Source organism: Myxococcus sp. AS-1-15 (assembly GCF_020037055.1).
GTDB lineage: Bacteria > Myxococcota > Myxococcia > Myxococcales > Myxococcaceae > Myxococcus > Myxococcus fulvus.
This window is the reverse complement of sequence record NZ_JAIQDF010000023.1, coordinates 1-57671: the sequence shown is the minus strand read 5'-3', so window position 1 is coordinate 57671 and position 57671 is coordinate 1. Positions and strand designations below refer to the sequence as shown.

The following is a 57671-nucleotide window of genomic DNA, read 5'->3' as shown; positions in this document are numbered from 1 at the left end:
ACGTGGTGACGTTGGATTTGGAGATGCCGAAGCTGGGTGGCTACACGTTCCTGCGGCTGCTCATGCGCACGGCGCCCACGCCCGTCATCGTCATCTCCAGCTACGCGCACCGCTCGGACGTCTTCAAGGCGCTGGAGCTGGGCGCGTTCGACTTCATCGCCAAGCCCGCGCGCGGCACGCCCGAGGAGCTGGAGGGGCTGCGCGTGGAGCTGCTCGACAAGGTGCGCGCGGCCCTGCACGTGCGGCCGGGACAGCGCCACGTGTCGCCCGGCGCGCGGGCGCTGGCGGTGGCGGGCGAGCTGCCCCTGGTGGTGGCCATCGGCGCGTCCACGGGAGGCCCTCCCGCAGTGCAGCGCGTGCTGGAGGGCCTGGCCGCGGAGCCGACGCCGTGCGTGCTGGTGAGCCAGCACATGCCCGCGCAGTTCACCCGGGCCTTCGCGGACCGGCTGGACAGGATTGGCCCCTTCACCGTGACGGAGGCGAGCGAGGGGGACGTGGTGCAACCCGGACACGTGTACATCGCGCCCGGAGGCCGGCACCTGGTGGTGGTGGACCGGGGGACGCGTCTGGAGCTGCACACGCCCCCGCCGACGCCCGTGGACAAGTACGCGCCGAGCGTGGATCGGCTCTTCACCAGCGTGGCTCAGGTGCTGGGCCCGCGCGCGCTGGCGGTGGTGTTGACGGGCATGGGGGCGGACGGGGCGCTGGGCGCGCGCGAGGTGCAGCGCGCGGGGGGCGAGGTCTGGGCGGAGTCGGAGGAGACCGCGGTGGTGTACGGCATGCCGGGCGAGGCGGTGGCGGCTGGGGCGGTGAAGCGGGTGCTGCGACTGGGGGAAATCGGACCCGCGCTCGCCTCGCTGGCCCGTCGTCGACGGTGAGATGGCCGGGCGGGGCGACGGGGTCGGGTGTTAGTGTGCGCGGGCCATGACGCAGCAGATTCGAGCCCTCGTCGTCGACGACTCGCAGGCGATGCGACGCAGCATCATGTACGCGTTGCAGCGCATCAGCGGGATGGTCTGCACCGAGGCGCAGGACGGCGCCGAGGGGCTCAAGAAGCTGACCCAGGGCCGCTTCGACCTGGTGCTCACGGACATCAACATGCCGTTGATGGACGGGCTGAAGCTCATCCACCACATCCGTCAGGCCACGGACCATCGCGGCGTGCCCATCGTCGTCATCACGACGGAAGGCGCGGCGGCGGACCGGGAGCGGGCGCTGGCGCTGGGCGCCAGTGCGTACCTGGTGAAGCCCGTGCAGGCCAAGGTGGTGATGGACACCGTCAGGGACCTGCTGAAGCTGGCCTGAGGCGAGGGGCGTGCGAATGGACTTCGTCCTGCGGGTGGCGGGCCTGGAGAAGCGCTACGGCGCGGTGACGGCGGTGCAGGGCCTGCACTTCAACGTGGCGCCCGGCGAGGTGCTGGGCCTGGTGGGCCCCAACGGCGCGGGCAAGACGTCCACGCTGCGCTGCCTCGCCGGCATCCTCCCGCCCTCGGCGGGCAAGGTCATCGTGGCGGGGTATGATTTGGGCAAGGACGCGGTGGAGGCCAAGCGCGAGCTGGCCTTCCTGCCCGACGAGCCGCGCTTCTTCGACTACCTCACGGTGTGGGAGCACCTGAACTTCACGGCGCGGCTCTACGGCGTGGAGGACTGGGAGGCGCGGGGCCGCGCGCTCCTGGAGGAGATGGAGCTGACGGGCAAGGAGAAGGCGCTGCCCGGCGAGCTGTCGCGCGGCATGAAGCAGAAGCTGTCCATCGCCTGCGGCTTCCTGCACTCGCCCCGGCTCATCCTGCTCGACGAGCCGCTCACGGGCCTGGACCCCATCGGCATCCGGCGCATGAAGGACTCGCTGCGTCGGCGCGCGGAGGAGGGCTCGGCGCTGGTGTTGTCCTCGCACCTGTTGCCCCTGGTGGAGGAGCTGTGCCACCGGCTGCTGGTGATTGCAGGAGGGCGGGCCATGGCGCTTGGCAGCCTGGAGGAGATTCGCGCGCGGCTGAGTGGACCGGACGCGGGCAGCGCGTCGCTCGAGGACCTCTTCGTGCGTATCACCAGCGGCGCGGGCTCGGAGATGCCCAGGCCGTGAGCTTCCCGGGCGCGGTGCTCTTCCTCTGGCTTGCGTCCACGCGCAACCGCCTGCGGCTCCAGGTGCTGCGGCTGCGCAAGCCCCGCTACCTCGTGGGCGCGGCGGTGGGCCTGTTCTACATCTACTCGCTCTTCCTGCGCCGGCTGGACTTCACGGGACCGGTGGCCGCGGTGCCTCCGGGCGTGAGGCTGTTCGCGGAGCTGTCGCTGGTGGGCTCGGTGCTCGTCACGCTGTTCTCCGCGTGGGCGCTGGGGCCGGACCGGCCCTCGCTGACCTTCACGGAGACGGAGGTGGTGCAGCTGTTCCCCGCGCCCGTCACCCGGCGCTCGCTGTTGCACTACAAGCTCGCCCGAGGCGCGATGGGCGCGGCGGTGGGCGCGCTGTTCGCCACGCTGTTCGTCGGCCGGGTGGTGAGCCCCGAGCCCGCGCTCTTCTTCGCCGGGGCCTTCCTGTCGCTCGGCACGCTGTACCTGCACGGCATCGCGGCGTCCTTCATGCGCACGCGCTGGGCTGCGAGGGGACGGCGGGGGCAGGTGGAGCGCTGGGTGGGCGTGGGGCTGGTGCTCGCCGCGGTGGTGATGGGGGTGTTCTCCACGCTGGAGACGTACCCGTTCCCCAGGACGGTGGGGACGCCGGGGGCGCTGCGCCACTGGGTGGAGGCTGTGGTGGCCTCGCCGGGGCTGAGCGCGGTGCTGTGGCCCGGCCGGCTCCTGGTGGCGCCGTCGCTGGCGCGCGACACCTCGGCCTTCTGGAGCGCGCTGCCGCCCGTGGTGGTGCTGGCCGTGGCGCACTACGTCTGGGTGCGATTGGCGGAGGTGCCCTTCGAGGAGACGGCGGTGACGCAGGCCGAGGCGCGCGTGCGTGAGCAGTCCCAGCGCCTGTCCGGGACGCTCGTGCGCAAGGGCGGGCTGGGGGCTCGCAAGGCGCCCTTCCGGCTGTCGGCGCGGGGGCGTCCCGAGGTGGCGCTCATCTGGAAGAACCTCATCACCCGCAAGCGGATGGCGGGCGGGGTGTGGACGGTGATGGCGCCGCTGCTGCTCGCCGCCGTCATCGTGTCGGTGATGGGCGAGTCGAACGTGTTCACCGACACGCGCCGCGTGGTGGGGCCCATGGCCACGCTGCTGGCGGTGATGATGACGGTGGTGGGACCGAGCGCGTTCCGCATGGACCTGCGCATGGACCTGCCGAAGCTGGACCTCTTGCGCGCGCTGCCGCTCGCGGGCTGGCAGGTGGTGGGCGCGGAGCTGGCGGCGTCGGCGCTGGTGGTCAGCAGCCTGCAACTGGGGCTGCTCGCGGTGGGCCTCGTCTGTGGCCCGGGCGCCGAGGACGACTGGCTCATGACGTACTGGTGGCCCGGGGGACTGGCGCTGGCGGCGCTGTTGCCCTCGGTGGCGCTGGCGGGGCTGTTCGTCCAGAACGGGGCCGTGGTGTTGTTCCCCGCGTGGGTTCCGGCGGACCGGGTGGGCAGCGCGCGCGGCATCGAGGCCCTGGGCCAGCGCCTGCTGACGCTGGTGGGCTCGCTGGTGGTGTCCCTGCTGGGGCTGGTGCCCGCGGCGCTGGTGGGCTCGCTGGTGGCCTTCGTGGCCTGGAGCTCGCTGGACCTCTGGGCGCTGCCGCTGGCGGGACTGGCGGCGGCGGCCGTGCTGCTGACGGAGGTGGGGCTGGGCGTGCTCTGGCTGGGCCGCGCTTTCGAACACCTGGACGTCTCCGAGGACCGGCCGGAGTAGGCCCGAGCGTCGGCTCCTGGACTCGCGCCCGGAAAGAGGTGGCGGGCACCGGGCCCGGGCGCGCAGGAAGTCCGCGGACCGAACCGACGGGAGCGCGACATGAAGGTGGGATTCGTGGGACTGGGCAACATGGGTCTGCCCATGGCGAAGAGCCTGCTTGGCGCCGGGCATGCGCTGACGGTGTGGAACCGCTCACCGGCGCGAGGCGAGCCCCTGGTGAAGCAGGGCGCGCGCGCGGCGACGACTCCGGCGGACGCGGCCCGGGGCGCGGACGTGGTGTTCAGCATGCTCGCGGACGATGTGGCGGCGGAGGCCGTGTCCTTGGGAGCCCAGGGCATCGTCGAGGGGCTGGGCAAGGGCGCGGTGCACGTCTCCTCGAGCACCATCTCCGTGGCGCTCTCCCAGCGCCTGACGGACGCGCACGCCAGCGCGGGGCAGGGCTACGTGGCGGCGCCCGTGTTCGGCCGTCCCGAGGCCGCCGAGGCGAAGCAGCTGTGGGTGGTGGCCGCGGGCGCGCAGGTGGACGTGGAGCGCGTCAAGCCGCTGCTGGAGTCGCTGGGCCGGGGCCTCACGGTGCTGGGCGAGCACGCGTCCATGGCCAACGTGGTGAAGCTGTCGGGCAACTTCCTCATCGCGTCGATGCTGGAGGCGCTCGCGGAGGCGTTCGCCTTCACGCGCAAGTCCGGCGTCGAGCCCCGACAGTTCCTGGAGGTGTTCCAGTCCGTCTTCGCAAGCTCGCCCATCTTCGCCAACTACGCCCGCGCCATCGCGGAGGAGCGGTACTCGCCGGCGGGCTTCGCCCTGCGGCTGGGGCTCAAGGACGTGGGGCTGGTGCTGGAGGCGGCGCGCGCGGCGGAGGTGCCCATGCCGCTGGCCAGCCTCGTGAGGGACCAGTACCTGGGCGGCGTGGCCCAGGGACATGGAGACCTGGACTGGTCCGCGCTGGGAGCGCTCGTCGCGGAGCGCGCGGGGCTGGGCAGGCCTCCTCGCTGAAATGAAACGCCCCGGGCGAGCGACGATGCGCGCACCCGGGGCTGTGACGACGGGGGCTCCAGGCGTTGGCGCTGGAGCCCCGGAGGACGGCTACTGCCGTCCGTTGACCTCGGCGACGGGGATGGGGAAGAACGCGTGCGGCGGGACGTTGGGGTCCAGGTTGCGCGGCAGCTCGTCCAGCTTCCCGTAGCGGCGCATGTCGATCCACCGGTGGCCGCCCTCGAACATCAGCGAGTAGCGCTTCTGCTTGAGCAGCTCGTCCACGGCGTTCTCCGCGGTGATGTCCGTGCGCGCCGGCAGGCGGCCGGAGCGGGTGCGGATGTAGTTGAGGTCATCCGCGGCGGCGCCAATCTGGCCCATGCCGATGTTGGCCTCGGCGCGCAGGAGGATGAGCTCCTCGTTGCGGATGATGGGCACGGGCGCGTCCGCGGACGTGTACAGCGTGAAGCGCAGGTCCGTCGTCAGCTTGCCGTCCGCGGCGCTGACGGGGGCGTTGAGCTTGACCGTCTTGCGCGTCACGCGGTCATCCACCGGGCCACCCGCGCCCGCGGTCTCCGCGTCCGTCGCGATGGACGGGTGGGCGAAGACGGTGGTGGACAACAGGCCGTTGTCCGCGTCGCCGGAGGCCGCGCGGAAGACGTGGTAGACGCCGACGTTGAGCGAGGCGAGGGCCGCGGCCTTCGCGCCGTCATCGGCCGGGACGTTGGCGGTGATGAAGGACTGGCTCAGCGCCGTGAGCGCGTCCTCGTTGCGGCCCATGTACACGGCCACTCGCGCGCGGACGGCGCGGTTGAACGTGCGGAACGTCGCCGGCGTGTCGAAGCCGTTGAAGCCCGTGCTCAGCCGGAACGAGAAGCTGTCCCCGGCGTTGTCCAGGTGGCCCGCGGCCGTGTCGAGCAGCCCGGCGATGTGGGCGAACACCGCGTCCTTGCCCTCGATGGGGGCCAGGTCCGCGCCCAGCGGGCGGTCCACGTCGATGGGCGCGCCCTGGGTGTCACGCGTGTTGATGACCACCAGGAAGTCGAGCGCCTGCATCGTCTTCGCGAAGCCGCGCACGCCCTCCTTCTGCGCGTCCGACAGGCCCGCCACCTTCTCCAGCGCGGCCAGCAGGGTGTTGGCGTTGCGGATGTTGGCGTAGGGCGCCGTCCAGTAGTTGCCGCCGAAGGCCGCGGCGCCCGGGTCCATGACGGGGCCGAGCATCTCGTCGATGGCGCGCGGGTCCGCGGGGTCGAACACGTACGCCTCGCGGCCGATGACGCCCAGCTGAGCGACGTAGCCGTTCGGCGCCGACACGCCCGCGCGGTGGCCCAGCAGCAGGCCCGTGGACGCGCTGTTGACGCCGGAGACGGTGGGGTTGTCGCGGAAATCATCCAGGCTGGGGTTGTTGAGGTCGCCGATGTCCAGGCTGCCGCAGCCGCCCAGGCCCACCGCCGCGCACAACGCCAACAGGGTCTTCTTCGTCTGGTACATGTTCATGGCTTAGAACCCGACGTCGAGCGACGTCCAGAAGCTGCGGCTGGGAGGGAACGGGGCGACGTCGATGTTGCGCGCGATGGCCTGGTTGCCGAAGTTGCTCACCTCGGGGTCCAGACCCGAGTAGCCCGTGAACACCAGGAGGTTGCGGCCGCTGAGGCTCAGCCGCGCGTTCTGGAGCTTCGGGATGGCGGACACCCAGCTCTTGGGCAGGTTGTAGCTGAGCGTCACCTCGCGCAGCTTCAGGAACGTCGCGTCCTCGATGTAGATGGTCGCGTTGCCCCGGCGGTTCGCCACGCGCTCACGGCCCGCCGTCTCGAAGTCCGCGGAGGTGCCCGCGCTGTCATACAGGTAGCGCGTCAGGTTGATGATGTCGCTGCCCTGCTGCCAGTGCCACAGGAAGGACAGCGTCACGTCCGCGTAGCGCAGCGTGTTGGCGAAGCCCATGGTGAAGGTGGGCTCCGTGTCGCCAATCTTGCGGACGATGGGGTTGCCGTTCGCGTCGCGGCCCACGTTGCCGACGATCTGCGTGGCGGACGCGCCCTCCTCGATGAAGAACGCGCCCAGCGAGTTGCCGAAGCCGCCCGCCTGGAAGGGCGCCACCGGCAGGTTCGTCACCTTGCTGCGGTTGAGCGCGAAGGTCGCGGAGCTGGTCCACTCGAGCGGGCCGCTCAGCGGCGTCACCTGCACCATGGCCTCGATGCCGCGGTTGCGCAGCGAGCCGCCGTTGACGAACTGGGTGGTGAAGCCCGTGGAGGTGGGCAGCGCGCGGCGCAGCAGCATGTCGCTGATGCCACGCTGGTACACGGACAGCTCCAGCGTCAGGTCGCCGCCGAACAGCAGCGCGTCGACACCGGCCTCGATTTCACGCTGGCGCTCCGGACGGATGTTCGGGTCGCCCGCCACGCCCGTGCCGATGAGGCCCGGGGTTCCCTGCACGTTGTTCAGCGCGCTCATGCCGCTGAACTTCATGCCGTACTGGGGCAGGTTGCCCGTCTCGCCGTAGGCCGCGCGGACCTTCAGCTCGTTCATGAACGCCGGCAGCGTGGGGATGCGGTACGCGGCCGCCAGCTTGGGGAAGAAGAACAGCTTGTTGGGGTTGCCGTTGACGCTGGACTGCTCGCCACGCACGGCGCCCACCAGGGTCAGCCGCTCCTCGAGCAGGAGCACCTCCTCCTGCAGGTAGTAGCCGCGGTCCCTCACGTGGTTGGCGTCGTCGCGCACGCCAATCACGGTGCCGTTGTCCACGCCGGGCTGGCCGGCGTTGAGGTTCTCGCTGATGACGTAGGTGGAGTCGATGCGGCGCTCCTCGAGCTGCACACCGACGGACGTGGTGGCGCTGAGGAACTTGGAGGCCGGCTTGTAGCTGTGCACCAGGTTGAGGCCGCCGTTGAGGTTGCGCACCTGGCTGGTGCCGAACAGCGACGTGCCCGGGAAGGTGTCGTCCACCGGCTCGAAGTTGAGCTCGGGCGGGAACAGCAGCCGGTTCTCCTGCTGGAAGCGGTCCACGCCCGCGTTGGCCAGCACGCGCAGGTGGTGCTCGTCCGTCTTCATCAGGTGCACGGTGGCGTCACCGGACCCGATGAAGCGCCACACGTCCTCGTCGTTCTTCACCAGCGCGGCCGTCTGCAGCGGGTTGGCGCCGTTGCCGAGGAACGGGTTGGTGGGGTACACGCCGGCCGCGTCCGGGTCCATGTTCAGGAACTCGGGCACGTTGGGCAGCACCATGTAGTTGGTGATGGTCTGGTTGTCGTTGTTCGTCAGACCGCGCTGACCCAGCGTGTGGATGAGGTTGGTGGCGACGTTCACCTCCACCACCTCGCCGATCGTCTGACCCAGGTTGAGGCGGAACGACTCCTTCTCGTACCCGGTGTTCTTGATGATGCCCTCGTCGTTGCGGAGCATCGCGGACGCGAAGTAGCGCGTGTTGCCGCTGGCGCCGCTCACGCTGGCGAGCGTCTCCGTGGACAGGTCCCGCCGGCCGCTCAACTTGGCCTCGTGGTCATACCGGTTGCCGGTCCAGTAGTTGGCGGCCTCCGGACCGAAGGTCTCCACGGCCTCTTCCACCGTCTCGAAGCGGCGGGTGCCCAGCTTGTTGGCCAGCGTGTACATGCCCACGCGCTGGGTGAGCTCCACCTTGGGCTCGCCGGCGCGGCCGCGCTTGGTGTTGATGATGACGACGCCGTTGGCGGCCTTGGAGCCGTAGATGGCGGCGGCGGACGCGCCCTTGAGGACCTCGATGCTCTCGATGTCGTTGGGGTTGATGTCCGCGATGCGGTTGACCTGGTTGTCCTGGGTGGGGTTCGGGTTGGAGCCGCCCACCGAGTCGGTCACCACGTACACGCCCGAGGCGATGGCCACGTCGCTGACGAGCACGCCGTCGATGACGTAGAGGGGCGCGGTGGAGCCGTTGATGGTGGACACGCCGCGCAGGCGCATCTGGATGCCGCCGCCCGGGGCGCCGGAGTTCTGCTGGATGTTGGCGCCGGCGATCTTGCCCTGGAGGGCCTGGTCCACCGTCTGCGCGGGCGCGCGGTTCATCTCCTCCGCGCTGACGGAGGCCACGGAGTTGGCCAGGTGCTTGCGCGCCAGCTCGGAGGCGCGGCCCACGACGACCATCTCCTCGGAGAAGACGTTGTCGAGCGCCACGTTCACGTTGTCCTGCGTGGCGCCGACGCGCACCTCACGCTCGCCGTAGTCCTGGCTGGAGAACAGCAGCGTGGTGGCCCCCGGCGGGACGTTGGGCAGCGAGAACGTGCCGTCCAGCTCCGTCTCCACGCCCTGGGTGGTGCCCTTGATGATGACGCGCACCAGCGGCAGGCCCTCGTTCGTCAGCCGGTCCGCGACGCGTCCCTTCACCGTGCGGCCCAAGGAGGGCGCGGGCGCCGCGGCGGGCGGGGGGGAGGCTGGAGTGGTGGCGGCCGGAGCCTGAGCGGGTGCCGGGGTCGCCGGAGCCTGCGCCGCGGGAGCCTGCGGCTCGGGAGCCGGAGTGGTGGCCTCCTGCGCCATGGTTTCCAACGAGAAGAGTGCGATCACGCACCCCGGAATCAACGCTCTCTTAAGCGTCATTCGGATCTTTCCTCGCAACGGTGGGAACGGCCCCCCCTGCAGGTGCCGTGGGCGCGAATCGTCGGTGGGTGAACTGAACCAAGTCAATGGTAAGACTTGTTTTTCAAGAATGTTGGCCAAATCCATCCAAACGGAAATATTCCGATCTCGTATTGAGAGCTGAGTGACGCGAAGCGCGATGGACCGGCGCCACGAGGGACGCGGTGTCCCTACCCGAGGGGGGACGTCGTGGATCTCCGCAAGGTCGACGTGGTGGGGAGGGTGGAGGCGTCACCGCAGCAGCCCCCGCAGGGCGGCGCTGTAGCGGGCTGTGTTGGCGCGGTGCATCCGTGCCTGCGGCCGCCCGGTTCCATGCGCGCGGCGGGCACAGAACGGCCGGGCCGGGGGTTCTCTCGGGTCAGCCGGAGAAAGCGGGCTCCGTCGGCCAGGAGTGGCCGGCGAGATTGGTTGCCCCCAGGGCCGGCCCTCCCATAAGAGGCGCAGCGGATATGGCGATGAACGAGCGTTACGAGCCGCAGGCGATTGAAGGTAAGTGGCAGGCCCGTTGGGACGAGGCCGGCATCTTCCGGGCGGGCAAGCGTCCGGGCGCACCGAAGAAGTACGTGCTCGAGATGCTGCCGTACCCCAGTGGCAAGATGCACATGGGACACGTGCGCAACTACCTCATCGGGGATGTGTACGCGCGCTACTTCCTGATGCGCGGCTACGACGTGCTGCACCCCATGGGCTGGGACGCGTTCGGCCTGCCGGCGGAGAACGCGGCCATCAAGGACGGCGTGCACCCGGCCATCCGCACCCAGGAGAACATCGTCTCCTTCAAGGCGGAGATGAAGAGCCTGGGCTACAGCTACGACTGGTCCCGCGAGGTGAACACCAGCCAGCCGGAGTACTACCGCTGGAACCAGTGGTTCTTCATCAAGATGCTGGAGAAGGGGCTCGTCTATCGCCGCTTCAGCAAGGTGAACTGGTGTACCGGCTGCCACACAGTCATCGCCAACGAGCAGGTGAAGGACGGCGTGTGCGAGCGCTGCTCCTCGCCCGTGGTGGACCGCGAGATGCCCGAGTGGGCCTTCCGCATCACCGCCTTCTCCCAGGATTTGTTGGACGCGCTGGACACGCTCAAGGAGTGGCCGGACCGCATCACGTCCATGCAGCGCAACTGGATTGGGCGCTCGGATGGCGCGGAGGCGGACTTCCGCGTCCAGGGGCATGACGCCTCCATCCGCGTGTTCACCACGCGCGTGGACACCCTCTACGGCTGCACCTACGTGGTGCTGGCGCCGGACCACAAGCTGGTGGCCCAGGTGACGACGCCCGAGCGCCGCGCGGACGTGGACGCCTTCGTGAAGAAGATGGCGGCCCAGTCCAAGACGGAGCGCACGGGCGAGGACACGGAGAAGGAGGGCGTCTTCACGGGCGCCCACGCCCTCAACCCGTTCACCGGCCAGCCGGTGCCCGTGTGGATCGCCAACTTCGTGTTGAGCGACTACGGCACCGGCGCGGTGATGAGCGTGCCCGCGCACGACGAGCGCGACTTCGCCTTCGCGCGCAAGTACAGCCTGCCCGTGAAGGTCGTCATCCAGCCGGCCTCGGGCGACCCGCTGCCCGCGGGCGACGCGCTGGAGGCGGCGTACACCGAGTACGGCGTGCTGGTGGACTCCGGTGAGTACAGCGGGAAGACGTCCGAGGCGGCGCGTCAGGAGATGGCGCGCAAGCTGGAGTCGGAGGGCCGAGGCCGCGCGACGGTGACGTACCGCCAGAAGGACTGGGGCTTCAGCCGCCAGCGCTACTGGGGCACGCCCATCCCCATCGTCTACTGCGAGAAGTGCGACCCGCAGCGCCACGGCATCCCCGTGCCCGAGTCGCAGCTGCCCGTGAAGCTGCCCGAAATCGACGTGCAGGAGGTGCTCACCGGCAAGGGCGAGCCCCCGCTGGCCAAGGTCGCCTCGTGGGTGAACACCACGTGCCCCAGGTGCGGTGGCCCCGCGCGCCGGGAGGCGGAGACGATGGACACCTTCGTCGACTCCTGCTGGTACTTCGCGCGCTACCTGTCTCCGCACTACGACGCCGCGCCGTTCGACCCGAAGGAGGCCCAGCGCTTCCTGCCCGTGGACATCTACGTGGGCGGGCCCGAGCACGCGGTGATGCACCTGTTGTACTTCCGGTTCTGGACCCGGGTGATGAAGCTCTTGGGCTTGAGCCCGGTGGACGAGCCCGTCACGCGGCTGATCACCCAGGGCATCGTCAACGGTCCGGACAAGCGCAAGATGTCCAAGCGCTGGGGCAACGTCGTCGCGCCGGCCTCCATCATCGAGAAGTACGGCGCGGATACGGCGCGCGCGTACGTGGCGTTCGCCGGCCCGCCGGAGCGTGACTTCGACTGGTCCGACGCCCAGGTGGAGGGCGTGTTCCGCTTCCTGAAGCGCGTCTGGGTGCTGGCCTCCACGCACCAGGCCGCCGTGGCGGGCGCCACGCACGCGGGCCCCTTCGAGGGCAAGGCGCTGGAGATCCGCCGCGCGGCGCACAAGGGCCTGAAGCGGGTGGGGGAGGCCATCGAGCGGCTGTCCTTCAACACCGCCATCGCGGGCATCATGGAGTGCCTCAACGCGCTCTCCGACGCGGGCACGCCGGAGACGCCCGCGGAGAAGGCGGCCATGGCGGAGGCGGTGCGCCTGTTGTCGATGATGCTCACGCCCTTCGCGCCGCACATCGCGGATGAAATCGCGGAGGCCTACGGCAGCGCGCAGCTCACCGTCTCGCAGACGTGGCCCGAGTTCGACCCGGCCCTGGTGGTGGATGACGTCATCCCCTACGCGGTGCAGGTGAACGGCAAGCTGCGCGCGGAGATCCAGGTGCCCGCGGACGCGAGCGAGGCGGACGTGCGCGCGGCGGCGGAGGCGGACGAGCGGGTGAAGTCCGCCATCACCGGCAAGACGCTGCGCAAGTTCGTCTTCGTGCCCAAGCGGCTGGTGAACTTCGTCGTCGGCTGAGCGGGGAGTCGGGTGCCCACCGAGGTCCTCGTCATGTGCACCGCGTGCGGTCGGCCCCAGGCGGCCGGCGGCGCGCGGTGCATCGCGTGTGGCGCGCCCCTGCCGGACGCGCCGCTGCCGGCCCCACCGCCGGCGGACGTGCCGCCTCCCGCTCCTCCCGGGCCGTTCCTGACGGCGGACCTGGGGGGAGGCCGCCAGCTCGTCGGCGAGGCGGGGCGGCTCTCCTATCGCATGGCGGAGGGCGTCTCTCCCCGGGTGGTGGAGCTGGTCCACCTGCGCGCGCTGACGCTCGAGTCACGGCCCTTCCTGGAAGCGCTGATGCTCTGCGGCTTCGGTGCGCTGGGGGCCGTGACGTCGGTGCTGGTGCTCAAGGTCGTGGCCTTCGGATTGACGGCGCTGGGGGTGCTGCTGGCGGCCGTGTGCCGCGTGCACACGCTGGTGCTGGAGACGTCCACCGGCGGCACGACGCGCTGGTCCCTGGGGCTCGCGCGGCGGGGCTCGGAGCGGGACGCGCGGCTGCTCCAGGCCTGGCGCACGCTGGCGAGCGCGGTGAAGGCGCGGGGCGTGGTGGTGACGGACGCGGACGGGCGCCCGGTGGACGGGCCTCACGCTTGACGCAAGGGCCGGGGCGGGTAGGGTGCCGCCCATGTCGCTCCGCTCGAAGTCCGCCTCACGGCGTCTCCACGTGGCCGTGCTGCTGTCGGGCTTGGGGGTGGGCTCCCTGCTGCTGTCCGGGTGTGGCTACCGCTTCACGCCGCGCGGCGAGGGGCTGCCCGAGGGCGTGAAGTCCGTGTGCGCGCCCATCTTCACCAACGACACGCCGGAGCCCGCGCTGGAGACGCTCTTCACGCGCCACTTCCGCCAGGAGCTGACGCGCGTGGGGCGGCTGGGCAGCGGGGCGTCGTGCGACGCGAAGGTGGAGGGGGCGGTGCTGTCGCTGTGGAGCTCGCCCACCATCGTGGGCCGCTTCTTCCGCGTCGCCGCGACGGTGCGCCTGCGGCTGGTGCGGGAAGGACAGCCACCCCAGGAGACAGTCATCTCGGGGACCGAGGACTACCTGCCGGGGAGCGGAGACATCCTCGAGGCCGAGTCCAACCGTCAGGCGGCCCTGGACCGGTTGGCGCAGGTGCTCATGCGGGATGGGTTCGATCGGCTCGCCAGCACCTGGTGAGGAGGCGCGGAGCCTCCTCCCGGGGAGCCTGTTTCGAGGACTGGGCGGGGACCTGTCGAGAGGCCCCCGGGTGCATCAGGCCTGACGCGCGCTCTTGGCGGCGGCCTTGGCCAGGCGGGAGATGCGGCGCGAGGCGGTGCGCTTGTGGATGACGCCCTTCGTCGCGGCCTTGCTCAGCGCCTTGGAAGCCGCCTTGAGCGCGTCCGTCTTCTTGGCGCCGTCCTTGGAGCCGATGGCCTCCCGGGCGGACTTCACGGCGCTCTTCACGTCCGTGCGGACGGTGACGTTCCGGGCGCGGCGCTTCTGGGACTGACGGTAACGCTTCTCTGCGGACTTGGTGTTGGCCAAGAGAAATCTCCAGCGAAAGGCAGGCTAAAAAGAGGGGCCGTCCTTACTGCGACGCCTCGCAGGCGTCAAGACGGGCGTGTGCGTACGGACGGGTTTTCCGGGCTCCGGACGCGATCAGAAGGCTCTGGCGGGGGAATCACCCAGGCTGGGTAGTGTATTCCCACACCAGCCCGGCGGGGTCCCGGAAGGTCATCCGCCCGGCGCTCGCTTCGAGCACGGCGCCCGGGGAGGTCCGCTCCACCTGCCGGCGGATCAGCGCCACCGCGTGCTCGGACGGTGCCTCCAGGGTGAGGGTGGCCCCTGTCGCCGCCGTCTTCGCGCGCTGGAAGACCAGCCGGATGGATCCGCTCTCGTAGCGGGCCTCATCCGCCGGGGCAGGGGCCGGGATGATCCACCCGAGCAGGGCCGCCAGCGGCGTCCAGAAGGCGGCCTGGGCCTCCAGATCCACCACGCCCAGGCGCAGGGTGGACAGGGGCGCGCGGGGCAGGGTGGGGGGCGGGAGGGATTTCTCCTGGGACTTGGCCGCCTGCCAGTGGCGCTCCATGTGCTCCAGGGTGGCTCCGCCGAAGGGGACCCCCTCGGCCCGGAGTGCGGCCTCGATGTGCTGGAAGCGCCGGGTGAAGCGGAGGCTCGCCAGTCGCAGCGCGTCCTCGGCGGGGGTCTTCACGAAGCGCGCGAGGTTGGCCAGGGAGAAGAGGACGTCGCCCAGCTCATGCTCGATGGCGGCCCTGTCCCCGGAGGCGATGGCCTCGTCCAGCTCGACCAGCTCCTCGGCCAGCTTGCCTCGCACGCCGGCCAGGTCCGGCCAGTCGAAGCCGATGCGGCTGGCCTTCTCGGTGAGCCGCTCGGCGCGCAGCAGGGCGGGCGCGGCGGAGGGGACGCCGTCCAGGACGGAGCCCTCGCTGCCCGTCTTCTTCTTGCGCTCCTCGGCCTTGAGCTTCGCCCAGTTGGCCAGCACCTGCTCGGAGCCGTCCACGCGCTGCTCGCCGAAGACGTGGGGGTGGCGGCGGGTGAGCTTGTCGCTGATGGCCCGGCTGACGTCGGCCATGGTGAACTCACCCCGCTCGGCGGCGAGCTGGGCGTGGAAGACAATCTGGAAGAGCAGGTCTCCCAGCTCTTCACACAGCGGGTGCCAGGGGCCGCCCTCGGTGACGCGGTCCATCTCGTCCAGGACCTCGAAGGCCTCCTCGAGGAGGTAGGGCCGCAGCGTGCCCAGCGTCTGCTCCCTGTCCCAGGGACAGCCGTCCGGGGCCCGCAGCCGCCGCATGATGTCCACCAGACGTTCCAGCTCGGTCCCGGGGGTCCCCATGTCGTTCACGCCTCCCTCGCGCGGGCCGTCCCGCGACATGCCGACCCTGTAACACGTGGTCCTGGCCGGCCGTCCCGGAAAGCCGGTCCTGACCGGACAGGTGGCGTTGTCTTTCGTGGTTCGGCCCGGCTCGCCTATCATCCGAACCCTGGATGATCCGCTTCCTGCTTCCCTCCCTCCTCCTCTCGGGCCTGCTGCTCCTGTCCCCTGCGTCGGCCCTCGCGCAGCTCGAGGCGCCCACGCGCCTCCAGGAGGTGGATCCGGGCCCGCTCGAGCCCGACCTCCAGGATGAGTCCTACGACGCGGCCGGGCCCGAGGACGACACCCCCGTCGAGGAGGGTGAAACCGAAGTCGAGGACGAGCAGGATCCAGCCTCCCGGCGCACGGGACGGGGAGAGAAGGCCAGACCGCCTCCCGCGCGCGCCGCCACGCCCACCCCGCCCGTCGTCGAGCCCGCGCCGCCCCCCGTCATCGTGCCCCGCCCCGTGCTGAGCCCCATCCTGACGCCCCGGGTGTCGGACGAGGAGGTGCTCGCGGTGTGGGACCGCTGGCGGCAGGCGCGCTCGACGAACGACGTCGGCACGGCCGAGAAGGCGCAGCAGGAACTCCTGACGCTCAAGCAGGAGCTGCTCGCCGCGGACCTGGAGCCCATCAGCGTCGGCTTCCTCCGCGAGTCCGATGTCCGGCGTCGGGCCGGGGACATGGGCGGCGCGGTGCGGCTGGCCCGGCTCGCGGTGGAGCTGTCGCCCCGGCTCCCGCTGGCGCACTTCGAGCTCGCGGAGCTCTATGCCCAGGAGGACTTCACCGCCGTGGGCCGGGTGCTGGGCGAGCTTCGCGCCGCCTTCCTGTCCCTCGCGTTGGACCCCCGCTACCGGGGGCCGGCGCTGGCGGACCTGGGCTCGCTGTTGCTCCTGGCCTGGTCGGCCACGGCCGTGCTCTTCGTCGCGCTGCTGTTCCTCAGGCGCGTGCGCTACGCGCTGCACGACTTCCACCACCTGCTGCCGCGAGCCGTCGCGCGCTGGCAGTCGGCGCTGCTCGGGGTGCTGCTGCTCGGGCTGCCGCTGACGCTGCCGTGGGGGCTGGTGCCCCGGCTGCTGGTGCTGCTCGCCGTGGTGGCGGCGTACCTGACGAACCGGGAGCGCGTCGTCTCCGCCGTGCTGGTGGCGGGGCTCGGCCTGACGCCGCTCGCCGCGGGGCAGCTCACCCGGGTGACGGCGTTCGCGGGCACGCCCGCCGAGGACGTGTTTCTGTTGGAGCGCGGTGGCCTGTCCGCCGAGGGCGCGGTGGCCCGCGTCAAGGCGCGTCACGAGTCGCGCGCGGCCACCTTCGCGGAGCTCAACGCGCTGGGGCACTACGAGTCGCGCCGTGGCCTGCTGGAGGACGCCCGCACGCACTTCAAGGCGGCCTCGGCCGTGCGCAGCGGGGACGCGCGCCTGTTGACCCGCTTCGGCAACACGCTGGTGGGGCTGGGGGACGTGGACGGCGCCGCGCAGCTCTACGTGCAGGCCTCGCAGGCCGACCCGAGGATGGCCGCGCCGCACTACAACCTGGCGCAGCTCCACCGCCGGCGGGCCAAGACGCTGCCGGACTCGGAGGTGGGCAAGGAACTGGACCGCGCGGCCACGGCGACCGCGTCCGCGCAGGCGCTCGATGGCGAGCTGCTCCGCCGCGAGCCCCCTCCGGATGACCGCTTGCTGCTCAACCTGTTGACGCTCGCGCCCACGGTGCCCGCGTCGGAGTGGCTGTCGCTCGCGGACGGCTCGGAGGCGGGGCGGCGGGTGGAGGCGCAGCTGGCCGGCTGGGTGTTGCCGGGCGTGGCGCCGGGGCCGGTGTCCTGGCTGCTTCCCGCCGGCGTGGCGGGGCTGCTGGTGCTCTGGGGCGTTGCGGCGCGACGGCTGAAGGCCGCGAAGGTGTGTGAGCGCTGCGGCCGTCCTGTGTGCACGCGGTGCGACCCGGAGCTGGGCGTGGGCAGCACGCAGTGTGGCCAGTGCGTGAACGTCTTCAGTCGCAGGGGCCTGGTTCCCCAGCAGCTGCGTCAGCGCAAGGCGGATGAAGTGCAGCGGCACCAGGCCTGGGTGGGGCGGGTGACGTACGCGGTGGGCACGCTCCTGTCCGGCGCGGGACACGTCTTCTCCGGGAGCACGGTGCGCGGGGCGCTGTACGCCTTCCTGTTCCTCTTCGCGCTGGCCGCCTCGCTGCTGTACCGGGGCCTGGTGCGCGCGCCGTACGCGGACGCGCCGCTGTACCTCAAGCTGGTGCCGGCGGTGCTGCTGCTGGTGGGCATCCACCTGATGTCGCTGCGGGGCCTGGTCCGGCTGCGCAGGGGAGAGGAGTAGCCATGTCCCTGAAGGGAACGCTCAAGGACTTCGGCATCGGCGACATCCTCCAGCTCATCGGCCAGCAGCAGAAGACGGGCTCGCTGCAACTGGAGAACAAGGACCAGGAGGTCCGCATCGGCTTCCGGGACGGCCACATCATCAAGGTCGAGAGCGTCACCCGCAAGCGCAAGGACCTCATCGGCGCCATGCTGGTGCGCGCCGAGCTCATCACCGAGACGCAGCTGGAGGCGGCGCTGGAGACGCAGCGGCGCACCCTGAAGCGGCTGGGCGACGTGCTCGTCTCCAGCCAGGCGCTCACCACCGAGCGCTTCCAGTCGATGATGCAGCTGCAGGCCACGGAGACGCTCTACCGCCTCTTCACGTGGAAGGCCGGCACCTACGAGTTCATCCAGGAGCCCGTGGAGCCCGACGCCGAGGCCATCCGCCCCCTGCGCGCCGAGACGGTGCTCATGGAGGGCTTCCGGATGGTGGACGAGTGGCCCGTCATCCGGAAGTCCATCCACCGCGACGACCTCTCCTTCGAGCGGCTCAAGGCGCTGCCCCCGCCCCGCGAGGGCGAGGAGGGCGGCGAGCTGGGCGTCATCGCGGGCACCGAGCGCCGCGTGTACGACGAAATCGCGCCCGGCCGGGATTTGCGCAAGCTGGTGGATGTCTGCTGCCTGGGCGAGTTCGAGACCTGCAAGGCGCTGCACAACCTGGTGAAGGGCGAGTATGTCCGGGTCATCCACCCCGAGGGCGCAAGGGCTCCGGCCCCAGGTGACGAGCGGCTGCTCTCACGGCTGGTGGGCGCGGTGGGGCGCGTGGTGGCCACCATGCTGGTGCTGGCGGTGCTGGGGGTGGTCGTCTTCCGGGTGGCGCTCTCCGATGCGGAGCGCACGCGCGGGGCCACGGCGTTCGCGGACCCAGCGGCCCAGCGTCATGTTTCCGATGCCCAACGCGTCCGCATCGAGGCCGCGCTCGAAGTGTTCCGTCTGGAACGGGGTGAGTTGCCGGAGCGGTTGGATGCTCTGGTCCAGGCTGGATTGTTGAGCTCGGAGGAACTCAGATACCCCTGGCGGGAGGAGTACCACTACCGGCGACTGGCCGCTCGGCGGTTCGTCCTCCTGCCACCCTTGCGCTAGCCTCTGCGTGAAGTCGTCTTTCGGAGCCGGGGGGGCGGCGTTACGTTGAAGACAACTGGTACCGACCCGAGGAACGACCCGCATTGCGAAACCCCGCCACGTTGGAAGCGCCCGCAGCCGCCGTCACCGCCTCCTCCGCCAAGGTGGACGTCCGTGACAACGAGACGGCCCTGGCGCTGTGCGGCAACCAGAACGAAAACCTCAAACTGATGGAGCGACGCCTCGGGGTCCGTGTGGGACAACGGGGGACGGAGTTCCACCTGTCCGGCCCGTCCGACGCGGTGGCCTTCACGGTGCGCCTCCTGGAGAACCTGGAGGGGATGATCCGCGCCGGTCGCCCCATCTACCGCGAGGACGTGGAGCAGGGCATCAAGGTGCTCGGCCGCGGCGCGGAGTCCCTGCAGGAGGTCATGCTCGGCCCGGTCCTCAAGAGCTCCGGCAACCGGCAGATCGCGCCCAAGAGCATCGCCCAGAAGCGCTACGTGGACGCCATCCGCGCCCACGACATCGTCTTCGGCATCGGCCCCGCCGGTACGGGCAAGACGTACCTGGCCATGGCCATGGCGGTGGCCTTCCTCCAGGAGCGCAAGGTCAAGCGCATCATCCTCGCGCGCCCCGCGGTGGAGGCGGGTGAGAAGCTCGGCTTCCTTCCCGGAGACCTGCAGGAGAAGGTGAACCCGTACCTGCGGCCGCTCTACGACGCGCTGCACGACATGATGGCCGCCGAGCGCGCGGCGCACCTGGTGGAGGAGGGCGTGGTGGAGGTGGCTCCGCTGGCGTTCATGCGCGGCCGCACCCTCAACGACGCCTTCGTCATCCTCGACGAGGCCCAGAACACCACCGTGGAGCAGATGAAGATGTTCCTGACGCGCCTGGGCTACAACAGCAAGGCCGTCATCACCGGCGACGTGACGCAGGTGGACCTCCCCACCGGGAAGCTGTCCGGTCTGAACCACGCCCGCGCGGTGCTCAAGAACATCGACGGCATCCACTTCGCGGAGTTCTCCGACGTGGACGTCGTGCGCCACCCGCTGGTCCAGGAGGTCATCCGCGCGTACGACAAGGCGGAGCTGGCGCAGCGCGAGGCCCACGCCGCTCGCGAGGCCGCCCAGGCCACGGCCTCCCCCTCGGAGTCCGCTCCCCTGGTCGCCATCCCGCCGGAGGCCGCCGTCGGCTGAGCACCTGTCGAGGCTTACGTATGCCCACCCGCGCCTACCCTGGCGGGCGGGCATTCGTATTTCCGGCCCCGTGAATATTCCGGGACGCTGCGGCCTTGATGGAGCCACGGCCCCTATCTAGGGTGAGGACCTCCATGGACGAACCGGAACCGCAGCACCCCGCGCCCAGTCCGTTGGACGCGCTCGCAGCACGCTTTGGCCTGGGCCGAGGCGTGTGGGGGCGGCGTGCGGTCCAGGTGTTCCTCCTGCTCCTCGTGTCGGTGGGGGCGGGCTTCGTCATCTCCCCCGGGCTGTACAGCCAGCAGATCCCCGCCCTCTCCGAGGAGAACCTCGGCAAGCCCTTCCGGGCCAGCTCCCCCGCCGGCTTCAAGGCCGCGCGCGACTACGAGGTCGTCCACCGCGCCATGACGGCCCAGCGGCGCCAGGAGGCCCGCTCCGCCGTCAAGCCTGTCTACGACTTGAACCCGGCCGTGGTGGGACACCTGCGCACCGTGGTGCGAGCCTCCTTCGCGACCATGCGCCAGCGGCTGGCGGAGCTGGCCGAGGCCCAGTCGGAGCTGGAGCCGGAGGAGGGCGCCGCCCCGAAGAAGTCGCGCAAGGCCCCGGTGCTGACGCCCGAGCAGGTGGAGCGTGAGCGCCGGACGCGTGAGGAGATGCAGGCGGAGCTCCAAGAGTTGCTCTTCGGCCAGCGCGACGCGGGGCTGGAGGCCGAGGACTTCCAGGCGCTCTACGCGAAGGGGTTCTCGGACGAGGTGGAGACGGCCACCTTGCTGCTGCTGGAGCGGGCGTACCGCTCCGAGCAGGGCCCGGTGAACGTGGCGGGCTCCCGGGAGGAGCTGGCCCGTGAGGCCCCCCAGGGCCTCACCGTGCGGGACGTGGTGAACAAGGGCGAGGAGACCCTGCCCAACGGCGCGCCGCAGGTGGCGGACATCCGTGAGGCGCACCAGGAGATGGAGCGCTTCGCCTCCATCCCCGGCAACCTCCTGCCGGACGCGCCCGGTGTGCAGCGCCGCGCGGTGCTGCGGCTGGCCAAGCGGCTGGTGCGCGCCAACCTGACCATCAACATCGCGGAGACGGACGCGCGCCGGCACCAGGCCGCGCAGGCGGTGAAGGACGCCGTCATCTCCATCAAGAAGGGCCAGCGCGTCATCGGCGACGGTGAGCTGGTGAACGAGGGGCACCTCGTGGTGCTGCGCGGCATGCGCGCGGAGACGGACCGGCTGGACCTGGTGCAGGTGCAGCTGGGCGGCACGGGGCTGGTGGCCCTGCTGGTGGTGGCTTCGTACTTCTTCTGCATGACGGCGTTCCGCCGCTTCCGGCCCACGCGCAAGGACGGTGTCCTGCTGGGGATGCTGCTGGTGGGCACGCTGGCGCTCTTGCAGCTCTGGGTGTCCATCGCGGACGCCATCCAGGACCGGTACACGGCGCTGCCCATCGAGGCGCTCTACTACGTGTTCCCGGTGGCCGCGGGCGCCATGCTGGTGCGCTTCATCCTCACGCAGGAGCTGGCGCTCTTCTTCGCGATGGTGTTCGCGTGTCTGGCGGGCGTGATGCTGGGCAACTCGCTGGCGTTCGGCATCTACACGCTGGTGGGCTCGCTGGTGGCGGCCGACCGCATCGTCCGGGCGAAGGACCGCGTGGGCATCTTCCGCGCGGGGCTCGTCACCGGCGCGGCCAACACGGTGGCGGTGCTGTTCCTGTTCCTCGTCGAGGGCAAGGGCCTGACGGCCGACACGGCCATCACCGCGCTGAGCGCGTTCGTCGGCTCGTCGCTGGCGGTGCCGGTGATGGTGATGGCGCTCACGCCGCTCATCGAGATGACGTTCGGCTACGCGTCCGACATCAAGCTGCTGGAGCTGGCGAACCTCAACCACCCGGCGCTCAAGGAGCTCATCGTCCAGGCGCCCGGCACCTACCACCACTCCATCATCATCGGCACGCTGGTGGAGAACGCGGCGGAGACCATCGGCGCCAATCCGCTGCTGGCGCGCTCGTGCGCGTACTACCACGACATCGGCAAGGGTCGGAATCCGCTCTACTTCGGTGAGAACCAGAAGGGCGAGAACCGCCACGACTCGCTGGCCCCCGCGATGAGCGCCGTCATCATCAAGCGCCACGTGACGGAGGGCCTGGAGATGGCGCGCCAGTACCGGCTGCCCAAGCTGGTGGCGGACGCGATTCCGCAGCACCACGGCACGCGCACGGTGGGCTATTTCTACCACAAGGCCTTGAAGGAGCAGGAGGGCAAGGAAGGCGCGCCCCCCATCGACGAGAGCATCTACCGCTACCCGGGACCGAAGCCCCAGTTCCGCGAGGCGGCGCTGGTGATGATCGCCGACGCGGTGGAGGCCTCGACGCGCTCCATGGCGGAGCCCACCACGCCCAAGCTCCAGGCCCAGCTGCAGAAGATCATCAACCTCATCTTCTCCGAGGGGCAGCTCGACGAGTGCGACCTGACGCTGAAGGACCTGAACCTCATCTCCCAGTCCTTCCTGCACACGCTCGAGGGCATCTACCACACGCGTCCGGTGTATCCGGCCGGCGCGGTGGGCGGCGGCAAGGCGCCGCCGCTGGTGGTGGCGGGGGGCAAGGCCGTGGAGACCAAGGACAAGGCACGCTCGGCGGGGGCTTCGTGACAGGGGTGCGAGGAGTGACGGCGTGAGACTGCGCAAGGGCAAGGTCATCCCGAGGGACGACGGCAAGCGCATCGAGGAGTTCGTGGGCGCGGCGACCACCGGCACGGACTCGGCTTCCGTGGCGCGCATGCTGGCGCCGCCGGGCTGGGCGGAGCCGGCGCAGCGGCCGGAGTTCGACGAGGTCGTGCTGGTCCTCAAGGGCGAGCTGACGCTCGTCATCGAGGGCCGCCGCGAGCGCATCGCCGCGGGCGAGGTCGGCCTGGTGCCTCGCGGCAAGCGCGTGGTGTACCGCAACGACGGCAAGGGCGCGTGTGACTACTGGTCCGTCTGCGCCCCGGCCTTCCGCCCCGAGCGCGCGCACATGGAGGCCCCCGCGCCCCCGAAGACGGAGAACGTCGTCACGCTGCAGGTGGCGCACCCCCAGGGCAAGGAGTTCGGCCGGCTGCTCACGACGTGGGCGCGCGACTACCTGACGCGCCTGTCGCTGGCGCACTGCGAGCTGTCGCTGTCGCTCGTCGACGACCGGGCCATCCGCCGGCTCAACCGCACCTGGCGCGACAAGGACAAGGCCACCGACGTGCTGAGCTTCCCCGCGGGCGATTTGCCCAAGGGGACTCCGGGCCCCCGGCCCCTGGGCGACGTGGTCATCTCCCTGGACACGGCGAAGCGGCAGGCCAAGGAGTACGGCCGCCCGCTGGAGTCGGAGATGGCGCGCTACCTGGCGCACGGGCTGCTCCACCTGTTGGGGCACGACCACGAGCGCCCGCGCGACGCCAAGCGGATGGCGGCGCTGGAGGAGGAGCTGTTGGGCGAGCGCGGCATGGTGGCGGACTCGCTCCAGGTGGACGCGAAGGCCCGCCGGGCGCGCAGCCTGATGTAGGCCTCGCACGGCTCCCTGTCGGACAATCCGGCATCCTGTCGATTGAGTCGGCCATCGCGCATGATAGGTAGGCCGCCTCCCGCGTGTTGGACACAGCCATGCTCCGCCTGTCGCTCATCGCCCTCGGTCTGCTCGGCTTGTTGCTCGCGTCTCCCGCGCATGCGCAGTCGGGGCTTGTGCCCCCCTGGGGCACGGGCGAGAGCCAGGGCGCGGACCTGGTCATCTCGCTGGCCACCTTCAGCCCCGGCGACGACGTGCCCGCCTGGTGGGGCCACGGCTCGCTGGTGGTGGAGGACCGCAAGCTCGGCGTCACCCGTCTCTACAACTACGGGATGTTCTCCTTCGACGACGCCATGCTGGCCCGCTTCGCCATGGGCCGCCTGGAGTTCTGGGTGGGGCAGGCTCGCGCGGAGGCCACCTACCGCTACTACCGCGCCGAGGACCGCGACGTCCGCATCCAGGAGCTGAACCTCACCCCGGAGCAGCGCGAGCAGGTCGCCAGGCGCCTGGCCGACAACGTCCTGCCGGAGAACCGCGAGTACCTGTATCACCACTACAACGACAACTGCGTCACGCGTCTGCGGGACATGATCGACGTGGCCACGGGGGGCCAGCTGCGCGAGGCGGACCGGGCGCCGGGGCGGATGACGCTGCGCGAGCACACGCGGCGCTACACCGCGGTGAACCCGCCGATGAGCGTGCTGCTCGACTTCATGATGAACGATGAAATCGACCACCCGATCACCCGCTGGGAGGAGGCCTTCCTCCCGGACGAGTTGGAGCAGCAGGTCGCCTCGCTCCAGGTGAAGGGCGCGGACGGCCAGCTGCGTCCGCTGGTGGCCCGGCAGTGGAACTATTACGTGGCGTCCAACCGCCCGCGTCCTCCCGTCGAGCCTCCGCCCTGGGGACCCTGGATCCTGGCGCTCGGGCTGGGGCTCGGGGGCGCGGCGCTGGGACTCGCCGCCTGGGAGCGCAAGAAGGGCGGCCGGCTGCCCCGGGTGCTGCTCGGGTTGGAGACAGCGCTGCTCGGGCTGGTGCTGGGCATCCCCGGCACGGCGCTCTTCGTCATGTGGCTGGTCACGGACCACACGGTGACGTACCGCAACGAGAACCTCTTTTTGGCCAACCCGCTGACGCTGCTCGCCATCCCCTTCGGCGTGTCCCTCATGCGGGGCAAGAACCCGAAGGCGCGCACGAGGCTGTTCAAGCTCTGGGCGGTGCTGGCGGGCAGCGGCGTGCTGGGCGTGGTGCTCAAGTTGTTGCCGCCGTTCGACCAGGACAACTGGCGGCTCATCGCGCTCATCCTGCCCATCTCCCTGGGGATGGCGGGGGCCTTCGGCCTGGAGCGCCTGCTGGCGCGGCTGCCGGGCGGGGCGCGGACGTCAGCGCGGCGGGACGGGCCCGTCGCTCGGCTCGAGGCGCCCTGAGCCCTTCACCTTCAACCCTTTCACCCGGGCGGTCGGCGAGCGTCGCCGCACGCGTCCGAAGACGAGGAACGACACACCATGGCGAACGATTCGATGGAGAAGATCAACGGCCTCAGGGAGCGCGTGTTGGCGCTCCGGGGGCATCTTTGACCTCGACCGCAAGCGCTCCCGCATCGCGCTGATTGAGCGGGACAGCACGCAGCCGAACTTCTGGGACGACAACACCAAGGCGCAGGCGATGTTGAAGGAGAAGTCCACGCTGGAGCTGAGTGTGGGCGCCTACGACAAGGTGATGCGCGGGCTGGATGACGCGCAGACGCTCCTGGAGCTGGCCGCGGAGGCCGGTGACGAGGACACGGCCCGCGAGGCGGAAGGCTCGCTCGAGGGGCTGGACGGCGAGGTCGCCAAGCTGGAGCTGGCGCGCATGCTCTCCGGCGAGCAGGACCGCAGCAGCTGCTTCATGGACATCAACGCCGGCGCCGGTGGCACGGACTCCATGGACTGGGCGGCCATGCTGCTGCGCATGTACACGCGCTACTGCGAGTCCAAGGGCTGGAAGGTTGAAATCAACGACGAGGTGCCGGGCGAGGAGGCGGGCTTCAAGAACGTCTCGCTGCGCATCGAGGGCGACTTCGCCTACGGCTACCTCAAGGCCGAGGTGGGCGTGCACCGGCTGGTGCGCATCTCCCCCTTCGACGCCAACGCGCGCCGCCAGACGGCCTTCGCGTCCGTGGACGTCTACCCGGAGGTCGATGACACCATTCAAATCGACATCCCGGAGAAGGACATCGACCTGAAGTTCATCCGGGGCGGAGGCGCCGGTGGACAGAAGGTGAACAAGACGTCCTCCACCGCGCAGCTGCGCCACCTGCCCACGGGCATCATCATCACCTGCCAGACGGAGCGCTCGCAGTCGGCCAACAAGGACATGGCCTTCAAGATTCTTCGCGGCCGCCTGTACGAGCTGGAGATGAAGAAGCGCGAGGCCCTGCGCGACGCCGCCGAGGCCGCGAAGAAGGACATCTCCTTCGGCTCGCAGATCCGCTCCTACGTGCTCGCGCCGTACCGCATGGTGAAGGACCTGCGCACCGGCGTGGAGACGGGCAACGTGGACTCGGTGCTGGACGGTGAGCTGGAGGAGTTCATCACCGCGCAGTTGTTGGGCGTGAAGAACCCCAACCGCAACGCGGCGTTGGATTAGTCACAGGTCCGGTGGAACCTTTTCCGCGCCCCGCTGTCGGAAGGCGGCGGGGCAGGGGAAAGGGGTAGGCTTCTGGGGCAGTGGCTCCTCCTGGGATGGAGGGGCCGTCGCGGGAGGACACCGGTGTCACCGGGCGGCGTGCTCGAAATCGGACAGGACGGGCCGGCCGCCGAGGCGTCCGACTCTCGGAGTGAGGACGCGGCCCTGCTGGCGCGCCTGCGTCAGGGGGACTCGGATGCGTTCGAGCAGCTGGTGCGCACCCACCAGGACCGCGTCTACGACTTCTGCGTCCGCATGCTGGGGGACCGCGAGGAGGCGCATGACCTGGTGCAGGAGATCTTCGTCAGCGTGCACCAGAACGTCCGCCGCTTCCGCGAGGACGCGCGGCTGTCCACCTGGCTGTTCCGCATCACCAAGAACCACTGCATCAACCGGCTGAAGTACCTGAAGCGCCGGGGCCGGGGCCGCTCGGAGGAGTACGACGAGACGAGCGAGGCGTGGGTGGATGGCCCGGGCGCCCCGCCCGCGCCCGACGCCGCCCTGGAGTCCGCGCGCGAGCGGGCCCGGGTGCAGTGGGCCATCTCCCAGCTGGACCCCGACGCGCGCGTGCTGGTGGCGCTGCGCGACATCGAGGGGCTGAGCTACGACGAAATCGTGGACATCACGGAGTTGCCCGAGGGCACCGTGAAGAGCCGGCTGCACCGCGCGCGCGAGAAGCTGGCCAATCTCCTGGGGCGGCTTGAGCCATGAGCCAATTCCATCGCAGACTCCCGGACGTGGACCCGCGGATGAACCACCGCGAGGCGAGGGCCCTGTTCCTCGCGCTCGCCGACGACGAGCTGCCCGCCCCCCAGGCGCAGGCGGTGCGCACGCACCTGGACGGCTGCGACGAGTGCCGCCACGGGTGGGAGGGTTATTCGCGCACGGTGCAGCGCGTGCGGGGTGTGCAGAAGGAGAAGGCCCCCCCGGCCCTGGCGTCGCTGGTGATGACGCGCGTGCGCCGCCAGCGCCGCTTCGGCCTCAAGGGCCTGCACATGGCGCATATGAACCACCGCTTCCCGGTGGAGATCCTCATCCCCCTGCTCCTGGCCGCCGCCGTGGCCGCCTTCCTGGTGATGGCCGCCCCCTGAAGCTTCCCGATGTGTTGCGTTGCGTCCCGGGGGAGCCTTGGCTACGGTGCCGCGCCTCTTGGAAGGGCGCGCGATGGCTGAAGACCAGAACAACGACCTGGGTTCGAAGGAGCAGGAAATCTACGAGCAGCGGCTGGAGAAGGCCGCGAAGTGGCGCGAGGCCGGCTTCAACCCGTACGGCAACGGCCACGCTCCCCAGCACCTCGCCGCCGACATCCTCGCCAAACATGCGGACTCCACCCCGGAGTCGCTCGAGCAGACCCCCGTCACCTACGACGTCGCGGGCCGGCTGGTCGCCATGCGCTCGTTCGGCAAGGCCGCCTTCATCAAGCTGCGGGACCGCTCGGGCGAAATCCAGGTCCACATGAAGAAGGACGCGCTGGCGGACGCGTACGAGGTCTTCAAGCTGTGTGATCTGGGCGACTTCCTGGCCGTCACCGGCACGCTGTTCCGCTCGAAGACGGGCGAGCTGACCCTGGCCGCGACGAAGTTCTCCCCGCTGACCAAGTCGCTGCGCCCGCTGCCGGAGAAGTGGCACGGCCTGACGGACGTGGAGAGTCGCTACCGCCAGCGCTACCTGGACCTGGTGTCCAACCCGGACGTGAAGCAGACGTTCCTGCGCAGGAACAAGCTGGTCCGCTTCATCCGCTCCTTCCTCGACGGGCGTGACTTCATCGAGGTGGAGACGCCCATGATGCACCCGCTGGTGACGGGCGCCGCCGCGCGGCCGTTCTCCACGCACCACAACGCGCTCGACATCGACCTGTACATGCGCATCGCTCCGGAGCTGTACCTGAAGCGACTGGTGGTGGGCGGCCTGGAGCGCGTCTACGAGGTGAACCGGAACTTCCGCAACGAGGGCATCAGCACCCGGCACAACCCCGAGTTCACCATGCTCGAGTTCTATCAGGCGTACGCCACGTACGAGGACCTGATGGACCTGAGCGAGGAGATGATTTCGGAGGCGGCCAAGGCCGTCACCGGCGACTCCAAGGTGAAGTACGGCGAGCACGTGATTGACTTCGGCAAGGGCTGGAAGCGCATCTCCATGACGGAGGCCATCCGCGAGGCGCTGGGCAGCGCGCTGTCCGACAAGGACATGTCGGACGAGGGCAAGCTGCGCCACGAACTGCTCAAGACGACGCGCGGCGAGGCCGAGCGCCGCGCCGTGGACACGATGACGCACGGTGAGCTGGTGGGCGCGCTCTTCGAGGCCCACGTCGAGCACACCCTGATCCATCCCACCTTCATCACCCATTTCCCCACCGCCGTCTCGCCGCTGGCCCGGCGCAACGACCAGAATCCGGAAATCGCGGACCGGTTCGAGCTGTTCGTGGCGGGTCGGGAAATCGCCAACGCGTTCTCCGAGCTCAACGACCCGCTGGACCAGAAGGGCCGCTTCCAGGCCCAGCTCGACGCCAAGCAGCGCGGACAGCAGGAGACGATGGACTACGACGAGGACTACATCCGCGCCCTGGAGCACGGCATGCCCCCCACGGCGGGTGAGGGCATCGGGATTGATCGCCTCGCGATGCTGTTCACGGATTCGCAGAGCATCCGCGACGTCATCCTTTTTCCGCTCCTCAAGCCACTGGCGAAGTAGCCAGGAGGCCAAGTGCACTCGGCAGAACGGCAGACCGTCCATCGCTGGAGTCTCATCTGGGCCGGAGGACTCGTGGCCCTGGTGGGCCTCATCCTCGTCGGCCTCTCCATCTCCGCCTCCGAGGCGTGGGCGGAGGTGGCCTCGGCCCTGGGCCTGTCGCTCTTCGGTTGGGGAGGGTTGGCCCAGCTCGTCGACGGCGTGATGCTGCTGCCGGCGCAGGCCGCCGCGAAGCAGTCGCTCCCCCTGGGCAGCCCCGGCTTCCTCTGGTCGGGGGCGCTCGCCTGGCTGGTGGGATGGGGGCTCATCGCCTCCGGCATCCGCCGCGCGCCCGAGCCCACGGAAGGCCCGAGCCCCGCGGCCGGCGCCCCGCTGTATCCTCGCCTGGCGCGCTACCGGGACTTCTACTGGAGCACCCTGGCGGCGTACGGCGGCGGCATCCTGCTGGCGGAGCTGGTGCTGGTGCTGCTCCAGACGGTGCTCTCCAGCGGCGTGCCCTCCACGGACCTGTCCTCCGCGCGTGACGCGGGCGGCGGTGGCTTGTCGCTCCCGCCCACGGGAGCGTTCGCCATCGCCCTGGTCGTCGCGGGCCTGGTCGCCTTCATCTCCGGCTTCGTGGGCGCTTCGCGCGCGCAGCGGCTCGCGCTGCCCGAGGCCACCATCGGCGTGCTCTACCTGGGCCTGCCGGTCCCCATCCTGCTCACGCTGATGGAGCGGATTCCGTCGCTCCAGCTCGCGCTCGGCTACCGGCTGCGCGAGGTGACGTATGTCGCGGGATTGCTGGGCCGCCCGGAGCTGGCGTACTGGCTGACCTTCACCGGGCTGGTGCTGGCGCTGGTGCTCGGCATCAACACGGGCTTCATCGCCGCCGGCAGCGGGCGCGTGGACCTGAAGCTCGGCTTCGAGCTGTTCGTCGCGCGCCGCCACGTGGCGGTGTTCCGCCCGTCGCTCCTGTTGGGGACGCTGGCGGTGCTGATGTTCGGCATCATCCCGCCGCTGCTCGTCTACTTCATCATCCGCGCCGCCGAGGCCGCGGTGGAGAAGACGCGCATCCGCTCGCTGGGCCTGTCGGACCCGCTGGCCGCTTCCGAGGCGCTGCACAAGCTGAAGCTGCGCGAGCAGTCGCCGACCATGATGATGACCGCGCTGTCGGTGGGCGGCGTGGGCGTGGGGGTCATGGCGCTCATCATCGTGCTGTCGGTGATGAGCGGCTTCGAGGCGGACCTGCAGCAGAAGATCCTCGGCACCAACGCGCACGCGGTGGTGTCGCGCTACGCGGGGGACCTGCCCGAGTACCCCAAGGTCATGGAGACCATCCGCAAGGTCCCGGGCATCGCGGGGCAGACGCCGTTCATCATCAACCAGGTGATGATCGCGTCCGAGGGCAACGTCGACGGCGTCATCATCAAGGGCATCGACCCGAAGACGGTGGGCGACGTGACGGACCTGCCCCGGAACATCCTGGGCGGCGGCTCGCTCGACATCCTCTACACGCCGGAGAAGATCCTCTCGCGTGGCGGGGACGACGAGGAGTCCGAGACCCCGGCGGGGGAGGGTGACGAGGCGCCCGCGGAGGACGACATCATCCGCCGCACCGGCCCCGCCAAGAAGGCGGCGGCGGTGCTGCCCGGCATCGTGATTGGCCGGGAGCTGGCCGCGTCCCTGCGCGTGGTGGTGGGGGACCGCGTCAACGTCGTGTCCCCGCTGGGCACCGAGCTGTCCCCGTCCGGCCCCGTCCCCAAGAACCGCGCCTACCGGGTGGCGGCCATCTTCTACTCGGGGATGTACGAGTACGACTCCAAGTTCGTCTACATCCTGCTCAAGGAAGCGCAGGACTTCTTCGGCGTCCAGGGCGCGTCCGGCATCGAATTGAAGGTGCTCGACATCGACGACGCGCGCCGCATCGCCGGGCAGGTGGTGAAGGCGCTGGGCGGCTACCCCTACCGGGCCCGCGACTGGGGCGAGATGAACAAGAACCTCTTCTCCGCGCTGCGCCTGGAGAAGCTGGTGATGGGCATCATCCTCTCCATCATCATCATCGTCGCCGCGGGCCTCATCGTCGCCACCGTCATCATGCTCGTGCTGGAGAAGCGCAAGGAGATCTCCGTGCTCAAGGCGCTGGGCGTCCCCGATGGCGGCATCGTGAAGATCTTCCTCGCCGAGGGGCTCCAGATTGGCGTCGCCGGCGGCCTGTTGGGCCTGTTCTCCGGCCTGTCGTGGTGCCTCTTCATCGAGAAGGTCGGCATCAAGCTGGACCCCGAGGTCTATTACATCCCCGCGCTGCCGGTGCGCGTGGAGCCCCTGCAGACCGCGCTGGCCGTCGTCATCGCGGTGCTCGTCACGTACCTGGCCTCCATCTACCCGGCCCTCAAGGCCAGCAGCGTGGAGCCGGTGGAAGGGTTGAAGGCGGAGTAGCCATGACGCTGTTGTCCATCCGCAACGTCTTCAAGAGCTACTTCCTGCACGGCAAGCGCATCGACGTGCTGCGCGCGGTGTCGCTCGACATCGGCAAGGGAGAGCTCGTCTCGCTGGTGGGCGCCTCCGGCGCGGGGAAGAGCACCTTCCTGCACGTGCTGGGCACCCTGGACGCGCCGGCCGCCGGGGAGGTCTTCTTCGAGGGCCGCTCCGTGTTCGCCATGAACGACGCGGAGATCGCCGAGTTCCGCAACCAGACGATGGGCTTCGTCTTCCAGAGCCACTACCTGCTGCCGGAGTTCACCGCCCTGGAGAACGTGGCCATGCCCGCGCTCATCCAGCGCAAGGACCGCGCCGGCGCCTATACCTACGCCCGGGAGCTCCTGGAGCGGGTGGGACTGGGACAGCGGGTGGACCACAGGCCGGGGGAACTGTCCGGTGGTGAAGCCCAGCGGGTGGCCCTGGCGCGCGCCCTGGTGCTCAAGCCCGCCGTCCTGCTCGCCGACGAGCCGACCGGCAACCTGGACCCGGCCACGGGCGAGGGCATCCATCAGCTCCTGAGGGACGTCAACCGGGACCTGGGCATCACCGCCGTGGTCGTCACCCACAATGAAACCCTGGCCCGTTCCATGCCCCGCCGCCTGCGGTTGGCAGGGGGGCAGGTGTCGGAGGCTTGATGGCTCCGCGCTTTTGGATTGAGGGTCTTCGGCCCCTTCTCGTAGATTGCCCCGCCTTTTCCTGGCCGGTCTCCCCTTGAGGCACCCCGTTCTGTCGCGCAAGTCACTGCTCCCGCTGCTAGCGGTCGTCCTGTGGTCGCTCGTGCCCGGCTCCGTCCAGGCGCAGGTGAACGGGGGTGCGCCTTCCGAGGCCCCGGTTCCGAGCTCCCCCGCGCCCGCAACCCCGACTCCCGCGCGTCCCCCGGACGCCCCCGTCGACGAAGAGGCTCCCCCCGAGGACGGCGACCCCGACCGGGTGGTGGAGATTCGCGTCGAGGGCAACAAGCGCGTGGAGGCCGAGGCCATCCGCCGCGCCCTGCGCACCCGGGTGGGCCAGACGCTGGACGCGTCCAAGTCCGCCGAGGACCTCCGCGCCGTCTGGGCCCTGGGCTACTTCACCAACGTGGAGCTGCTCGTGCAGCGGCTGCCCCGGGGCGTGGCCTACGTCGTCCGCGTGGAGGAGCGGCCCATCGTCCGGGCCGTGAACCTCAAGGGCAACGAGGAGCTCAGCCGCGACGACCTCAAGGACGAGCTCGACGCCAAGCCCAACACCATCCTGGACATGGAAGCCGTGCGCAGCACGGTGAAGAAGATCCAGGCCAAGTACGTGGAGAAGGGCTACTTCCTCGCCGAGGTGACCCACCAGATCAAGCCCTCCGAGACGGGGGGCAGCGTGGACGTCATCATCATCATCAACGAGCACGCCAAGGTGATGGTGAAGCAGATCACCTTCATCGGCGCGGAGAAGGTCCCCGCCCAGGAGCTCAAGGAGACGATGATCACCCGCGAGGGTGGCTACTTCTCCTTCTTCACCGGCGAGGGCACCTACCGCGAGGAGGCCTTCCAGCGCGACCTGGCCGTCATCCAGATCGCCTACTTCGACCGGGGCTTCATCAACGTCAAGATCGACAAGCCCACCGTCCAGCTCTCCGCCGACAAGCGCTACATCTACATCACCCTGCGCATCGAGGAGGGTGAGGCCTACGACATCGGGAAGATCGACTTCTCCGGCGACCTGCTCGACGACGTGTCGAAGGAGCGCATGGCGCAGCTGATGAAGTCGACGCCGGGCCAGCGCTTCAACCGCTCGCAGCTGTCGCAGGACATCGTCGGCCTGTCGGACGTGTATTACGACCGGGGCTACGCGTACGCGAACATCAACCCCGTCACCAGCGTCAACGCCAACAACCGCACGGTGGACCTGACCTTCGACGTGCAGAAGGGCCCCCAGGTCACCATCGAGCGCATCAACGTCGTCGGCAACAGCAAGACGCGCGACAAGGTCATCCGCCGCGAGCTGCGCGTCTACGAGGGCGAGCTGTACAGTGGCACCGGCGTGCGCCGCAGCAAGGACCGCGTCACCGCGCTGGGCTTCTTCGAGACGGTGGAGATCACCCAGAGCGCCGGCAGCACCGACGACACCATCGTCCTCCAGGTGGAGGTGAAGGAGAAGGCCACCGGCACCTTCCAGGTGGGCCTGGGCTTCTCCAACGTGGAGAACTTCATCTTCACGGCGCAGATCGCCCAGAACAACTTCCTGGGCTGGGGCCAGAGCGTCTCCGCGTCCGCGCAGATCTCCGGCCTGCGCTCGCTGGTGCAGCTGTCGTTCTACGACCCGTACTTCCTGGACACGAACTACCTCCTGTCCGCGGAGTTCTTCCGCGTCCAGGCCGACTACGACGGCTTCATCCGCAACTCCACCGGCGGCACCGTCTCCATCGGCTACCAGTTCATCGACGACCTGCTGGGCACCATCGGCTACACGCGTGAATGGGTGAACGTGGAGGCGGGCTCCAACCTGGGCGCGGTGCTGCTGGCCAACCAGTTCCTGTCCGGCACCACCAGCGCGGCGCGCCTGTCGCTCTCGTTCGACCGCCGCGACAACCGCCTGTTCCCCTCGCGCGGCTTCATCCACTTCGGCTCGGTGGAGCTGGCCCCGGACTTCCTGGGCGGCACGTTCCTCTTCAACCGGTACACCGCGTACTCGCGCCTGTACTTCCCCATGCCGCTGGGCTTCGTCTTCAAGACGAACGCCACCATCGGCTACATCCAGCAGCTCGACTCGAACAAGCCGCTGCCCATCTCCGAGCTGTACTACGTGGGTGGCATCAACAGCGTCCGCGGCTACTACCTGCGCAGCATCAGCCCCTCGGTGAAGGTGCCCCGCTCCGGCAGTCCGGACGCCACCGTCACGGACTTCCTCGTCGGCGGCAACAAGCAGCTCGTCTTCAACTTCGAGCTGGAGTTCCCCATCTTCGAGAAGGCCGGCCTGAGGGGTGTGCTCTTCTACGACGCCGGCAACGCCTTCGCGTCGAGCGAGCGCTTCTTCCAGGACCGACAGAACGACCTGCCGCTCGGCCTCTTCCACTCGGCGGGCTTCGGGTTCCGGTGGTTCAGCCCCATCGGCCCGCTGCGCTTCGAGTGGGGCATCCCGCTCACCAGGCGGCCGGAGGACGACCGGATTCTGTTCGAGTTCACTATCGGCAACTTCTTCTGATAAGCCGTCGCCTGTCGTCCCGGCCCCGCCCTGGCGGGAAGGGTTGAACAAGCCCGGGCGTCTGACGTCGGACCCTGTACCCTTCCCTGAGGAGCTGTTGAACATGTCGCTTCGCACCACTGTCGCGGCCTTGGCCGCCGTCCTGTCGCTTGCCCTGCCGGTGGCCGCCTCGGCCGCCGAACTGAAGGTCGCCTACGTGGACCTCCAGCGCGTCCTGCTCGAGGTGGATGACGGCAAGGCCGCCAAGGCCCGTCTCCAGAAGTGGTTGGATGACAAGCAGAAGGAGATCGACAAGGAGCAGACCGCCCTGCGTGCCGAGAAGGAGACGCTCGACAAGCAGGCGAGCGCGATGACGGCCGAGGTGCGCGCCCAGAAGGAGGGCGAGCTGCAGAAGAAGGTGATGGTGCTCGCCCAGAAGTGGGAGAAGAGCCGGGGCGAGGCGGCCAACAAGGAGCGCCAGGAGATGGAGCCCATCATCAACAAGATCGACCAGGTGGTGGCCTCCATCGCGCAGCGCGATGACCTGGGCATGGTCCTGGACAAGCGGGACTCGGGCATCGTCTTCGCGAAGGCCCAGTACGACATCTCCAACGAGGTCATCCGGGCCTACAACGGCTCCGGCAAGAAGACGACGGCGGCCAAGGACGCCCCGACGAAGTAGCCCCGCGCTCCCGTGAAGACCTCTCCCGCACCCCGACGGCTCGGGGAGCTCGCCGCCCTCGTCGGTGGCGAGCTTCTCGGCGACCCTGAGCAGCTCATCCACGGACTCAACGGGCTCGAGGAAGCCGGCCCGGGAGACGTGTCCTTCTACGGAAACACGCGCTACCGCCGCCAGTTCGAGGCCTCCCGCGCCTCGGCCGTGCTGGTGGGCACCAGCGAGCCGGCCCGCGAGGGCGTGGCGCTGGTGCGCGTGTCCAATCCGCACCTGGCCTACGCGCGGCTCTTGCGCGTGTTCCACCCCGACGTGCGTCCCGCCCCCGGCATCCGCCCGGGCGCGTGGGTGCACCCGGAGGCCACCGTGCACCCGGAGGCCAGCGTGCTCGCCGGCGCGACGGTGGAGGCGGGCGCGAAGGTGGGCGCGCGCTCGGTGCTGTATCCCGGCGCCTACGTGGGCGAGCACGCCTCCGTCGGCGAGGACAGCGTGCTGCACCCCAACGTCACGGTGCGCGAGCGCTGTGTGGTGGGCTCGCGCGTCATCCTCCACGCCGGCAGCGTGGTGGGCGCGGACGGCTTCGGCTTCGCCTTCGACCCGGAAGGGGAAGACGGGCCCCAGCACTTCAAGATTCCCCAGGTCGGCATCGTCCGCATCGAGGACGACGTCGAGGTGGGCGCGTGCACCTGCATCGATCGCGCGACGGTGGGCGAGACGGTGGTGGGGCGCGGCACCAAGCTCGACAACCTGGTGCAGATCGCCCACAACGTCCGCGTGGGGCCGCTGGCGCTCATCTGCGCGCAGGCGGGCGTGTCCGGCTCGGCCGAGGTGGGCACCGGCGTGGTGCTCGCGGGCCAGGTGGGCGTGGTGGGCCACATCCGCGTGGGTGACCTGGCCAAGGTCGGCGCCCAGTCCGGCGTGGCCCATGACGTCCCCGACGGACAGATCGTGAGCGGCAGCCCGGCCATCCCCCACCGTGAGTGGCTCCGGGCCAGCGCGGCCTCGGGGCAGGTGGCGGACCTGCTCAAGGAAATGCGCGCCCTGCGCAAAAGGGTGGAGCAGCTCGAGAAGGAGAAGGGCCCGTGATGGACATCGGCGAAATCCAGAACCTGCTGCCGCACCGGTACCCGTTCCTCCTCATCGACCGGGTGGTGGAGATTGTTCCCGGCCAGCGCATCACCGCCTACAAGAACGTCACCATCAACGAGCCCTTCTTCAACGGCCACTTCCCCGGCCACCCGGTGATGCCCGGCGTGCTCATCCTGGAGGCGCTCGCCCAGGCCTCGGCCATCCTCGCGTACAAGAGCGAGAACATGGACCCGAGCCAGAAGGTGACCTACCTGATGGGCGTGGACGGGGCGCGCTTCCGCAAGCCGGTGGTGCCCGGAGACAGGCTGCAGCTGGGAATCGAAGTGCTGCGCCACAAGGGCGCCGTGTGGAAGACGAAGGGCACGGCGACGGTGGATGGCGTGAAGGTCGCCGAAGGCGAGTTCCTGGCCACGGTGGTGGACAAGGACAAGGGCGCGACGGCGGAAGAGGGCGCGGCGTCCTGACCGCGGGCCCGCGAGGTAGAGGAGACGACATGGCTCAGGTTCATCCCACCGCGGTGGTTCACCCCGATGCGCGTCTGCACGAGTCGGTCCACGTTGGACCGTACTCGGTCATCGGACCGCAGGTGACGATTGGCGAGGGCTCCCACGTGGGCCCTCACGTCGTCATCGAGGGCCGCACGACGCTCGGCGCGCGCAACCGCATCTTCCAGTTCGCCTCGGTGGGGGCGGACCCGCAGGACCTCAAGTACGCGGGGGAGGACACCGAGCTCACGCTCGGCGACGACAACCAGATTCGCGAGTTCGTCACCCTGCACAAGGGCACGGCGGGCGGCGGCGGCGCCACGCGCGTCGGCAACGGCAACCTCTTCATGGCCAACAGCCATGTCGCCCACGACTGCGTCGTCGGCGACGGGTGCCGCATCGGCAACGGGTCCGCGCTCGCGGGCCACGTGACGATGGAGGACCACGTCATCATCAGCGGCCTGGCGGCGGTGCATCAGTTCACCCGCCTGGGCCGCTTCGCCTTCATCTCCGGCGGGGCCATGGTCACCATGGACATCCCCCCGTACGCCACGGCGCAGGGAGACCGGGCGGAGCTGGTGGGGCTCAACACCGTGGGTCTGGAGCGCGGCGGGTTCACCAAGGACCAGATTGAACGCATCAAGGAGGCCCACCGCATCCTGTTCCGCTCCAAGCTGGGGCTGCAGGAGGCGCTGGGGCGGCTGCGCACGGAGCTGGGCGGCCACCCGGAAGTGGACCACCTGGTGTCCTTCATCTCCCAGAGCAAGCGCGGCCTGACGCGCTAGGCTGTGGACATGGAGCACGCACCTCCGGACGGTCGCATCGGCCTCATCGCGGGCAACGGTCAGCTTCCCCTCTTGTTCGCGCGCGCCGCGCGGGCCCGGGGGCTGGAGGTGGTGGCCGTGGCCCACAAGGGCGAGACGAACCCGGCCCTGGCCTCGGAGGTGGGCTCGCTCACCTGGGTGCGGGTGGGGCAGGTCAACCGCATCCAGAAGGCCTTCGTCGCCGCAGGCGTGAAGCAGGCGGCCATGGCGGGCGGCATCGGCCGGGTGAAGGCCCTGTCCGAGGCCCGGCCGGACCTGGGCGCGGTGCGCATCATCTCCCGGCTGCGCAGCTTCCGGGATGATGCGCTGCTGCGCGCGGTGGCCGCGGACTTCGAGTCGCGCGGCATCACCATCATCGCCCCCACGGACTTCCTCGGGGAGGTGCTGTGCCCCGAGGGGCACCTGGCCGGCCCCGAGCTGAGCCCCACGCAGCAGCAGGACGTGGCGCTGGGGCGCGAGGTGGCGGCGTTGCTGGGGCAGGCGGACGTGGGCCAGACGGTGGTGGTGCACCAGGGCCACGTGCTGGCGCTCGAGGCCGTGGAGGGCACGGACGAGGCCATCCGCCGGGGCGGCAAGCTGGGCGGCGCGGGCGCGGTGGTCGTCAAGCGCTGCAAGCCGCAGCAGGACCTGCGCTTCGACCTGCCCGCCGCGGGGCCCCGCACGCTGGAGGTCATGAAGGAAGTGGGCGCCCGGGTGCTGGCGCTGGAGGCCGGGCGCACGGTGCTGCTGGACGCGCCGGAGCTCTTCGCCAACGCGCGCGCGGCGGGAATCACGCTCGTCGGCGTGCGGTAGCGGCCCCCTTCTCGCGCCCGGGCAGGAGAGGGCCTGGTGGCCGTCCCCCCGGCTGCCCTGAGAGGTGTGGCGCGCGGGAATGAATGTCGGCGCGCTTCTCGCGTCTGGCTCGCGAGGCGTTTCCACGCTCGCGAAGCATTTCCACGCGGGGGACACCGTCCTACCCTGGCGCGGAGGAATCCACCCATCCGGGTCGCTGTTGCACGGCGACCCGCGACGCCGGAGTCGACGCCGCGCCATGAATGCCCGCCTGGTTCTATTGCTCAGTCTTGTCGCCTCGACACCCCTGCCCGCGTTCGCCGACGCCATCCGCGTGTCCCTGGAGGGCCGGGCCGCGGTGGGCGAGAAGCTCCCGGCATTGCTCGTGCACATCGAGGAGCCCATCGCGGGCTTCGAGGTGAAGCTCAAACGCGACGACGGGAAGGTGGTCGACGTGAAGGGCGGCGGGAAGCCAGGCATGACCCGGCGTATCGAGCTGGAGCAGCCCGAGGGCCGCTTCCACTACGAGGGCGAGCTGGTGGTGCGCTTCGCCAACGCCGAGTCGGGCAGCCTGCCGTTGTCCTTCGACACGGAGCTCAACGGGCCGCTGCGCCTGGACGTGCGCCCGGAGGACGTGGACGTGCCGGGGCGCACGCTGCGCTTCCAGCTCTCGCGTCCCGCGGGCCGCGTGGAGCTCACCGTGCTGATGGACACGGGGAAGAAGGCCTTCGAGGGGGAGGTGGCCTTCAAGGGCGAGAAGGCGGGCACGCCGCTGACGTTGAGCTGGCCGGCCGCCGAGGGGAAGGTGATGAAGATTTCCCTCCGAGCCTTCGACACATCGGACTTCTACACGGGTGTGGACCTCTTCCCGTGGCGCGTGGACATTCCCCATGAAGAGGTGGGCTTCGCCTCGGGGCGCGCGGACATTCCCGCCGGCGAGCGAGGCAAGCTGGACAGGAGCCATGCGTTGATTGCGGAGGCGCTGGCGAAATACGGCCGCTTCGCGGCGGTTCGTCTGTACGTGCTGGGCCACACGGACACCGTGGGCGCCACGGCGGACAACCGCGAGCTGTCGCTCAAGCGCGCGCGCAGCCTCGCCGCCGCCTTCCGTCAGCGAGGGCTGAAGGTCCCCATCTTCTACGAGGGTTTTGGCGAGGAGTCCCCCGCGGTGCGGACTCCGGACGAGACGGCGGAGGCTGCCAACCGCCGGGCGGAGTACATCATCGCGGTGGAGGACCCGGTGCTCGCCGGCGCTCCCTTCTCGCCGCGGTGGAGGAAGCTGTAGCGGACGGACGCAGTGACGAGGAGGTAGCAGCGGATGGACCGATTCCAACGGTGGACCTGGGGCGTGGTGGGGATGGCGCTCCTGGTGGGGGCGGGCTGCGCGCATCAGGCGCCGCTTGCCGTGCGGCGGGAGGTGGAGGCGGACAAGTGCAGCCTGGTTCAATCCGTGTTGAAGGAACCGACACCGTCACGGGTGGTGGAGGAGATCGCCGCCCAGGGCCGTCACGAGCCCACGCCGGTGCGCGTGTACGTGCGCCGCCCGGAGCAGTCCATGCTGGAGCGCTTCTTCGAAGGCGATGAGCCCCGCTGCGGCGACTCCACCTTCAAGGTGGTGCAGGACAGCGTGCTGGACGCCGTCGTCGTCTACCTCCAGGAGATTCGCGAGGGCTACGCGTACGACGCGCGCCGCGCGGGCCCGGACGAGCTCACCCTGGAGGGCAAGCCCCAGGGCACGCTGCGCCGCGCGGGCCCCACCTGGGTCGTCGGCAACTAGGTTACTTCAGCAATTCCTTGGCGCCGTCCGCGATGAACTGCACGGCGATGGCGGCCAGGATGAGCCCCATGACACGCTCGACGATGGCGACGCCGGACTGGCGCAGCACCCGCTGCACGAGCCCGGAGGCGCGCAGGATGAAGTAGCTGAAGACGAACGTCAGGAGGATGGCCGCCAGCACCGGAAGGGTGGAGGCCATCGAGTTGGAGTTGCCGCGAGCCATCAGCACCATGGCGGTGGCGATGGCTCCGGGCCCCGACAACAGCGGGATTGCGAGGGGGACGATGGCCACGTCCTCCTTCACCACGCCTTCCTGTTCCTCGGTGGGGGTGGTGCGTGTCTCGGACGGACGCGCGCGCAGCATGTCCAGCGCGGTGATGAGCAGGAGGATTCCGCCCGCCACGCGGAAGGCCCCCAGCGACACGCCGAACACCTTGAAGATGATGGTGCCGAACAGGGCGAAGAAGGTCATCAGCCCGCACGCCACCAGACACGCGCGCATCGCCGTGCGGCGTATCTTCTCCTTCGTGTCCCCGGCCGTCATGGCCAGGAACAGCGGCACCACGCCGATGGGGTCCACCACGAAGAAGACCGCCGGCAGGGCGACGAGGAATTGCGTCAGGTAGTCCTTCATCACCGCACGACCTTTGCGACTACACCGTGAGGCGCAGCTTCCACACCATGGTGAGCGCCTCGGCGAAAATCTTCTTGCTCATCTTCGAGTGCCCCACGCGGCGGTCCTCGAAGATGATGGGGACCTCACGCACGGTGAAGCCGTTCTTCAGCGTGCGGTAGGTGAGCTCGATTTGGAACGCGTACCCGGTGCTGTGTACGGCATCCAGGTCGAGGGTCTCCAGCACCCGGCGGTGGAAGCACTTGAAGCCGCCAGTCAAATCCTGCACGCCCACGCCCAGGATGGTGCGGGCATAGAGGCTGCCGCCGCGGCTGATGACCTGGCGGCCCACGCCCCAGTTCACCGTGCCGCCGCCCGTGACGTAGCGGCTGCCGAGCACCAGGTCGGCGCCCGCCTCGGCCGCGTCCATCAACCCGGGCAGGTAGCGCGGGTCATGGCTGAAGTCCGCGTCCATCTCCAGGATGTACGTGTAGCCCTCCGCCAGGGCCCAGCGGAAGGCGGCGAGGTAGGCGCGACCCAGGCCCTCCTTCTTCTCGCGGTGGAGCACCCGCACGCGGGGCTCCTTGGCGGCGAGCTGGTCGGCGATGTGCCCCGTTCCGTCCGGCGAGTTGTCGTCGACGATGAGGATGTCGACGCGCGGGTCGGCCTTGAGCACCGCCAGGGTGATGGCCTCGATGTTTTCCCGCTCGTTGTAGGTGGGGATGCAGACCAGCGCTGGGTTCATGGCCGGGCCGACATACCCTAAATGGCGCGCGGGGGCAGTAGCTCCATGACGGTCTCCGCCGCCCGGGTGGCGGCCCCTGCCTCGCCCAGCCGCCCCCGGACCTCTCCCAGCCCCTGGAGCATCTCGTCCCGGGCGGCCCCCGGCAGCCACACCTTGCGGACCTCGTCGGCGATTCGCTCGGGGGTCATCTCCCCCTGGAGCAGCTCCGGCACCACGCGCCGCCCGGCCAGCAGGTTGACCAGGGACACGAAGGCCACCTTCAGCATCAGCCGGCCCACCCAGTACGAGATGAGGGACACCCGGTAGATGACGACGAGGGGGCGCTGCATCAGCCCCGCCTCCAGCACGGCGGTTCCGGAAGCGACCACCGCCGCGTCGCTGGCGCCGACCACCTCCGGGGCATGCCCGTCCACCAGCACCGGCGTCAGGCCGCTGCCCTCGAAGCGGGAGAGCACCTCCTCGCGGGGGATGGTGGGGGCCACGGGGACCACGACCTGGAGCCCGGGCCGCTCGGCGGACAGGCGGCGGGCCGCGTCCACCATGGACGGCAGCAGCCGGCGGATTTCGCTCATCCGGCTGCCCGGCAGGAGCGCGAGCGTGGGGGCCTCCTTGGCCAGGCCCAGGCGCTCCCGGAACGCGGTGGGGCTGTCGGGGGCGGGGACCTGCTCGACGACGGGGCTGCCCACGTAGCGGGCCGCGACGCCGGCGTCCCGGTAGAAGTCCTCCTCGAACGGGAGGATGCACAGCATCCGGTCCACCAGGCGTTTGATGGTGCGCACCCGGCCGCGGCGCCACGCCCAGATCATGGGCGAGATGTAATAGGCCACGGGGATGCCCTGGGCCTTGAGCTTCTCGGCCAGGCGCAGGTTGAAGTCCGGGATGTCGACGAGGATGGCGACGTCGGGGCGCCGCTCGGCGGCCGCGTTCGCCAGGCCCTTCATGATTTGGAGGATGCGAGGGATGCGGGGGAGCACCTCGGTGATGCCCATGACGGACACCTCGCGGGCGTCGAAGAGCAGCTCGACTCCCCGAGCGGCCAGGCGCGAGCCGCCCATGCCGAAGAAGGTGAGGTCCGGACGGCGGGCCTGGAGGGCGGCGACGAGCTCTGCGGCATGGGCGTCGCCGGAGGCCTCGCCTGCCACGACGAGGATTCGGGGCGGGGGCGTCATGTGAGGGGGGCGCATCGTACCCTGATGCAAGCCGGGGTGAAGGTGTAGACTGCGCCAACCCTTGAAGACGCTTCTGCTCGCCGAGAGCCATCCCCCCACGCTCGAGCACCTGACGGGCCTGCTCTCGCAGGCCGGGTACTCCGTGCGCGCGGTGAATGACCCCATCGCGGCGCTGGAGCACTTCGCGGCGGACAACCCGGATGTGATGGTGTTGTCGGTGGACCTGCCGCGCGTGGAGGGCTCGCACGTGGTGCAGCTCATCCGGGGGCACAGCCAGGGTGGGCGCGTGCCCATCGTCGCCATCGACAAGGGACACCTGGGGCGGGCGCGGGGCGTGGGCTCGGTGTTGGACCTGAAGGTGAATGCGTACGTCGCGGACCCGCTCAAGCCCGGCGAGCTGGTGCCCCGGCTGGAGTCGCTCGTGCGCGCGGCGCAGGCGGTGCCGCTGTCGGGCCTGGCGTCCACGCTGTCGCGTCCGGCGGTGAACAGTGGCGAGCTGAAGGGCTATCCGCTGCCCGGCCTGCTGCACTCCATCCACCGGCTGCGGCGGGATGGTGTGCTGGTGGTGGCGCACCGGGGGCTGAGTCGGCGGGTGTACTTCCTGCGCGGCGGGCCGGTGAGCTTCGACTCGACGGTGAAGGAGGACTCGCTGCCGCGCTACCTCGTGGAGCGCAAGCTCGCCACGCCCGCGCAGGCGGAGCAGGTGGTGGAGGCGCTGGGCTCGGGGCTGCGCATCGGCTCGGCGCTGGCGGACGCGGGCGTGGAGCTGGTGGGCGAGGAGCTGTCGCAGTTGTTGCGGGACTACACGCGCGACAAGCTGGCGCGGGTGCTGGGCATGCGCGAGGGCCGGTACGCCTTCTACTCCGGCGACGAGTTCACCGCGGAGGTGGCGTCGGTGGACCTGCCGCCGCTGGCGCAGATTCTGGAGGGCGCGCGGCGCACCTTCCCGCTGAAGGTGATGGCCGCGTCGCTGAAGGCGAACCTGGGGGAGTACCCGGTGCGCTCGCCCGAGTTCGGCCGTGATTTGCAGGCGATGGCGCTGGACACGGACGACATCAAGATCGCCATGCAGGTCAATGGCCGCATCGTGCTCAAGGAGCTGCTCGCGCATGGCCGCGGGGAGCTGAGCGCGGCGTACTCGCTCCTGTGGTTCCTGAAGCTGACGGGGGGCGTGACGTTCTCCCCGACGCCGGTGGCGACGGGGGCGGACGTGCTGTCGGCGGCGGTGGTGCCGGACCGGATTGGCCCGCGCAAGCGCAAGTCGTTGCCTGGGGAGACGGCGGCGTCGCTGCGCGAGGAGGCGGTGCGCATCATCACCCGCAGCTACTTCGGCAGCCTGGGGTTGGACATCGCGGCGGACGCGGAGGCGGTGGAGCGCGCGTACCACGAGACGGCGATGCGTTTTCACCCGGACACGTATGCCGAGTACGACATCTCGGACCTGAAGGACCTGCTGGACTCGGTGCAGGAGAAGCTGTCGGCGTCCTACCGGGTGTTGAGCGTGGAGGAGAAGCGCAAGGCGTACCTCCAGTACCTCTTCAGCAAGCTGGACGTGGGGCGCAACACGGCGGTGGTGGTGGACGCCGAGATTGCGCTGCGCCGGGGCGAGTCCGCGCTGAAGCGGCGGGACTTCCTGTCGGCGATGCACGCGTTCGAGGAGGCGGTGACGCTCAACCCTCGCGAGCCGGAGTACTACTCCTTCCTCGCCTGGGCGACGTACCAGGGGGCGGGCGGTCCGTTGGTTCAGCGTGCGCAGAAGGCGCAGAAGGTGTTGAAGAAGGCGTTGTCCCTGGGGCCGTACGTGGAGCGGCTGCACATCATCGCGGCCATCATCGACACGGACCTGGGGGACGCGCCGCTGGCGCGGAAGAAGCTGCTGAAGGTGCTGGAGTACAACCCGTACTCGCAGCTGGCCAAGGCGGCGTTGCGCAAGGTGGGACGGTAGGCAGATGGGGCGGACACTCTGGCGATTGTTGCGCTACGCGCGCCCGCATGCGGCGGTGCTCGTGGTGGCGTTCGTGTGCATGGCGTTCGTGGGCATCGCGACGGGCGCGTACGCGTACCTGACGGGCCCGGCGCTGCGCTTCCTGTTGTCGGGCGGCGAGGAGGGCTTCGGCGGGGCGAACCGGGTGCCGTGGCTCTCGGACCTGCCGCGTGACGCGGCGCTGTGGGGCTTCCCGCTGATGATGGTGGTGGTGGGCGCGGTGAAGGGCGTGGGGTACCTGGGCCAGTTCTACTTCATGGGCCTCTTCGCGCAGCGGGTGGTGAAGGACCTGCGGCGGGAGCTCTTCGTGAAGCTCACGTCGTTGTCGCCGGCGCAGCTCGCGCGTGAGCGGCAGGGAGACTTGCTCAGTCGCTTCTCGTCGGACGTCGCGGCGGTGGAGGCGGCGGCGATGTACACGGTGGGCTCGTACCTGCGGGACAGCCTGCAGGTCATCATCCTGGCGGGAGTGGCGTTGTCGATGAGCCCGCTGCTGGGTGGGCTGATGCTGGTGGTGATTCCGCTCGCGGCGCTGCCGGCGTCGAGGCTGACGCGCAAGGTGCTCAAGGGCACGCGCGAGGGCCAGACGCAGCTGGGGCATCTGGCGGGGCAGCTCCACGAGGGGCTCGGCGGACTGCGGACGATTCAGGCGTTCAACGGGCAGGAGGCGGAGCTGGCGCGGTTCGCCTCGCACGCGAAGGCGCACGAGGAGGCGGTGGTGGGGGCGGCGTGGGCGCGTGGCGGGGTGCCCGGCATCATGGAGGTGCTGGCGGCGGCGGCGCTGGCGGGGGCGTTGGCCTTCGCGGCGAGCGCGAAGTTGATGGAGCCGGAGGCGCTGTTGTCGCTGCTGACGGCGGTCATCCTGGTGTACCAGCCGGTGAAGGACCTGGGCCGGGTGACGCAGTTCGCGATGCAGGCGGGCGCGGCGGGTGAGCGGCTCTTCGCGTTGCTGGACTTGAAGCACCCGGTGCTGGATGCGCCGGACGCGGTGCCTGCGCCGCCCTTGTCCCAGTCGGTGCGCTTCGAGGACGTGAGCTTCGCGTATGGCGAGCGGCGCGCGCTCGAGGGCGTGACGCTGGAGCTGAAGGCGGGGCAGGTGACGGCGCTGGTGGGAGGCAGTGGTGGGGGCAAGAGCACGGTGACGTCGCTGCTCCTGCGCTTCGAGCGGCCCCAGTCCGGGAGGCTGTTGTTGGACGGCGTGGACATGGACCGGTACACGGCGGCGAGCCTGCGCGAGCAGTTGGCGTTGGTGACGCAGGAGCCGTTGTTGTTCCAGGGGACGGTGCTGGACAACCTTCGCTATGCGCGACCGGACGCCACGCGTGAGGAAGTGGAGGCGGCGGCGAAGGTGGCGAACGCGGACGGGTTCATCCGGGCGCTCCCCCAGGGCTACGACACGCGCATCGGCGAGCGCGGCGTGACGTTGAGCGGTGGTCAGCGGCAGCGGCTCTGCATCGCGAGGGCGGTGCTGGCGCGAGCGCGCGTGCTGGTCCTGGACGAGGCGACGAGCAGCCTGGACCCCGAGAGCGAGCGCGAGGTGCAGGCTGCGCTGGCGGCGGTGTTGCCGGGGCGCACGGCGCTGGTCATCGCGCACCGGTTGTCCACGGTGGTGAACGCGGACGTGCTCCACGTGATGGAGGCGGGGCGGGCGGTGGAGAGCGGCTCGCACGCGGAGCTGCTCGCGAGGGGCGGGCGTTACGCGGCGCTGTGGAAGATGCAGACGGAGGGCACCCTCGAGCGAGGCGCCGCGTGAAGCGCGGTCCCCTGGAGCCGAGGGCATGCCGTGAGACGCCTGTCCGGGAGTCACGGGTTCATGTTGGGTGGAGCGAAGTCCCGGCGTGCAGCGCACCCATGCGGCAAGACGCCTCTCGGGGCGGGGCTCGTCGTCGACGAACCAGGGTGGTTCGCTCGCCGTCGGACCGGGCGCTGGTGCGCCTGGGCAGGCCTTCGTGTGGCGGCATCCAGGCACAGGACCTGTCGCGGGACGCTGTGGTCTCCGCAGGAGCCGCGCCAATACGTCGGAGCGAGTGCGGGGCTGGCGCGCCGCGGTGCGGTCGGCCCGCGGATGGGGGCTGGCCGGAAGGCTCCTTCGTGCGCGCCACGCCTGTGCGGCGAAGCCGGGTCCCCGCGCCAGGAGTCGGGACTGAACGTGGTGGAGCGCCTGTTTCGGGGACGGCCGAGGTCCGGACAATGACGCTGGAGTCGTCACAGGCTTTGCCTCGGTGCGGCGCCAGGAGCGTTGTCCTCATCGTGACATCCATCGACGTCGTCCCTGCGCGACGTGGAGAAGAGGGGCGATGAGCCGACTTCGTGTGGTGCTCGGCAAGGGGCTTCGCGCACTGGTAGGCCTGTTGCTCCTCCTCCTGGGCCTCTGCGGTTTCTTCGCGCTCCCGGCCTCGTACACGACATACCCGGTGGTGCCCCCGAAGGAGGGCGAACCGAGGTGGATTCGGGGCGCCTTCCACGTGCACACCACGCGCTCGGATGGACGAGGCAGTCCCCTCGACGTGGTGCTCGCGGCGAAGGCCGCGGGCCTCGACTTCGTGTTGTTGACGGACCACAACGACTTCACGCCGCCCTCGCCGACCTGGGGCGATGGCGTGCTGCTGATTCCCGGCGTTGAAATCTCGACGTCCGCGGGGCACCTGGTCGCGTTCGGCATGGAGCGCCCGCTGGAGGGCATGACGCGATGGATGCCCGCGGCGGATGCGGTGAGGGCAGTGGAGGCCGCGGGAGGCATGACGGTCCTCGCGCATCCGGTGCAGAAGAAGAACCCGTGGACGGACGAGCCGACCGCCCGTGAGGCAAAGGGGTTCGAGCTGTACTCGGCGGACACGTTCTTCCGTCACGCCATGCGCAATCCGGTGAGCCGGTTGCTGCCGGCCGTGGGCGCGTATCTCGCGAACCCGATGCATGGAGTGATGCTGCTCGTCGCGCCCGAGCCCGAGCCCGGCGAGCGCTTCATGGACCTCTCGCGGGAGCAGCCCAAGCGCTCCTTCTGCGCGCATGATGCGCATGGCCTGCCGTCGTACGAGTCCGTGTTCAGCTCGCTCGCGATGTACCTCCCGCCCGAGCAGCTCCCCTCGCCCCTGCCGAAGGATGCGAAGGTGGCCGCGGCGCTCGTGACGAGAGCGCTGCGAGGAGGCTCGGCCCTCTGTTCCTTCCGAGCGCTGGGGGAGCCCGAGGGCTTCGCCCTGGAGGGCGTGGACCTGGAGCAGCGCGAGGCCCGGGTGGGGGATGTCCTGAAGGTGCGCCTGCCGGGGTTGCCGGACGTGGACACGGTTCGGGTGCAGGTGTGGGGAGAAGGCCGACTGGGGGAGGACGGCACGTCGGTGGAGCTGACGGGGGAGGGGCTGGTGCGGGTGGAGGTCTGGGCGAAGGGGCCCGGACGCTTCTTCGGGTCCGAATGGCGACCTTGGATTGTTCCGAATCCCGTGCGTGTGCTGCCTCGGACCCCTGGCATCTGATAGAGGGCCGGGGAGCCGTCCATGCGACTCCTCTACATCCTCGCCACGTACCTGCTCTTCCCGCTGCTCCTCCCGGTGCTGTGTGTGCACCGGAAGACGCGTCATGGCCTGTGGCAGCGACTGGGGTTCTATTCCCCGGGCGCGTTGCCCGTGAGGGGCGATGGGCCCGTGGTGTGGCTGCACGGAGCGAGCGCGGGGGATCTGCTCGCGCTCTCCCCGATGTTCGCGCCGCTGCGAGCGCGCTTCCCGGGTTGCCATCTCATCCTGTCGACGATGACGGACAGCGGACATGCGATGGCGACGGGGCGGCTGGCCAAGGACATCGATGGCGTCATCTACGTGCCGTATGACCTGTGGGGCCCGACGCGGCGGGCGATGAAGGCGCTCCGGCCGGACATCCTGGTCCTCGAGTACACGGAGATCTGGCCCAACCTCATCCGCGCGGCGAAGCGCGGAGGGGCACGCGTGGTGATGACCAACGGCCGCTTCTCGCCTGCGAACGTGGGGCGCTACCGGGCGTTGTTCGGGCTCATCGGCAATCCGCTGAAGGACCTGGACCTGATGTTGATGCGCCACGAGGACGAAGCGGAGCGGGCGAGGAGTCTGGGCGCGCGTCCCGACTGGGTGATGGTGACGGGGAACACGAAGTTCGACTCCCTGGCCTCGGGGCCCGCGCCGGAGGACATCACGTTGCGCGAGGTCCTGGGGCTGCCGGTGGGCGCGCCCGTGTGGATTGCCGGAAGCACTCACGAGGGGGAGGAGGAGGCGCTGCTGGGAGTCTACCGGCGCCTGCTCGCGAAGTGGCCGGAGCTGCGGCTGGTGATTGCGCCCAGGTACGTGGACCGCGCGGCGCGGGTGGTGACGCTCGCGCGGGACGCGGGGCTGAGCGTGGGGCTGCGCTCGAAGGGCAACCCCGAGCGAGGGCAGGTGGTGGTGCTGGACACCATCGGCGAGTTGTCGCGGGCCTACCGACTGGGGACGGTGGTCTTCGTCGGAGGCTCGTTCACGAAGCGCGGTGGCCAGAACATCCTGGAGCCGGCGGGGCAGGGCAAGCCGGTGTTGTTCGGGCCGCACATGGACAACTTCCGGGACAGTGTGGCGGTGTTGTCGGAGCACGGAGGCATCCAGGTGGCGGACGCGGAGGAGCTGCACGCGAGGCTCGCGGAGCTGTTGGAGGACCCAAGGCGAATCGATGAGCTCGGGGCCCGGGCCCTGGAGACGGTGGGCCGGATCTCCGGCGCGAGCGAGCGCAACGCCGAGGCGATGCTGTCGCTCTTCCCGCACGGCAGGGCGGAGCCGCGATGACGCTCATCATCCACCCGCATTTCCACAACCGGTACACGGGCGTCACGCGCCACGTCGAGTCGGTGGTGCCGGCGTTGGTGAAGGACTCGGGCTCGGAGACGCGGGTCATCGGCTCGGGGCTGAGCGAGGGCCTGCCGCGCATCACCTGGCCGGAGCTGCTGCGCCGGGCGCGCTCGGAGCCGGTGGTGTGGCACGCGCACCGGAACAACGAGCTGCTCGCGGGGATGCTGTTGAAGCTGGTGGGGCGGCAGGTCCGGCTGGTGTTCACGCGGCACACGTCGATGGCGCCCAGCGGCTTCACGCGGTTCATCGCGCGGGGCGCGGACGCGCTGGTGTCGTTGACGAAGCAGGTGGCGGACGTCATCGCGTTGCCGTCGACGGTCATCTCGCACGGCATCGACCTGACGCGCTTCCATCCACCCGAGGACCGACAGAAGGCCTGGGAGCGACTGGGGCAGGGTGGGCGCCTGGGAATCGGCGTCATCGGCCGCATCCGGAAGGAGAAGGGGCAGGGCGACTTCCTGGAGGCGGTGCGTCCGCTGCTGCCCGAGCACCCCGAGTGGCAGGGCGTGCTGGTGGGCCTGGCGAAGGGCGCGGACCTGGACTGGGTGAACGGCCTGCGGGCCGGCATCGAGGACCGGGTGACGCTGGCGGGAGAGCAGTCGGTCATCGAGCCCTGGTACCAGGGGCTCACGGTGCTGGTGCACCCGTCCTACGCGGAGGGGTACTCGCTGGTGCACGTGGAGGCGATGGCGTCGGGTTGCTGCGTGGTGGCGTCGAAGCTGCCGTACCTGGACACGCTCATCGAGCATGGTCGCACGGGCTTCTTCTTCGAGCCGGGTGACGTGAAGGCGCTGCGGGAACTGCTCGACATGTTGATGCGGGAGCCGGAGCGTGCGCGAGAGGTGGGGCGCAACGCGGCCGAGGAGGCGCGGCGGCGGTGTGGCGTGGAGCACGAGGCGCACGCGCTGGAGGCGCTGTACCGCACGCTGGTGAGGCGCTGAGCGGATGCGCATCCTTCACCTGCTCGCGAGCCCGTTCTTCAGTGGCCCCGCGGAGAACGTCGCGCTGCTGGCCCGAGCGCAGCGGGAGGCGGGGCACGAGGTGACGGTGGCGGTGGACCGTCGTCGCAAGGACGTGCCGGCGGAGGAGCCCGCGGTGCCTCGCTTCCAGGAACTCGGCCTGTTGGACGAAGGCGGCCTGGAGTTGTCCGTGAAGTCGCCGCCGTGGCGCATGTGGAGCGACTCGCGGCGTCTGCGCGCGCGGCAGGTGGACGTGGTGCATTCGCACTTCAGTCACGACCACTTCCTCGCGAGGTGGGGACGTCCCCGAGGCGCGGTGCTGGTGCGCTCGCTGCATGCGCCCCGTTCGCTGCGCTCCTCGTTGCCCGCGGCGGATGCGTACACGGTTCCGGCGAGCGCGCTGTTGGCGAGGCTGTTGGAGCGAGGGATGCGAGCCCGGGTGCTCCCGGCGCTGGTGGACCCGAGGTTCCGGCCCGAAGCGGACCGCGAGTCGCTCCGGCGCGAGCTGGGGCTCATGGGCGGACCGCTGGTGGGAATGGTCTCCACGTTCCAGCCTTCGAGGCGCCATGCGGTTGGAGTGGAGGCCTTCGCGAAATACCGCCAGCACCATCCTCACGCGCGCTTCATCCTCGTGGGTGACGGAGCGTTGCTGGAGGCGACGCGCCATCAGGTGGCTGCGCTGGGATTGACGGACGCGGTGACCTTCGCGGGCTATCAGCAGGGCGAGGCCTTCGCGCGCTGGCTCAAGGCGCTGGATGAGGTCTGGCTGCTGGGCTTGGGGAATGACTGGAGCGCGAGGGCCGCGGCCCAGGCGCGAGCGTGTGGTGTCCGAGTGGTCGCGGTGGACGAAGGCGCATTGCCGGACCTGGCGGATGCGCGAGTGGCCGAGCCCACGCCCGAAGCCGTCGTGAAGGCGGCGCTCTCGGGAGTGCTCGCGCCGGTGGCCCATCCGACGAACGCGCGCATCGCCGCCGATGTGCTCGCCATGTACGCCGAGGCGGCCAACGGGGCTCCTCGATGAGGTCCATGTCGGACGTCGAGCCCAGCGCGCTCCGGGCGATGGGAGCCCGTCGGTCTTGAGTCCTCCCGCCTCCGAGTCGCCCACCGCCATCGAGCGGGTCTTCTACCCACCGTCACCGGAGGACTGGGGCCGCAGGGTGTTGCTGTCTCCGCTGACGGCGTTGTCGTGGAGCTACGCCGCGGCGGTGCAACTTCGAAGAGCCCTGTACGACAAGGGGCTGCTGCGAGCCGAGCGTGTCGAGGGACTCCGAGTCCTCTCCGTGGGCAACCTCAACGTGGGCGGAACGGGCAAGACGCCCGCGGTGCTGTACCTGGCGGAGCAGCTCGTCCGGGCGGGGCGCAAGGTCGGCATCCTCACGAGAGGTTACGGTCGGCGCTCACGAGAGCCGCTGACCTTCACGGGAGCACAGCCGCTCCCCTCGGTGGAGGACGCGGGAGACGAGCCGCTGTTGCTCGCGACGCGATGTCCGAGCGTGAGGCTCTTCGTGAATCCCGACCGGGTCGCCAGTGCGCTGCGAGCACGGGACGAGTTCGGCCTGGACACGGTGTTGCTCGACGATGGCTTTCAACACCGTCGCCTCGCACGGGACGAGGACCTGGTGGTGGTGGACGAGGCGGTGGGGCTGGGCAATGGCCACATGCTTCCGCGAGGTCCGCTGCGTGAGCCCGCTTCATCGATTCGACGCGCCACGCTGCTCTGGGTGCGCACGTCCGCGGCGGCCGTGGGTGAGCCCCCAGCGGTGAGCCTTCCGCGAGAAGCCGAGTCGATTCCCCGAGTGCGAGCGCGCTATGGGCCCTCGGCATGGGTGGACCCGGAGGGCATGTCGCATCCACCGGAGCGACTGAGAGGGCAGGGCGTGTTGGCGCTGGCGGGGCTTGGCCGGCCGGGGGGCTTCCTGAAGACCCTGAGGACGCTGGGTGTGGAGGTCGTCGACGCGGCGCTGTTCCCGGACCATCACCGCTTCACTGCCGAGGAGCTGGCGGACGTGGTCCAGCGGGCGGCGCGTCGCGGCGTGGTGGTGGTGACGACGGAGAAGGACGCGGTGCGGCTGCCGCCCGGGTTCGAGGCGTGGAAGGTGCGGTTGGGGGTGGAGGTGCTGGAGGGAGCGGCCCACCTGTATCGGGCGCTCGGGCTGGCGGGCGCGTCAGGCGACTTGTGAGACGAGGGGGGCTGTGGGACAAACCGCCGCCATGGCCGCGGTCTCGCCCGTTCGCTCCTCGCCCTTGCCCTCTCGCCTGCCGCTCGCGTTCTCGCGTCGTCGCGTGCTGCTGGTCGGGGACCTCGTCGCAGACCACTACATCTACGGACAGACGGACCGGGTGAGCCGCGAGGCGCCCGTGCTCATCGTCCGCTACGAGTCCGCGGAGGTGAAGCTGGGCGGAGGCGCGAATGTCGCGGCCAACGTCCGCGCCTTGACGGGCCAGGTGACGGCCGTCGGTGTGCTCGGCGCGGACGAGATGGGCGGCGAGCTGCGCCACCTGTTCTCCGAGGCCGGCGTCCGACTGCACGCGGTGGGCGGTCGAGACATCGCGACGGAGACGAAGACGCGCATCCTGGCCGGTGGCCTGAGCACCACGCGGCAGCAGATGCTGCGCCTGGACCGGGGACAGCGCTCGGAGTTGCCGCCCCGGGTGCGCAAGGCCCTGGCCCGTCACGTGGAGCAGGCCGCGCGGGACGCGGACGCGGTGGTCGTCTCGGACTACGGCGCGGGGGTGCTGAACGACGAGGTGCGAGGTGTGCTCCGCAAGCTCGCGGCGGATGGGCTGCCGGTGTGCGTGGACAGCCGCTATGCGCTCGCGTCGTTCTCGGGCCTGACGGTGTGCAAGCCCAACGAGCCCGAGCTGGAGGCGCTCGCGGGCCGGCCCGTGCGCTCGGAGCAGGACCTGCTCCTGGCCGGGAAGGAAGCGGTGCGCCGGCTGGGGTGTCGTGCGTTGCTGGTGACGCGGGGCCGCCACGGCATGGCGCTCTTCGACGCGGACGGCGGCGTGGACCTCATCCCGGTGCACGGCGCGAAGGCCGCGGTGGACGTGACGGGCGCGGGCGACACGGTGATTGCGACCTTCTCGCTGGCCGTCGCGGCTGGAGCTTCGTTCGGCGAGGCGGCGAGGCTGGCGAACGTGGCCGGCTCCATGGTGGTGCAGAAGCCGGGGACCGCGACGGTGTCCCGGGATGAGCTGCTGGCGGAGTTGCGGAGCGCGCGATGAGCACCTTGGAGAAGATTCAGTCACTCGAGCAGGTGGCGGAGGCGAGGGCCCGCTGGAAGCAGGAGGGCCGCACGGTGGCGCTCGCCAACGGTGTGTTCGACCTGTTGCACGTGGGCCATGTGCGCTACCTGGAGGGCGCGCGAGAGCTGGCGGACGTGCTGGTGGTGGCGGTGAACTCGGACGCCTCGACGCGCGCGTACAAGGGGCCTGGCAGGCCGCACATCCCGGAGAACGAGCGCGCGGAGCTGGTCGCCGCACTCGCGTGCACGGACCGGGTCATCGTCTTCGACGAGCCGAACGTGCGCGGCATCATCCGGGTGTTGAAGCCTGATGTGCACGTGAAGGGCACGGACTACACGCCCGACAGCATCCCCGAGGGTGACGAGGTCCGTGCCTACGGTGGCCGCACCGCGGTGTCGGGCGACCCGAAGAACCACAGCACCACGGAGCTGGCGCGTCGGCTCGGGCGTGAGGACGCGAAGTAGCCCATGGATGCCCCGCTCCTGGCGGTGCTGGGCTGCCCCCGATGCAAGGGGGTGCTCGTCGTCCTGGGGACTGGCGCCACGGAGCGGCTCCACTGCGTGGCCTGCCATGCCTCGTGGCCCGTGAAGGACGGCGTGCCGCAGCTGCTTCCCGAGCTGATGACTCGCGAGGACGCGCCTAGGCGGTGAGCTTCGCGGCGAAGGACCGTGCCTCTTCGGCGGCGCGAGCCTCGAGCCCCTGTCCTCCCGCGCCATCGACGATGGACGTGAGGTCGACCATGCGGTGTGGGCCATAGGCGTGGCCCCAGCGCTCCATGTCCATCCGGAGGAAGAACGCCAACGTCGGCGCACCCACGGCGACGGACAGGTGCATGGGCCCGGTGTTGTTGCACACCGTGAGGCCGGCGGCGCGCATCAGGGCCGCGAGCTCATCCAGGTTGGTGGGCGGCGCCAGTCGGGCCCCGGGCGCGCCGGCGAGCACGGCCTTCGCCAGCTCCTCCTCTCCGGGCCCCCACGTCACGATGGGCGTGCGGCCCGCCTCCAGCAACGCCCGTGCGGCGGCGGCGAAGGCCTCCGGAGGGATGCGACGGGGGCCCAGCCGGCCGCCGGGGTTGATGACCGCGCACGGCATGGAGGCGTCCTCTTCCAGGAACGTGCGGAAGGAGTCGCGGATGTACGGCTCCCGGAAGGACAGCTCCCGGGCCAGCTCGTTGCCGGCCACGGGGGAGAGCAGGTGGGTGCGCTGGACGGCCTCGCTGCGGGTATCGGGCCGCGCGGGAACGGAGAGCGAGTGCAGGTACGTCACCGGCCAGACCTTGGGCCCGACGACCACGGCGCGAGGACCGGCCAGTCGCGACACCAGCGCGCTCGTCACGGACGGCGCCTCCCAGTTGGCGCAGTCGACCACCAGGTCGTAGTTCGCCTGACGCAGGGCGCGGATGCCGGGGGCCAGGGGACCGGCCCAGATGTGGCGACGGTCGAAGGCGATGACCTGGTCCGCGTCGGGGTGGTTGGCGAGGACCCGGGCCACCTTGGCGTGGACCAGGACGTGGACCTCGGGCGCGGGATGGACCTGGGCCTTGAGGGCGCGCAGCAGGGGGGTGGTGAGGAGGGCCTCGCCCACGCGGTTGTCGGGCCGCACGAGCAGCACCTTCCGGGGGACGGGGAGAGACTTTCCGGGGCGCAGCTTGCGGCCGGGGCGCCAGAACAGCAGGGACGCCACGAGCGCGAGTGCCAGCTTCGCCCATAACTCGAGCCGCTTGTGCCAGGACATCGCGGCGCGGACCCTACACAGAACTGAAAGGCGTGCAAGCACGCTGCTTGACCTGCGGGCGGAAAGCCCCTAGCAACCGCCCAATGCTGAAGAGCATGACCGGGTTTGGCGCGGGCCGCGCGCGCGTGGGAGACGAAGAGGTCTCCGTGGAGCTGCGCTCGCTCAATCACAAGTTCTGCGAGGTGAAGGCGCGACTGCCGCGCGAGCTCGCCTCCCTGGAGCCGCTCGTCACGAAGCAGGTGAAGGACCGGCTGGCGCGTGGCTCGGTGGAGCTGCTGGTGAAGCGGCAGTCCTCCACGGCCTCGGGCACCGTGCCCACGGTGGACCTCAACCTGGCGCGCGAGTACCTGCGCACCTTCCGGGAGCTGGCCAAGGAGCTGGGCCTCTCCCAGGACGTCACCTGGTCCCAGGTGGCCAACCAGCAGGGCGTGGTCCGCCTGGAGGAGAAGGGCGTCGACCTGGAGTCCGCGACGCCCGCGGTGACGGCGGCGCTGGACCAGGCGCTCGGGGCCTTGGAGAAGATGCGGCTCGTCGAGGGGGAGGCCATCCACGCCGACCTCGATGCGCGCATGAAGCTGCTCGAGGGGTGGAGCCGGGAGGTGGCGCAGCTGGCGCCCCGCGCCGTGCAGGACTACCAGCAGCGGCTCACCGAGCGCGTGGCGGAGCTGGCGCGCGGCGTGGCGGTGGACCCGCAGCGGCTGGCCCAGGAGGTCGCGCTCTTCGCCGAGCGCACGGACATCGCCGAGGAGGTGACGCGCCTGGCGAGCCACCTCGAGCAGTTCCGCGCCCTCATGGCGAGCCAGGAGCCCACGGGCCGCCGCATGGACTTTCTCGTGCAGGAGATGCACCGCGAGGTGAACACGACGGGCTCCAAGAGCCAGCACGCGGACATCTCCGCGCGCGTGGTCTCGATGAAGGCCGAGGTCGAGCGCATCCGCGAACAGGTGCAGAACGTCGAATGAGCGAAACCACCATCCTTCCGCCCGGTCTGTTGCTCGTCCTCTCCGCCCCCTCTGGAGCGGGGAAGACCACCCTGGCCCACCGGCTCCTCCGGGAGACGCCCCAGGCGAACTTCTCCATCAGCGTCACGACGCGCCGGCCCCGAGGCAAGGAGCAGGAGGGCGTCGACTACCACTTCGTGGACGTGGCCACCTTCCAGGCGAAGATCGAACGCGGCGAGTTCGTGGAGTGGGCGGAGGTCCACGGCCACTTCTACGGGAGCCCCCAGTCGACGGTGGACATCGCTCGGGCCAACCGGGGCGTCGCCATCTTCGACATCGACGTGCAGGGGGGCCAGGCCATCAAGCGCAAGCACCCGGACGCGGTCCTCATCTTCGTGCTGCCTCCCTCCATGGAAGAGCTCGAGCGTCGTCTGAGGGACCGGCAGACGGACTCTGACGAGACCATCCGTCGGCGCATGCTGGCGGCGCGCTCCGAGATGGAGCGGGGAATCGCCGCGTACGACTATGTGGTCGTGAATGACGACTTCGACCGGGCCTACAGTGAGCTCAAGGCCGTGGTCGTCGCCGAGGGATGCCGCCGGGGGCGGGCGGACGTCTCCCGGTTGAAGCTCGGCGTCTGAGCCTGGGAGAGGTGTCCTCCAGGTGGCGCCGAAGTGACGAGAAGCAAACTTCTTGCGCTGGTCCCTGGCTTGGTGGATAAGCCGCCCACCTCACGGCGAGGCGCGGAAGGGCAGGTCGCCTTCGCGTCGCCGGGAGCCACGACGGAAACGCCGTGGAATCAGCGCCTCGGGCGCTGTGGTTCTCTGATTCAACATGGATAGGACCGTGCGCCTCGTGGCGGCCCAGAGTGGGCCCTCAGGGGGCAGGCAAGCGTCCGGAGCGGCTCGTGACTGCGAGTTGACATTCTCCGGAGCGCTCCATACATGGTCGACCGGATGGTAGTGGTTCAGTGGGCGTGCGGGTGGTGGTGCAGGACGTCGTCTCATGGGAGACGGCACTGAGCTGGGTCGGCGGGGGAGGGCAGCTTGTCGACGGTTTGACTTCAGTCGCGGTGGTGGTACAAGCCGCGCCCCTCGCAACGAAGCCGCGCACTGGCGCGGAGTACTTCGCGCGAGGGCAGGACGACATCGGAAATACGGCGGTCAGCGCAGTGGGTTGACAGAAGATGCGGCGGTGGTAGAAGCCGCGCCCCGACGAAGAAGCCCGGAAGCAAGCGGGCGGGGATGACGGGGCGGTCAATGAAGCAGCGGTTGACACGGGATGCGGCGAAGAGGTAGAAGCCGCGCCCCTCACGAAGAGAAGCAGCGGAAGCCACTGGGCGGCGCTGAGGACTTCGAGAGAGCCGAAGGGACGCAAGTCGAAGTTGACAGCTGACGCGGACCTGAATAAAAGATGCAGCCCGCCGAAAGCAGCAAGCGGCGGACAGGAAGAATGGTAGCAAGAAGTCGCGGTAGAAACAAGCGACTCGGTCTTTGAAAACCAAATAGCAAGCCCAAGAAGAAGAGAAGGATTGCGGAAACCGCAGTCAA

At 70.1% G+C, this 57671-nt stretch carries 48 protein-coding genes (1 of these 48 running past the window's edge); 40 read left to right on the top strand and 8 right to left on the bottom strand.

Annotated elements, in window-relative coordinates:
- The 5 genes from K8625_RS39970 to K8625_RS39950 form a co-directional block, all read left to right on the top strand.
- Nucleotides 1-878: the 3' portion of a chemotaxis response regulator protein-glutamate methylesterase gene (locus K8625_RS39970; protein WP_223745815.1), read on the top strand. The gene continues 160 nt to the left of window position 1, outside the view; 878 of the gene's 1038 nt are visible here — the last part of the coding sequence; its start codon lies beyond the left edge, outside the window; the stop codon is at nt 876-878.
- A 46-nt stretch (nt 879-924) separates the two neighbouring features.
- Nucleotides 925-1305 (top strand): response regulator, encoded by a 381-nt coding sequence (locus K8625_RS39965; RefSeq protein ID WP_223745816.1) that lies wholly within the window; start codon nt 925-927, stop codon nt 1303-1305.
- Nucleotides 1306-1321: 16 nt separating this feature from the next.
- Complete coding sequence (locus K8625_RS39960) at nt 1322-2080, top strand: ABC transporter ATP-binding protein (protein ID WP_223745817.1); 759 nt, start codon at nt 1322-1324, stop codon at nt 2078-2080.
- Nucleotides 2077-3807 (top strand): putative ABC exporter domain-containing protein, encoded by a 1731-nt coding sequence (locus K8625_RS44335; protein WP_223745818.1) that lies wholly within the window; start codon nt 2077-2079, stop codon nt 3805-3807. The genes K8625_RS39960 and K8625_RS44335 overlap by 4 nt, the downstream gene beginning before the upstream one ends.
- Nucleotides 3808-3906: 99 nt before the next feature.
- The gene (locus tag K8625_RS39950) at nt 3907-4800 is read left to right on the top strand and encodes an NAD(P)-dependent oxidoreductase (protein ID WP_223745819.1); all 894 of its coding nucleotides are present in this window, start codon (nt 3907-3909) and stop codon (nt 4798-4800) included.
- 90 nt (nt 4801-4890) lie between these two features.
- Here the strand turns inward: K8625_RS39950 and K8625_RS39945 are convergent, their stop codons facing one another.
- Together K8625_RS39945 and K8625_RS39940 are read right to left on the bottom strand one after the other, a co-directional pair.
- Nucleotides 4891-6276 carry a RagB/SusD family nutrient uptake outer membrane protein gene (locus K8625_RS39945; protein WP_223745820.1) on the bottom strand — a complete coding sequence of 462 codons (1386 nt, stop codon included), beginning with the start codon at nt 6274-6276 and terminating at the stop codon, nt 4891-4893.
- Nucleotides 6277-6279: 3 nt separating this feature from the next.
- Nucleotides 6280-9132, bottom strand: a complete 2853-nt coding sequence (locus tag K8625_RS39940; protein WP_370640307.1) for a SusC/RagA family TonB-linked outer membrane protein — start codon at nt 9130-9132, stop codon at nt 6280-6282.
- Nucleotides 9133-9830: 698 nt separating this feature from the next.
- Here K8625_RS39940 and leuS point away from each other — a divergent pair.
- From leuS to lptE, 3 genes are read left to right on the top strand one after another with little or no spacing between them, the layout of a single operon-like run.
- On the top strand, nt 9831-12332 hold the full coding sequence (leuS, locus tag K8625_RS39935) for a leucine--tRNA ligase (RefSeq protein ID WP_223745822.1): 2502 nt from the start codon (nt 9831-9833) through the stop codon (nt 12330-12332).
- Between the two features lie 12 nt (nt 12333-12344).
- Complete coding sequence (locus K8625_RS39930; RefSeq protein ID WP_223745823.1) at nt 12345-12947, top strand: hypothetical protein; 603 nt, start codon at nt 12345-12347, stop codon at nt 12945-12947.
- A gap of 31 nt (nt 12948-12978) precedes the next feature.
- Entirely contained in the window at nt 12979-13503 is a 525-nt protein-coding gene (gene lptE, locus K8625_RS39925; RefSeq protein WP_141332109.1) for an LPS assembly lipoprotein LptE, read from the top strand.
- Between the two features lie 75 nt (nt 13504-13578).
- Here the strand turns inward: lptE and rpsT are convergent, their stop codons facing one another.
- Entirely contained in the window at nt 13579-13851 is a 273-nt protein-coding gene (rpsT, locus tag K8625_RS39920; protein WP_141332110.1) for a 30S ribosomal protein S20, read from the bottom strand.
- 136 nt (nt 13852-13987) lie between these two features.
- Nucleotides 13988-15160 (bottom strand): nucleoside triphosphate pyrophosphohydrolase, encoded by a 1173-nt coding sequence (gene mazG / locus K8625_RS39915; RefSeq protein WP_223745824.1) that lies wholly within the window; start codon nt 15158-15160, stop codon nt 13988-13990.
- A 152-nt stretch (nt 15161-15312) separates the two neighbouring features.
- Between mazG and K8625_RS39910 the strand changes: the two genes are divergently transcribed.
- From K8625_RS39910 to K8625_RS39815, 20 genes are all read left to right on the top strand, one after another.
- Nucleotides 15313-17496 carry a M48 family metallopeptidase gene (locus K8625_RS39910; RefSeq protein WP_223745825.1) on the top strand — a complete coding sequence of 728 codons (2184 nt, stop codon included), beginning with the start codon at nt 15313-15315 and terminating at the stop codon, nt 17494-17496.
- Between the two features lie 2 nt (nt 17497-17498).
- Entirely contained in the window at nt 17499-18620 is a 1122-nt protein-coding gene (locus K8625_RS39905; protein WP_223745826.1) for a DUF4388 domain-containing protein, read from the top strand.
- Nucleotides 18621-18703: 83 nt separating this feature from the next.
- The gene (locus K8625_RS39900; protein WP_141330603.1) at nt 18704-19798 is read left to right on the top strand and encodes a PhoH family protein; all 1095 of its coding nucleotides are present in this window, start codon (nt 18704-18706) and stop codon (nt 19796-19798) included.
- A 134-nt stretch (nt 19799-19932) separates the two neighbouring features.
- Complete coding sequence (locus K8625_RS39895; RefSeq protein ID WP_223745827.1) at nt 19933-22434, top strand: HD family phosphohydrolase; 2502 nt, start codon at nt 19933-19935, stop codon at nt 22432-22434.
- Between the two features lie 22 nt (nt 22435-22456).
- Nucleotides 22457-23314 (top strand): rRNA maturation RNase YbeY, encoded by an 858-nt coding sequence (gene ybeY / locus K8625_RS39890; RefSeq protein WP_141330607.1) that lies wholly within the window; start codon nt 22457-22459, stop codon nt 23312-23314.
- A 98-nt stretch (nt 23315-23412) separates the two neighbouring features.
- Nucleotides 23413-24741 carry a DUF4105 domain-containing protein gene (locus K8625_RS39885; protein WP_223785662.1) on the top strand — a complete coding sequence of 443 codons (1329 nt, stop codon included), beginning with the start codon at nt 23413-23415 and terminating at the stop codon, nt 24739-24741.
- A 78-nt stretch (nt 24742-24819) separates the two neighbouring features.
- Nucleotides 24820-25942 (top strand): peptide chain release factor 2 gene (gene prfB, locus K8625_RS39880; RefSeq protein WP_223745829.1). Its coding sequence is split into 2 segments (ribosomal slippage): nt 24820-24888 and nt 24890-25942, totalling 1122 coding nucleotides; the frame shifts between segments, so codons are not numbered across the junction.
- A 123-nt stretch (nt 25943-26065) separates the two neighbouring features.
- Entirely contained in the window at nt 26066-26692 is a 627-nt protein-coding gene (locus K8625_RS39875; RefSeq protein ID WP_223785661.1) for a sigma-70 family RNA polymerase sigma factor, read from the top strand.
- The gene (locus K8625_RS39870) at nt 26689-27072 is read left to right on the top strand and encodes an anti-sigma factor (protein ID WP_141330615.1); all 384 of its coding nucleotides are present in this window, start codon (nt 26689-26691) and stop codon (nt 27070-27072) included. Before K8625_RS39875 ends, K8625_RS39870 begins: the two co-directional genes overlap by 4 nt.
- 73 nt (nt 27073-27145) lie before the next feature.
- A complete protein-coding gene (lysS, locus tag K8625_RS39865) occupies nt 27146-28675 on the top strand; it encodes a lysine--tRNA ligase (protein WP_223745831.1) in 1530 nt (509 codons plus the stop codon).
- Between the two features lie 12 nt (nt 28676-28687).
- Nucleotides 28688-31087, top strand: a complete 2400-nt coding sequence (locus K8625_RS39860; protein WP_223785660.1) for an ABC transporter permease — start codon at nt 28688-28690, stop codon at nt 31085-31087.
- Nucleotides 31088-31089: 2 nt separating this feature from the next.
- Nucleotides 31090-31764, top strand: a complete 675-nt coding sequence (locus K8625_RS39855) for an ABC transporter ATP-binding protein (RefSeq protein WP_046714818.1) — start codon at nt 31090-31092, stop codon at nt 31762-31764.
- Between the two features lie 295 nt (nt 31765-32059).
- On the top strand, nt 32060-34300 hold the full coding sequence (gene bamA / locus K8625_RS39850; protein WP_223745833.1) for an outer membrane protein assembly factor BamA: 2241 nt from the start codon (nt 32060-32062) through the stop codon (nt 34298-34300).
- A gap of 103 nt (nt 34301-34403) precedes the next feature.
- Nucleotides 34404-34961, top strand: a complete 558-nt coding sequence (locus tag K8625_RS39845; RefSeq protein ID WP_223745834.1) for an OmpH family outer membrane protein — start codon at nt 34404-34406, stop codon at nt 34959-34961.
- A gap of 12 nt (nt 34962-34973) precedes the next feature.
- A complete protein-coding gene (gene lpxD / locus K8625_RS39840) occupies nt 34974-36038 on the top strand; it encodes a UDP-3-O-(3-hydroxymyristoyl)glucosamine N-acyltransferase (protein ID WP_223745835.1) in 1065 nt (354 codons plus the stop codon).
- Nucleotides 36038-36505: a 3-hydroxyacyl-ACP dehydratase FabZ gene (gene fabZ / locus K8625_RS39835; RefSeq protein ID WP_046714814.1), complete on the top strand. Its 468-nt coding sequence runs from the start codon at nt 36038-36040 to the stop codon at nt 36503-36505. Before lpxD ends, fabZ begins: the two co-directional genes overlap by 1 nt.
- A 29-nt stretch (nt 36506-36534) precedes the next feature.
- On the top strand, nt 36535-37311 hold the full coding sequence (lpxA, locus tag K8625_RS39830) for an acyl-ACP--UDP-N-acetylglucosamine O-acyltransferase (RefSeq protein ID WP_046714813.1): 777 nt from the start codon (nt 36535-36537) through the stop codon (nt 37309-37311).
- Nucleotides 37312-37320: 9 nt separating this feature from the next.
- Nucleotides 37321-38142: an LpxI family protein gene (locus tag K8625_RS39825; RefSeq protein WP_223785658.1), complete on the top strand. Its 822-nt coding sequence runs from the start codon at nt 37321-37323 to the stop codon at nt 38140-38142.
- A 238-nt stretch (nt 38143-38380) separates the two neighbouring features.
- Nucleotides 38381-39406, top strand: coding sequence for an OmpA family protein (locus K8625_RS39820; RefSeq protein WP_223785657.1), 1026 nt, complete (start codon nt 38381-38383; stop codon nt 39404-39406).
- Nucleotides 39407-39439: 33 nt separating this feature from the next.
- Nucleotides 39440-39898, top strand: a complete 459-nt coding sequence (locus K8625_RS39815) for a hypothetical protein (RefSeq protein WP_046714811.1) — start codon at nt 39440-39442, stop codon at nt 39896-39898.
- 1 nt (nt 39899) lies between these two features.
- On the opposite strand, the gene K8625_RS39810 is transcribed toward K8625_RS39815, so the two are convergent.
- The 3 genes from K8625_RS39810 to lpxB are packed head-to-tail and all read right to left on the bottom strand — an operon-like array spanning nt 39900 to nt 42425.
- Nucleotides 39900-40532 carry a MarC family protein gene (locus K8625_RS39810; protein ID WP_141331721.1) on the bottom strand — a complete coding sequence of 211 codons (633 nt, stop codon included), beginning with the start codon at nt 40530-40532 and terminating at the stop codon, nt 39900-39902.
- 19 nt (nt 40533-40551) lie between these two features.
- Nucleotides 40552-41256, bottom strand: coding sequence for a polyprenol monophosphomannose synthase (locus K8625_RS39805; RefSeq protein ID WP_046714810.1), 705 nt, complete (start codon nt 41254-41256; stop codon nt 40552-40554).
- Between the two features lie 17 nt (nt 41257-41273).
- The gene (gene lpxB, locus K8625_RS39800; RefSeq protein ID WP_223785656.1) at nt 41274-42425 is read right to left on the bottom strand and encodes a lipid-A-disaccharide synthase; all 1152 of its coding nucleotides are present in this window, start codon (nt 42423-42425) and stop codon (nt 41274-41276) included.
- A gap of 61 nt (nt 42426-42486) precedes the next feature.
- Between lpxB and K8625_RS39795 the strand changes: the two genes are divergently transcribed.
- From K8625_RS39795 to K8625_RS39750, 10 genes are all read left to right on the top strand, one after another.
- Entirely contained in the window at nt 42487-44370 is a 1884-nt protein-coding gene (locus K8625_RS39795; RefSeq protein WP_223785655.1) for a DUF4388 domain-containing protein, read from the top strand.
- Nucleotides 44371-44374: 4 nt separating this feature from the next.
- Nucleotides 44375-46159: an ABC transporter ATP-binding protein gene (locus K8625_RS39790; RefSeq protein WP_223785654.1), complete on the top strand. Its 1785-nt coding sequence runs from the start codon at nt 44375-44377 to the stop codon at nt 46157-46159.
- 544 nt (nt 46160-46703) lie between these two features.
- Nucleotides 46704-47873 (top strand): PHP domain-containing protein, encoded by a 1170-nt coding sequence (locus K8625_RS39785; protein WP_223785653.1) that lies wholly within the window; start codon nt 46704-46706, stop codon nt 47871-47873.
- A gap of 21 nt (nt 47874-47894) precedes the next feature.
- Nucleotides 47895-49178: a 3-deoxy-D-manno-octulosonic acid transferase gene (locus tag K8625_RS39780; protein WP_223785652.1), complete on the top strand. Its 1284-nt coding sequence runs from the start codon at nt 47895-47897 to the stop codon at nt 49176-49178.
- Nucleotides 49175-50182: a glycosyltransferase family 4 protein gene (locus tag K8625_RS39775; protein WP_223785651.1), complete on the top strand. Its 1008-nt coding sequence runs from the start codon at nt 49175-49177 to the stop codon at nt 50180-50182. Before K8625_RS39780 ends, K8625_RS39775 begins: the two co-directional genes overlap by 4 nt.
- A 4-nt stretch (nt 50183-50186) precedes the next feature.
- Nucleotides 50187-51221, top strand: a complete 1035-nt coding sequence (locus K8625_RS39770; RefSeq protein WP_223785650.1) for a glycosyltransferase — start codon at nt 50187-50189, stop codon at nt 51219-51221.
- 55 nt (nt 51222-51276) lie between these two features.
- Nucleotides 51277-52380: a tetraacyldisaccharide 4'-kinase gene (lpxK, locus tag K8625_RS39765; protein ID WP_223785649.1), complete on the top strand. Its 1104-nt coding sequence runs from the start codon at nt 51277-51279 to the stop codon at nt 52378-52380.
- A 31-nt stretch (nt 52381-52411) separates the two neighbouring features.
- Nucleotides 52412-53425: a bifunctional heptose 7-phosphate kinase/heptose 1-phosphate adenyltransferase gene (locus tag K8625_RS39760; RefSeq protein ID WP_223745845.1), complete on the top strand. Its 1014-nt coding sequence runs from the start codon at nt 52412-52414 to the stop codon at nt 53423-53425.
- Nucleotides 53422-53910, top strand: a complete 489-nt coding sequence (locus K8625_RS39755; RefSeq protein ID WP_046714800.1) for an adenylyltransferase/cytidyltransferase family protein — start codon at nt 53422-53424, stop codon at nt 53908-53910. Before K8625_RS39760 ends, K8625_RS39755 begins: the two co-directional genes overlap by 4 nt.
- A 3-nt stretch (nt 53911-53913) precedes the next feature.
- A complete protein-coding gene (locus tag K8625_RS39750; protein WP_223785648.1) occupies nt 53914-54096 on the top strand; it encodes a Trm112 family protein in 183 nt (60 codons plus the stop codon).
- Here the strand turns inward: K8625_RS39750 and K8625_RS39745 are convergent.
- The gene (locus K8625_RS39745; protein WP_223785647.1) at nt 54086-55180 is read right to left on the bottom strand and encodes a glycosyltransferase family 9 protein; all 1095 of its coding nucleotides are present in this window, start codon (nt 55178-55180) and stop codon (nt 54086-54088) included. The two genes, K8625_RS39750 and K8625_RS39745, sit on opposite strands and share 11 nt — an antisense overlap.
- Before the next feature lie 83 nt (nt 55181-55263).
- Here K8625_RS39745 and K8625_RS39740 point away from each other — a divergent pair, with 83 nt between their 5' ends.
- Nucleotides 55264-56142: a YicC/YloC family endoribonuclease gene (locus tag K8625_RS39740; RefSeq protein ID WP_141331812.1), complete on the top strand. Its 879-nt coding sequence runs from the start codon at nt 55264-55266 to the stop codon at nt 56140-56142.
- Nucleotides 56139-56762 carry a guanylate kinase gene (gene gmk / locus K8625_RS39735; RefSeq protein WP_141331814.1) on the top strand — a complete coding sequence of 208 codons (624 nt, stop codon included), beginning with the start codon at nt 56139-56141 and terminating at the stop codon, nt 56760-56762. Before K8625_RS39740 ends, gmk begins: the two co-directional genes overlap by 4 nt.
- Nucleotides 56763-57671: the final 909 nt, after the last annotated feature.

Coding starts and splice junctions, on each gene's coding strand:
- K8625_RS39965 (WP_223745816.1), top strand. CDS start 925: ATGACGCAGCAGATTCGAGCCCTCGTCGTCGACGACTCGCAGGCGATG.
- K8625_RS39960 (WP_223745817.1), top strand. CDS start 1,322: ATGGACTTCGTCCTGCGGGTGGCGGGCCTGGAGAAGCGCTACGGCGCG.
- K8625_RS39950 (WP_223745819.1), top strand. CDS start 3,907: ATGAAGGTGGGATTCGTGGGACTGGGCAACATGGGTCTGCCCATGGCG.
- K8625_RS39945 (WP_223745820.1), bottom strand. CDS start 6,276: ATGAACATGTACCAGACGAAGAAGACCCTGTTGGCGTTGTGCGCGGCG.
- leuS (WP_223745822.1), top strand. CDS start 9,831: ATGGCGATGAACGAGCGTTACGAGCCGCAGGCGATTGAAGGTAAGTGG.
- lptE (WP_141332109.1), top strand. CDS start 12,979: ATGTCGCTCCGCTCGAAGTCCGCCTCACGGCGTCTCCACGTGGCCGTG.
- mazG (WP_223745824.1), bottom strand. CDS start 15,160: ATGGGGACCCCCGGGACCGAGCTGGAACGTCTGGTGGACATCATGCGG.
- K8625_RS39910 (WP_223745825.1), top strand. CDS start 15,313: ATGATCCGCTTCCTGCTTCCCTCCCTCCTCCTCTCGGGCCTGCTGCTC.
- K8625_RS39905 (WP_223745826.1), top strand. CDS start 17,499: ATGTCCCTGAAGGGAACGCTCAAGGACTTCGGCATCGGCGACATCCTC.
- K8625_RS39895 (WP_223745827.1), top strand. CDS start 19,933: ATGGACGAACCGGAACCGCAGCACCCCGCGCCCAGTCCGTTGGACGCG.
- K8625_RS39885 (WP_223785662.1), top strand. CDS start 23,413: ATGCTCCGCCTGTCGCTCATCGCCCTCGGTCTGCTCGGCTTGTTGCTC.
- K8625_RS39870 (WP_141330615.1), top strand. CDS start 26,689: ATGAGCCAATTCCATCGCAGACTCCCGGACGTGGACCCGCGGATGAAC.
- lysS (WP_223745831.1), top strand. CDS start 27,146: ATGGCTGAAGACCAGAACAACGACCTGGGTTCGAAGGAGCAGGAAATC.
- K8625_RS39855 (WP_046714818.1), top strand. CDS start 31,090: ATGACGCTGTTGTCCATCCGCAACGTCTTCAAGAGCTACTTCCTGCAC.
- K8625_RS39845 (WP_223745834.1), top strand. CDS start 34,404: ATGTCGCTTCGCACCACTGTCGCGGCCTTGGCCGCCGTCCTGTCGCTT.
- fabZ (WP_046714814.1), top strand. CDS start 36,038: ATGGACATCGGCGAAATCCAGAACCTGCTGCCGCACCGGTACCCGTTC.
- lpxA (WP_046714813.1), top strand. CDS start 36,535: ATGGCTCAGGTTCATCCCACCGCGGTGGTTCACCCCGATGCGCGTCTG.
- K8625_RS39825 (WP_223785658.1), top strand. CDS start 37,321: ATGGAGCACGCACCTCCGGACGGTCGCATCGGCCTCATCGCGGGCAAC.
- K8625_RS39820 (WP_223785657.1), top strand. CDS start 38,381: ATGAATGCCCGCCTGGTTCTATTGCTCAGTCTTGTCGCCTCGACACCC.
- K8625_RS39815 (WP_046714811.1), top strand. CDS start 39,440: ATGGACCGATTCCAACGGTGGACCTGGGGCGTGGTGGGGATGGCGCTC.
- K8625_RS39810 (WP_141331721.1), bottom strand. CDS start 40,532: ATGAAGGACTACCTGACGCAATTCCTCGTCGCCCTGCCGGCGGTCTTC.
- K8625_RS39805 (WP_046714810.1), bottom strand. CDS start 41,256: ATGAACCCAGCGCTGGTCTGCATCCCCACCTACAACGAGCGGGAAAAC.
- lpxB (WP_223785656.1), bottom strand. CDS start 42,425: ATGACGCCCCCGCCCCGAATCCTCGTCGTGGCAGGCGAGGCCTCCGGC.
- K8625_RS39790 (WP_223785654.1), top strand. CDS start 44,375: ATGGGGCGGACACTCTGGCGATTGTTGCGCTACGCGCGCCCGCATGCG.
- K8625_RS39785 (WP_223785653.1), top strand. CDS start 46,704: ATGAGCCGACTTCGTGTGGTGCTCGGCAAGGGGCTTCGCGCACTGGTA.
- K8625_RS39780 (WP_223785652.1), top strand. CDS start 47,895: ATGCGACTCCTCTACATCCTCGCCACGTACCTGCTCTTCCCGCTGCTC.
- K8625_RS39775 (WP_223785651.1), top strand. CDS start 49,175: ATGACGCTCATCATCCACCCGCATTTCCACAACCGGTACACGGGCGTC.
- K8625_RS39770 (WP_223785650.1), top strand. CDS start 50,187: ATGCGCATCCTTCACCTGCTCGCGAGCCCGTTCTTCAGTGGCCCCGCG.
- K8625_RS39760 (WP_223745845.1), top strand. CDS start 52,412: ATGGCCGCGGTCTCGCCCGTTCGCTCCTCGCCCTTGCCCTCTCGCCTG.
- K8625_RS39755 (WP_046714800.1), top strand. CDS start 53,422: ATGAGCACCTTGGAGAAGATTCAGTCACTCGAGCAGGTGGCGGAGGCG.
- K8625_RS39750 (WP_223785648.1), top strand. CDS start 53,914: ATGGATGCCCCGCTCCTGGCGGTGCTGGGCTGCCCCCGATGCAAGGGG.
- K8625_RS39745 (WP_223785647.1), bottom strand. CDS start 55,180: ATGTCCTGGCACAAGCGGCTCGAGTTATGGGCGAAGCTGGCACTCGCG.
- K8625_RS39740 (WP_141331812.1), top strand. CDS start 55,264: ATGCTGAAGAGCATGACCGGGTTTGGCGCGGGCCGCGCGCGCGTGGGA.
- gmk (WP_141331814.1), top strand. CDS start 56,139: ATGAGCGAAACCACCATCCTTCCGCCCGGTCTGTTGCTCGTCCTCTCC.